This is a genomic window from Lutibacter aestuarii (assembly GCF_042676885.1).
Taxonomy (GTDB): Bacteria; Bacteroidota; Bacteroidia; order Flavobacteriales; family Flavobacteriaceae; genus Lutibacter; species Lutibacter aestuarii.
The window spans coordinates 57,672-115,342 of record NZ_JBHTIC010000019.1; the positions used below are offsets into that span (position 1 = coordinate 57,672).

Genomic DNA, 57,671 nt, shown 5'->3' on the forward strand with positions numbered 1-57,671 from the left:
AAACAGTTACAGAAGAAATTGACTATGCCTTTAAATCAAAACAGGATAATCAAATTATAGTTATTTATTCATCTCATAATGGAAAGAATATAAATTTTAATGGAAGAAAACCTATTGAAATGTACATTGAAGATTATGATTTGAATAGTATTGAAAAGTTTAAAAATGATTTATTTAAAAGAGTTTCTCTAAAAAGTTTAGAAAAAAAAGAAGGCTTAAGTGCTTTAGAAGTGTTATTAGGAATTGGAGCTGCTATTTTACTTATAGGTGCTCTTACTAGCAACAAAAAAGATTAATATGGCTTATCATATTGAAAAACACCCTGCTTTTGAAGCATTAAAACTTGATTTAGAAAAAAAAATCGTAAAAGAATTACAAAGCTTTAATTTTAATAAAAAATCTAACAGACTTAATATTTTATATCATTATACTGATTTAAGTGGTTTGAAAGGTATAATTGAAAATCAATCTTTTTTTTCAAGTAATTCAGCTTACCTAAATGATAAAAAAGAATTTCATTATGGGGTAGATTTATTTAAATCTGCAATATCCAATTATAATATTTTAAATGAGTATCAAAAAAAAATTATTAATGAGATTAGAAAAGAATTGGATAACAAACTTGAATCTTATCATTTTGTAACTTGTTTTTCATTGGAAGGTGATTTATTAAGTCAATGGAGAGCTTATGCTGATGACGGAAAAGGGATTGCAATTGGTTTTGATTTAAAAAATTTAGTTGAAGCTTTTAATCCAAAAGCATCTGGTATGCTAATTGAATATAATGATCAAACCCAAAAACAAGCAGTTGATAAAATTGTTCAGACAACTGTCAGTTTTTATGAGTCTAAACTGTCTTTATTAGAATCTATCAACCAAGAACATCTTTATGATGTCATTGCTCAAGAAGCTAATGAAATTTTCAATAAATACATAGGTCAATTTAAACATAGTTCATTTAAAGAAGAACGAGAATATCGTTTTGATTTATCGATAGATAATGATATAAACAAGGCGAGAGAACTATCTTATAGAGTAAGTAGTAATAATCTACTAGTACCCTTTTTACATTTAAAAACTAATTTACAAGAAGAACTTGAATCTCGCAAAAAATCTTATCCAGAAGAACCTATAGATGTATCTCTTAAGAAAATTAAACATAAAGTAAAATTATTACCAATCAAAAAACTCATAATTGGACCTTCTTTAGATTTTGAATTAAATAAAAAATCAATTATTGGGTTCCTAAAGAAAAATGGCTACTCTGAGAATATTGAAATAAACCAATCTAAAGTCCCATATAGAATATAAAAAAAGCCCAATCAATAAAATTGGACTTTTTACATTCGGTAAAGTTACCACACTAAAACCGAACTATTTTATTTTCTAGATTTTGTAAGCCATTTTAAAAAGAGTGAAACTGCAAAACTGACTGTTGCTCCAACAATTGCTAAAATAATAGTTTTTAGAATATCTTCAGAAAAAATATTGGGACTAATACTCAACAATGTTCCTGATGCAGTTCCAACTTTAAGTGAAATATTTGTTTTCATTATTCTGAATTTATTTCACCTTCTGTTTTTAACTTTTCTTTTACTTCATCATCAACTGTTACCTGACTTACTGCTGATAAAACACCACCAGCAACTGCAACATACCCTGCAATAGTTACAATACTTGCAGGCAAAGCAATTGGAGCAGCAATAATACTTCCGCTTACTGCTAACAATGATAAACCTATGGTTCTCAATACTCTAAAAAATTTTGGGGTTTTAGCCTTTGCCCTTTCTGTTATATTCATAATATAATTTTTAAGATTAAACTTCTAATTCTAAATCTGAATTGGTTGAGATAATTTTCAATTTCACTTGTGTATTCTTGTCTAATAATGGAAAAACCAAATCAGTCAATTTCTTTAGTGCATTTCTTGAATAATTACCTTTACCAATTCCAATATGATTTGTTACAGGAGCAATACAACCTTGTAATTCTTTTTTAGCATCATTTGCAGGATGAAATAATATCAAATTTCTTCCTGGCACATTTTTAATATAAATATGCTTATTGAATCGTTTACTGAATCGCTTTTGTAAAATATATTCCCCCTCTGGAATACAAGAAACCCTACATTGATTTTTTAACCAAGGTAATTCAATAGTATAACAAATAGTTTTACTATTAAATTTGAGAATTCCTTGTGTCCCATTAGGAAAATAGTTTCTATGCAGTACTAACAACATTATACACCGCCATCAACTTTTACAATAGATAAAGGATTGTAAGCACCATTTTTAAGTGTATACATTTGTCCATTAACTTCTTGATAAAACTCAATTCCCAATGCTAAAAACAAAGGATGAGTACTATTAGCAGTAACAGCATTACTTAAGTTGATTACTGCTGTAGCAGTTGCATCCCAAGTTAAAATTGCAGATTCTGAAGTTTCTACAATTGATGTTTCTTCCTCAAAATCAATTTCAGCGCCTCCAGAAATCACTTTAAAGTGAGTTGTACCACTTGGTGCTGCAACCATATTTGAAGGAATAAAAGAAGGAATATCAATATTCAAAGTTCCAGCAGCACGATCAATTGCTCCAGTATAAGGAGCAAATAAACTTGTTCCAAGTTTACCTCGAATATTAAATTCAAAACCTAAAAGCAATTCTGCTTCACCATCAATTACGTTACGCAATCCGCGTTCACTGGTCGTGTCCGCTTGAATCACTTTTACCATAGATTGTGTTAATCTGCTAACCATTCTATTATCAGAAGCATTCAATAGCAGCAATCTTAAAGCAGTTCGTAACACTTTACCTGCTTTAACTGCTCTTCCAAATTCAGAACCATTTTCACGTGTTCTTTGAAACGCAGGGTCTGTTGCAATTCTATTCGCATCAATACCACCTTTTTCACGTGCTAAATGCCCGTCTTTGGTTTTATAAAAGGTAATATCTCCAATAGTCCCTTTTAATTTAATTATGCCTTTTTGCCTTGCCATAATTTTTTATTTTTGATTATACACTTAGAATGTTTAGGTACACTCTTTCAAACCGTATAAATCAAATCACGATGCATCACAAACCGATTTACAAGAGCAAATCTTTAATTAAAAGTTGATTAATACAAGAAGTCACTATCTCAGAGAACCACTACAGCCTAATAAGTTCATTTTTACCTATTTTTACTTACTAAAGGATAATTGATATTAAATAACTTTGAAAAGACTTTTATTTAAATTGTATTACATTCTAAAATAATGTATAGCAAAGCCAAGTTTAAAGTATAGATAGTGTATGAAGTTAGTACAAAAAAGAGTATGTATATATCCAAAAGATATTCAGAGAATAACTGGTAAAAGTTATCGATATTCACGATTACTTTTAATTGACATTAAAAAGCACCTTAAAAAACAAGACCATCAATTTATTTCTATTGACGAATTTTGCAAATATACAGGGCTAAAACTGGAAGAAGTAAACCCTCTGATAGTTGGATAATAGTCCAAGAATAAAGCTTCTTAAACAAACTCTTTTTAGACAAAACAAACTGGTTCATTTAGCAGTTCAAATATTAGTCTTAACCCTTGTATTTTCAATGATTTATAACTATATTTACACATACAATTTAACGTTCTTTATGCGCCTTTGATAGTGACCTATTTAATGACCTATTAAAACAATTTTACAGTAAAACCTTATAAACATTGATATTAAGAGAGGTAATACAAATCCCTCTTTCTCCGCTGATAGATTATCAAATCTTATTAAAACCCTGTAAATTAAACGTTTACAGGGTTTTTTAATTTCTACACTATTCAAATAAAACCATCCAAAACCAATAAAAAAGATACTCATTCGGTTATCTTTTTTAGTTTCATAAAAGGTAACCGAATTTGATGTAATCTACTGATATTTAGCAAGTTTGATTAATAGCATTTGAAATATTTTTTGTATATTTATTACTCATTACAATAGTCAACCTAATCGCTATTTTTTTTGAAACCCATCTTTCAAAATTAAAAGTTGGTAAAGAATTGTAATAGTCATTATGTAATATAGTACGCCTACTATATGCCAACCTTTTAATGGAAGAGAAAACCGAGGTTTTCTGATTTCAGCAAACCAAGTCTCAAGTGAATTCCCAGCTAAGAATCCTCCAATAATTGCAAATACAACACAAATTGAAATAGATAAAAGAAGGTTCTTTAAATTCATTATCTTTATCTTTCAAAATCCCAAAATACATTTATTATTTTCCATTCATTATTTATCTTCACCAAATGAACATACTCAGTACATCTAGTTTTTTGTACCAGTTTTTATTTCCGTTTCTTTTTTTACAAAATATCGTACATAAATAAGTACTAAAACAGGAACAACAACCAATCCACTAATAAAATTCAATAATGAAGCCCAATCTGTCAACTCGTTTCCTCCTCTTGAAATCAGAAATAATTCGCCCAAAGGGCCTTTTGAAAATATTGTGTTGTAAATAAAATTCCAACCTAAATGAAGTCCGAAAGATAGCATTATTGATTTACTTTTTGAAAAAGCCCAAGCCCAAGCGTACCCCATTAACCCAGTTCCAATAAAAACTAAAATCATTGCCATTGCGTTACCTAAAACTCCGTATGAAAACCAATGATAAATTCCGAATGCGATTGCGGAAATCAAAATACCTTTTCTAGAGCCAATTTTTTGGATGAAAATGTATAGCAATGCACCACGAAAAATCAGCTCTTCTATTAGTACAGATTTTAAATCCCACCAAAATGATTTTAATATAATTACGCTCGTAATATCATTATTCAAAACCCAATTCGAAGATTTTAGATATGATTCTAAATATTGAACTAGAACACAAAGCATTCCAGTAATTAAAAATCCGATTAAGAATTGTTTCAATCTTTTTCCTATTGGAAGTAATCCTAATGCTAAAATACTCTTCTTTTCAATCAGATATAAAAGCAACCACGAAATGGCAATTGCTACTAAAATTCCTATCATTTACATGTTTGGTTTTAAATTACTAATGGTTTAAGATTTGATTTCGTTGCATTGGTTTAACACAAAGTTAATTAAAATTCTTTTGCATTTGAGTTTTCAGAGGCTTGTCGTTCAATGTATTAACAAGCAATGAAATAAACTCGTTGTTAGCTAAAAACTTATACATCCATTTCCCAATATTCATTGGTTATTTAGTAATTTCTTTCATATTCTAAAACGTTTCTCCATTACCTATACGTTTACCCCTATTTTAATTTAAGAATAAGTGTATTTTTATGTTATTTATTTTTAGATGTCACAATTTTTTGGTTGTTAAATGTACTACTTTTAAGATTTAAAAATATTTTATTTTACTAAATCCAACAATTTTAATCATACATTATTACCTTCTAGATTTGCTCTTTTTTGATGTTATCCGCTTTCATCTTCAAAAAGCATTTTTCTGTTCATGATTGAATTTTTCTTATTTGTAGTTTATTCGTTAAATATATTTAAAATTCTTGATGAGCACTATTAATGATTTCAATAATCTTATCATTTGGTATGATATCGATCGTTAAATTGATACGGTCGACAAATCCCTTATTAATAACGTAATGCTTTTCGGATAAACGCAAATACCAACATTCTCCAACTTTCATTGGTACTAAAGTCTCATTCAAAAAAAACTCAACGCCTTCATTATTATCTATAGGAATGGTAAGTCGAATCATTGATTTTTCTTCTTCCAAGGCTAAAGTGGGATCTGTATGTTCTTCAACAACAGAATTTGGTGCTAAAAATAATAACCTAACCAAATTAACCGTCGTATATTCTTTAAATTTATTAATTATACTTTTTAAATAAGGAGATCTTTCTAAATTTGGTGTATTCATCCAATTGGTCCAGGAACCATCTGCATAATCTTCTGCAGGTGGAGGAAAAGGTAATGATGTATCAACCAGATGAGCAGGAGCGCGCAATGAAATAACTTTATAATATTCATAATGTTCTTGTTTTAATGCTTGTACTTCAACAAGCATTTTTTCAACATCAAACGTAAAAGGTAATTTTATTCTGTCTTTAAACTGTTTCGTTGTCTCCATATGGTATTTGACTATTTATTTTGATACTTACTAATTTTTTTCATTTCAGTTTTACAATATTTATGCTTACAGTTTCTTATTAGTGTTAGACAATAAATTTCAGCAAGTTTCTATGTCCATTACTCACTTTTTTCAGCAAATCCAAGTATGTAACCATTATTGTCCTTTAGATAAAATTCACGCATTCCGTACCAGGCCGTTTTCAGTTCGGTTGGATTCAAACCTTTGTCTTTTATTTGCTTGTAAAAGTCATCAATTCCGTCAATTTCCATATAGAACGATACACTTGCTCCCATTGAAATGTCTTTTGCTAGAAGAACATCTTGTTTGAAGCTGTCAGTCCGCTGAAACATCATTTCTATATTGTCTTTACTTACCAAAGCATAAACATAATTCTTTCCGCCTGTCAATGATTGTTCAATTCCATCCTGCGTTTCGGGAACCACCATTACCAATGAAAAACCTAAAACGTTTTGATAAAATTCAATGGTTTCTCTAATACTCTTTACCTCAAAATTGGGGGTTAATTTGTTTGCTTTCATTTTTTTATTTTTTAGTTGAAAACACAAATTTACGTTGTCTGAATGGTGGTCAATTGTAAAAATCGGTCATTTTCGTTCAAATACAAATTAGTTGGTGTCGAGCCTGTAATCTGCTTTACCTGCTTGATAAAATGGGCTTGGTCGTAATAATTATTTTCTGGAAAAAGTTTACCATTTGCAATATGTTTTAATGATGAATGACATTTTAAGATATTGCAGAATGTTTTAAGTGAAAAACCGAAACGACTGTTAAAATATCTGTTAATTTGCCGTTTGCTCCAAAAAGTCCTTTCTGAAATTTCTTGGACTGAAATTTCACCTTTTCGATCATAAATAATCTTGAAAAGTTCAAATTTTCTACTGTCAATTTCTTTTAGGTTTTTGAGTCCGTATTTTAATTTTTCGGTTATTGAATCGGTAAATTTTTCGAAATTTCCAAAGTCGAAATTTTCACAGCCAAAAAAATTAGTTGGCAAGTTTGTTGTTGTGTTTTTAAGTTCTTTGATTGACTTTTTAAAAATATACTCAGCTGAAATCAGTTTGAAGCGAACGCCAATCAATTTGATATTTTTTGGTATCGAGATTTGAATTTGTTTTGTCCAAACTCCTGTCAACGATACTTTGGTAATTTGCCCATTTTTAATTTCAAAAATCAGGTCAAAAAATCCGTCTGGAAGTATTTCATAGTAGCATTCATTTTCGCAAGTCTCAAACTCCCAAAAACTTTTTATGAAGTTGGAAATAAATCCTTTGGTATGTTTTTCTTGGTAGCTCACTCAGTTTGATTAAATAACACACAACTAGTTTCTTATAAGATTTGCACGACTGAAAAATCGGAGGTTTTCAGTGATAACAAACCGTTTGTTGAATGTTTATTGTTTTTTATTAGCTCAAATTTAAGTATAAATTATATAAATATTTGTTGTAGACTGAGCTTTATTTTATACTTTCAATCCAATTACATATCATTCTATCATTCATGTTAACAATTATTTTTTTGTCAATGCTAGCTTTATCCCAAGTGTTAAAAATAGTACGCCTGTTATTTTATCCAATTTTTTATTTTATAGTTTTTTCGAATTTGATTCGACAATTTGGACATGAACAAAGCTAAAATTAGACACCAAATTGTTCCTGTTGTTAGAAATGTAATTCCTAGAATCAAGAAAGGTAAATAGTTTACCTCATAACTTGGATCAATAAATTGTGGTAAAAATGCAAGAAAAAATAATGCTACTTTAGGATTCAGAATATTAGTAAAGACTCCAGAAATATAAATTTTTCTATAATTAGTAACTTGATTTTCTTTACTTAATTCAAAGTTCTCATCTGGCTTTAAATTTGTTGTTACTATAAGAAATTTAAGATAATCTATTCAATTAACAAGAACTATTTTTTAGGGAATATTAAAAGATTATTAATTTCTACGATTCACTAAATCGGCAATAATATTATCCATGAAAGAATCATTAAGCTTATAAATTATAAGAATTCCAGCGGATAAAAATGCACCAATTGCCGGATAGATACTTATCATAAGTCTGATACCTTTTAAAGACTCTTCTGTTTGTACTGAATTAGCTTCAAAGCCGTAACCTGCAAGCAGCCAACCAGTAATTGCACCTCCTAAAGTCCATCCCATTTTTTGAGACATAGAAGAAGATGAAAAAACCAATCCAGTAGCTCTTCTACCTGTTTGCCATTCCGAATAATCGGCAATATCTGCATACATAGACCAAATAAGTGGCAAAACTATACCGGCTGTTATTCCTATAATTATATTCAATCCAAAAATAAGTTCCACATCATTTGGGTGTACCCAATAAAAAACAACACTAAATATTGCAGCTAAAATCATAGCACCCATAAAAGTATTTTTCTTACCAAATTTAGCTGAGACAGGTTTTGCAAGTAAAACACCTATTAAATTTGTAATTAACCAAATAGTCATATATGCACCAGCCAGTTTATCCCAAGCTACTTCTCCAAAATAAAGAAGTTTTTGATCTTTTACAAAATATTTAAAATAATACATAATACTACCATCTCTTAAGGAATTAAAAATCAAAACTGCAATTCCAGCACATAACATTATAAACCATTGTCCATTTTTTACAAGATCTTTTAAATCATTTTTGATCGTAGATTTTACAATTAATGGTTTAACTCTTTCTGTGATCCATTTATAAGTCATAATAAAAAATAATGCTGCTAAAATTGAATAGATACCTACAGTATATTGATAGCTTTGTGAATCATCAAAGCCTAAATTTCTATAATAATCTAATAAATATGGAACTGTTGCAGTCATAAAAATACCACCAGAATATGCCCCTATAAAACGAAAAGAAGCTAATGAAGTTCTTTCTTTGGTATCTGATGTCATAACCCCCATTAAAGAAGAATAAGGCACATTGATTGCTGTGTAAACAATCATCATTAAAGTATAAGTTATGTAAGCGTATATTAATTTTCCAGAAGATCCAAAATTTGGAGTGGTAAATGTTAAAACACCCATTATTGCAAATGGAATGGCTACCCATAAAAGATACGGTCTAAATTTACCCTTAGATGTAGATGTTCTGTCTGCAATTACACCCATAATGGGATCGTTTAAACCATCCCATAAACGAGTTAATAAAAACATTGTACCAACTGATGCAGGAGACAATTCTACTACATCTGTATAATAAATCATTAAAAACATGGAAAATAACTTCCAAAACATTGAAGATGCAAAATCTCCAAAACTGTACCCTATTTTTTCTTTTAATAATAATTTATTTGTCATGATTTAAATTGTTAATCCGTTCAATTAATTCCATCAAAGCTCTAGAATTATGATAAGGACATTTCCAAAAGCCTACCTTATCATCTGTCTCAATTATTTTCCCAGTGCCATCTATTCTCCAAAACCATTCTCCATTAACTGAATCAATTAAATAATCTTGTATAAAGTTCCATAGTTTAAAAATACTACGTAAATAAGTAGGTTTTGGATCTATTTCATAAGCATCCATAAGACCTACCATGGCTTCTGCTTGCGACCACCAATGTTTTTCTTTATCAAGCTTATTATTTTCATATTCATTAAATAAAGAGCCATCTGTATCAAACCCTTCATTTAATGTAATGTCCACTAGTTTTAAAGCAATTTTTTTATTTTTTTCAATGCATTGCTTATCATTAATAACAATAGCTGCTTCATGCAGTAGCCAAGCACCTTCAATATTGTGACCAAAAGAAATAGCTTCAGACCTTATTTTCCAGTCCATATCAAAAAACAAGTTAAAATGACCAGAATTTTCATCAATAATTTTTTCTTTAAAAATTCCTAATAAATCAGCAATGCTTTTTTTAAGAGTTTTATTAGGCCAAACTCGATATAAATTTGAGTACGCCTCTAAGATATGTAAATGCGTATTCATTGATTTTGGTGCATTCAAATCTTTTTCACTCAACCGCATATCCTCTATTTGATTCCAATTTTCAGCAAATGCTTCAACATAACCAGAATGTTGAACATCCCAAAATTTAACCTCTAATACTTTATATAAAGATTTCGCATTGTATAGACTTTCTTTATTTTTGGTTACTCTATAATATTCTGCATATGCATATATTGCAAAACTTTGTGCATATGCTTGTTTTCTTTTGTTAATTGGTTCACCACGATAATCAACTTCCCAAAAAACACCTCCATTTTTAGTATCTAAAAAATGCTTATTTAGATATTGATAACTAATGTCTGCTATCGCTTTATATCTTTCAATTTTAGAAGTTCTATATGCTGCTGAAAATGTCCAAAGAATCCTTGTATTTAAAATAATTCCTTTAGAAGATTTAGGGAATTTTTGACCAAAATGATTTATTTTACCTAAAAAACCACCATATTTTTCATCAATTACTTCTGTACTCCAAAAATTTAATAACTTATGTAACTCTTTTTGAAGTTCAATTTTAAATGTAAATAAATCAGTAGAATTAGTACCCTCATTTTCTATTATTTTGTTTGACTTATCGAGCATAAAAAATACTTATTTAACTAATTAACATTTCATTTTTTTATTAGCCTCTATTAAGTTATTAATTGTTTTAACAGATAGGTGTGAATACAATTTGTCTTGCGGTGAATTGATACAATAATCTAATAATTGATCTATGGTTGAAGTTGCAACATGCAAACGTGTATCTGATGATGCATAATAAATATATATTTTTCCATCATCATCCAAAATCCAACCATTTGAGAATACTACATTAGAAACATCTCCAATACGTTCTTCTTTATATGGAGCGATAAAATGTCCATGTGGTTTATGTGTAATTTTCCAAGGACAGTCAATATCAGAAATATATAGATATAAGGTATATCGTAAACCTGCAGCAGTCCCTCTAACACCATGAGCCATATTTAACCATCCTTTTTCAGTTTTTATAGGTGCGGGTCCTAATCCATTTTTAACTTCGTAAATAGTATGATATATTTTTGGATCAACAATTTTTTCTTCTTTTATTTCCGGATTCTCGATAGTATCTGATAATCCAAAACCAATTCCTCCACCTCTACCAGTATCAATAAAACCATCTTGCGGCCTTGTAAAAAAAGCATATTTTCCTTGAATTAAATGTGGAAATAATACCACATTTCTTTGTTGACCAGTAGTTGAAATTAAATCAGGTAAACGTTCCCAATCTTTTAGGTTTTTAGTACGAATAATTCCAGCATTTGCTATTGCTACTGAGGTATCTCCTTTAGGTACTGATGAATCTTTACGTTCGCTGCAAAAAACACCATAAATATAACCATCATCATGCTGAGTTAAACGCATGTCATAGACGTTTGTATCTAGTTTTTCTAACTGAGGAATAGTAATCGGTTTTTCCCAAAATTTAAAATTGTCAATACCATTTGAACTCTCGGCTATGGCAAAAAAAGATTTTCTATCATTTCCTTCTACTCTAGCCACCAATAAATATTTATCCTTAATTTTAATGGCTCCAGCGTTAAAAACAGCATTGAAACCAATGCGTTCCATAAAAAAAGGGTTTGTTTCTTCATTAAAATCAAATCGCCAATTCAATGGAACATGATCGCGTGTTAAAATTGGATTTTCATATCTGTTATAAATACCATTTACACTAAAAATAGGGATATTTTTCTTATTTATTAATAGCTCATATTGAGTCGTAATTTTTTCTTGTCGTTGTTTAAAATCTTTGTTCATTTGCTCTTAGTTTTATTTTTTCTGTACTCTCAAAAAATCATTTAGCAATAAAATTTCGGGCTTATCTAAAAATGTTTTTGCATCCGAAGCTGCTGGATGCCCAGGATATGGAAAGAAAAAGTGAACTCTTTCATCGTTACGCCAAATCATAACATAACTTAATTCTTTTGTTATAATTGAATCTTTTAAAACTGAGCCTAATTTATTTGTAAACCATTTATTATTTGTTACATTTTCAAGTCCTGTTTCTGTAAGAGCAGAAAATTTATCTTTTAACTTTGCTTCTTTAATAATTATATGTAGTTTCCTAATAGCTTCTTTTTCTCCATTTTCTTTATTCAATCCATAATAGTTATCCATTGCCATTATATCTACATATTCATCACCTGGATACCAACTATAATATTCTTCAAGTGTCTCCCAATGGTTATCTGGAGAATAAGCGATTAACATGTTTTCAAGACCATGTGTTTCTCTTAAATAGTTAATAGTTAGCTTAAAAAGTTCTTTAAATTCTGAAGTTGTACATTGTTCCCTTCCCCACCAAAACCAATTACCATCCATTTCATGCCAAGGCCTAAAAATAAATGGAATTTTTTTCCCATTATCTGTTTTAAGACTTTTAAAGAAAGTAGCAACTTTATCTAATTGTTTTATAAAAGCTTTATGATGAGCCCCTCCTAAAATTATATGTTTAACAACTTCTGCATCATTAGTCCAAGAGCTAGTACTATCAATAACAGAGTAAGGATGCCAGCTAAAGGTATTTATTCCTCCTAAATTATGTGCTTTTATTGAAAGATTTCGCATGCGATCAAAAGGTACACTGTCCAAATTAACTATATGATCTAACTCTAATCCTCCTAATTCCCATCCAAATAATGCAGGGTAATCACCTGCAACTCTCTTCACATCAGATTCTCCTTCAATATATTTCCAACCTATTCCATACGCGAGATCATCTTGATGACCAAATAAAATTCCTTTCCCCCTAACAGTATTAAATTTATCTACAATTGAGTTTAAAGAAGTAATCTCTTCTTTTTTACTTTCAACACATGACATAAATACTATTATAAATCCTGAAAAGACAATAAGCTTACACAAATTGATTCGTACATTTTTTTTCATTATATACTTTTAAGAGTTCAAAAAGGTTTTTAACATAAAATCTGAATTATTTGAAAAATATTCTTTTTGATCTTCTTCATATAATACAGCTACTTTATTATGAGTAAAAATTAAGTTAGTTAATTCAATCAATGCATCCTTAATAAATGTTCGATTAATTAAAGATGCATCTTTTGAAATAGTAAAAAGTGAAGTTAACTTATTAAAATTTGTTTGGGGACTTACTTTTATGGTTGTATTGATATCAGTAATTGTAAAGTTTTGTTTCATTTTTGCGTTAAAAATTTTAATAGTTTTGTTTCACAACTTTTAATTTCACCATCTTACTTGCATAAAAAACCTACAAGTAGCAATATTAAAAATCTTGTTTTATTCATAATTGACCAAATAGCATTCAATTTTACATAAATACAGAGTATATATAACATACACTCTGCATTAGACTCAAACTTAACTCAAATAAAAAATTCTATGATTATATTTCAGATTTAACTAAATATTTCTACCAATCCCATTATTAATGTTGCATCCAACCATAACTTTTATTTTATCAGTAGTGACATTTTTATTAAATCTTTTAAATATTTACAACACACTCTAAACACTTAAAAACTTCTAAATTTCAAATTTATTTGAAAATAAAATTTTTATATAATATAACTTCTAAAATTACAATATTTTTATATTCATTAAAGGTTATTTGATTATTTAATATTAATGAATTATAACAGAACAAAACTAAAATAAATATATTTATATTTGTAATACTATTTTATCATTTATATAAAAAATAAAAAATCATGAGTGTAATTAAGAATGTACATAGAGAAATCACCCCTTTATCCTTAGAGGACAGTTTTCTAGTATTTGATAGAACTAAAAGTGAATTTGATTTTCCAGTTCATTTTCACCCTGAATACGAATTAAATTTTATAAAAAATGCAAAAGGAGTAAAACGTGTTGTAGGAGACCATATCGATGAAATTGGAGATATTGAACTTGTTTTGATTGGACCTAATTTACATCATGGATGGCTAAATCACAATAGAACAAGCGGAAAACTTCATGAAATTACAATTCAATTTCACGAAGATTTATTTGATCAAAAATTACTATCAAGACGAATTATGAAACCTATTAAAGAAATGCTAGACAGATCTACCCATGGGATTCTTTTTTCTACTAAGACAGCAAACGATATTTATAAAAGACTATCGCAAGTATCTAGGCTTGATGGAATGGATTATTTCTTAGAGCTAATATCGATTTTGTGTGATTTAGCAAGTTCAAGAAATCAAATTCTTCTTTCCACATACACAGTAGAGAGACAAAGTTTTGAAAATAGCGATAAAATAAAAAAAATATATGAGTTTGTTCAGGATAATTATCACAGAAAACTAAGCTTAGCCGAGGTTTCTAACATTGTTAATATGAGTCAAGTATCCTTTAATAGATTTATAAAAAAACGAACCGGGAAAACTTTTGTAAATTATTTAAATGATGTTAGAGTTGGTTTCGCTGCAATGAAGTTAATTGAAAAAGATACAAATATATCAGAAGTAGCTTTAAATTGTGGTTTTAACAATATAGCTAATTTCAATAGAGTTTTCAAAAAAATAAAAAAATGCACCCCCAGCCAGTATAAAAATGAATTTTCAGGAATTAAAAGAATTTTGTAATACTATATAATCATTATATTATTTAATATCATCAATTTTATATAATTATTTTTATTTTTTTAATGAATTAAAAACCTTATTTTAACAAAACACTTTATAATTGATTTTTTTTGATAGATAAATGACAAAATAATATTATTAGCAATAAGGCTTTTGTTGTAGTTTTGATCTTATCAATTTTTCATTATGATTTCTTCACTAATTTTTAATTATGAAGAAGTCATAATTAATCAATTAATTAAAAACAACATGCAAAAATCAATTTTTAAAAGTATTTTTTGTAGAGCAAAACACAATTATTTTATTTTATTATTTAGTCTTGTTTCTCATTTTGCCATAGCGCAACAAATAGTTGTGGGGTCTGTGACCGATGCTAAAGGTTTAAAACTACCAGGGGTAAGTGTATTAGAAAAAAATACTGCAAATGGAGTCGTTACTGATTTTGACGGAAATTTCTCCATTCAGGTTCAGCCAAATAGCGTTTTGGCATTTAGCTATTTAGGTTATATTTCACAAGAAATTTTAGTTAATGATAAATCTAGAATTGATATAACCTTAATTGAAAATATTGAAAGCCTTAATGAAGTTGTTGTTATAGGGTATGGAACCGTAAATAAACGTGATTTAACAGGCTCAGTAGACAATATTAAAGCCTCTGAAATTTTAGAAGGAAATCCATCGTCAAGTATAAATAAAGCTTTGCAAGGAAGAATTGCCGGTGTTTCTGTTAGTCAAAACGATGGAGCACCTGGAGCAGGTGTTAGTATCCAAATTAGAGGAGCTAATTCATTTTCAACCAACACCCAACCTCTTTATATTGTTGATGGAATACCATATGATGTAGCTTCAATGGCTTTTGATGATAGTGCAAATCAAAATAATAACCAAACCTCAAATGCACTTGCTGGGATTAATCCAAATGATATTGAATCCATTGAAGTATTAAAAGATGCTTCAGCAACCGCTATATATGGTTCTAGAGGTTCTAATGGAGTTGTGATGATTACTACAAAAAGAGGTGTAAAAGGCTATGATAAAATTGAATTTTCATCAAATACTTCATTTTCTCATATGGCAAACAAAGTTAATGTGCTCAAACCTTATGAATATGCATTGTATAGAAATGAGCAATATTTTAACAGCAAAAAATACGATGGTCTTGAATACACATACCTACCTTTTAATGGGTCGTGGACGTATTCTAGAGATGTTAATGGTGAAATTGATTATGAAACAGGTAAATACAGTCCTTTACCAGAAGATTATCTAAACCCTGGTTTTTATAATGATGACTTTGGAAATTCTTCTCTGGTAGAAGGATCTGATTGGCTTGATGGAATCTTACAAACTAGTTTTTCAAAAGAATACAACATGAGAGTTTCAGGAGGAAGTGATAAAGGTTGGTATACTTTTTCGGGTAATTATTATGATCAAGAAGGTACCATTAAAAATACTGGGTATGAAAGGTTAACATTAAGGGCTAATATTGGAAGAAAAGTTAGAGATTGGATAGATTTAGGAGTGAACATAAATTACACAAATTCTAATACAGACTTCACAAAATCAAATTCTCAAGATTATGGCATTATTAAATCTGCTATGAGGTTTCCTGTAAATTATTCTAAAAATATTAGTTTGGATGAGTCTGATGAATTGAATTGGCTAGCTTCTAACCCTATAGTTTACGTAAACTCTGCTAAAGATAGAGTCAGAGCTATCAACATTTTCACATCTTCATATGTAGAGTTACAATTGCAAAAAAACTTGAAATTTCGTCAAAACATAGGTTTAAGTTATTCAAGCAATAATAGAGGAACTTATTATAGCAGACACACCCAAGAAGGTAGGCCACCAATAAATGGAAAAGCTGGGTTAAGTGATAGTTGGCATCAGAAATTGACTGCAGAATCAATTTTTACTTATGATAAGAAATTTAATAATAATCATCGCTTAAATATTGTAGGTGGATTTACTTATGAAGAATCTAATTATGCTCGAAAATCAATTTCAGCAACAAACTTTCCTACTGATTTGACAAAATATTATGATATTTCTCAAGGATTAGTTCAAAATTTACCCTCAAGTAGTAGAGGACAAACATCCTTAATGTCATTACTAGGTCGCTTAAATTATTCTTTGTTTAACAAGTATAATTTCACAGTTTCATATAGAAGAGATGGGTCTAGCAAATTTGCTGAGAATAATAAGTTTGCAAATTTTGCTTCAGGAGCATTTTCTTGGAGAGCCTCAGAAGAAAAGTTTATAAAAAATCTAAACTTTTTTGATGATTTAAAATTTCGTTTAAGTTATGGACAAACAGGGAATCAAGGAATTAGCGCCTACCAAACACAAGTCTATTTATCAACTTCAAATTATCCCTTTGGAGGCAGCCTTTCAAGCGGTTTTTCTGAAAGTACCTGGAGAGGGGCTCTAAATCCAAATTTGAAATGGGAAACTACTGAACAATTTAATATAGGTTTAGATTTTTCAATTTTTAATAACCATTTAGATCTAACTGTCGAATACTATTTAAAAAAGACTAGAGATTTATTACAAAGAGTGGGCACACCTTCTAGCTCAGGCTTTGACACTATGTGGACAAACTCTGGAAATGTTATTAATAAAGGACTTGAAATTTCCACTAGCTTTAAAGTAATTGATAGAAACAAATTTAAATGGAATGTTGATGCTAATATTTCTTTTAATAAAAATAAAATTGGAGGGTTAAAAGGAGATCAATTTGGTGCAGAATTATGGTATGGTGTTGACCAGTTTTTCATTCAAAGAAATGGACTCCCAATTGGTACAATGTACGGATATGTTGAGGATGGACTTTATGATAATAAAGCTGAAGTTTTAGCAGACCCTGTTAATGCAACAGTAACTAATCCTGAAAGTTTTATTGGAGAAGTAAAATATAGAGATATTAATAAAGATGGAGCTATTACAGCAGCAGATAAAACTGTAATTGGAGATGCAAACCCAGACTATACATTTGGTTTGACAAACAATTTTAAATTCAAAGGTTTTAACCTAGGTTTTTTCTTTCAAGGGGTTATTGGGAATGACTTATTTAATGGCAATCTAACTAATATTGATATAGCAAATATTGCAAATATACCTGAGTTTGTATATAACTCAAGGTGGATTGATGGTGCCGATAATACAAATGCAAAATGGCCAAAAGCAATACGTACCTATACTAGAAACTTACTTGTTTCCAATAGACATATAGAGGACGGAAGCTATGTAAGACTTAAAAACATTAATTTAGGATATACGTTTAACTCAAAATTTAAAGGAATAAATAAAATTTATCTATATGGGGGTGTTTCCAATGTCTTTACAATATCAAACTATAGTTGGTTTGATCCAGATGTTAACGCATTTGCAGGAGATGCTTCTAGGAAAGGTGTTGATATATATTCATATCCTTCAAGCAGAACTTATTCTATTGGATTTAATGTTGAATTTTAAAAATGAAAAAAATGAAAAATTTAAGAATACAATTATTTTTTATTCTAGCAGCCTTTATGCTCTTGGCTGGGTTGGTTTCTTGCGTAAAAGCAATAGAAGAGGAAAAATTTGACTTTATTCAAGATACAGATATCCCTGATTCGGAAGCTGGCGCTGATTTATGGGTAACTGGAGTGTATGAAGGATTTTCTTCTATGTATAGATACAACATGTTTCCAAATGTATATGATATGGACTGTGATTATATAACAGGTCCTAGTTGGGCATTTAGTTCATTTGGAGCTGGAAATTTTCAGGGGTCAGAACATACCCAATCTATGTGGGAGCAATTATACAATCTCATCCATAGAGCTAATTTTGCTTTAGAAAATATTGAAAAAATGTCTAATATTTCTAGTACCCACAGGGCAAATGTCACAGGAGAATTAAACTTTATAAAAGGTTATGCTTATTTTATGTTGGTCAGAGCTTTTGGAGAATTGCCAATTTGGAAACATTCAGTAAATTCTGGTATTGAAAACGTAAACCAACCAAGGCAATCTATCCCCAATGTTTATGAACATATTATTGAATTGTTAACTTATGCTGAAGAAAACACCTATAAAAATACTGATGGTTCATTTATAGAGGGAAGAGTCTCTGCTGGTGTTGCAGCTGCTTTCCTTTCTAAAGTATATATAACTATTGGATCGGCTTCAATGCCTTCTGGTATAATTAATATAAAAGGTGGAATTCCAATGGAAACAGATGCTACAGGAAATAAGTTTTACACCGCTCACACATTGTTAGCATTAAATAAAGAGCCTGTTGCAGGCTATGAAGAATTTGACTCAAATACATATTATAAGCTAGCTATGGACAAGGCTAAACAAGTTATTGAAGGAGAGTATGGAAGTTATGATTTACTGCCATATTCTAGTTTATGGACACAAGAATCAAAAAACAAAGTTGAACATATGTGGAGTCTTCAAACAATTTCTGGAGATGCAATATACGGTCCTCAATACCCAAAGTCATACTCTGGAACTTATGATTCTAATGGTTATGTAATTTCAGGTAAATGGTATGGAATGAGGGATCATTGGTATAAATTATTTGAAGAAAATGATTTGAGAATCTATGAAGGGGTTATGCATAAATGGGTAACTCAAAATCAAAATACGTTTAATGGAGGTTCCGCCTACCCAAGTTTTGGTATATGGAACGAAAGAGTTAAAAATGAAGAATATCCTTATGATGATAATCGAACTTACTACAGTACAATTGGTAGTAGTAATTATTTGGCATATTTAACTAAATATTCATTTGTTTCTGATAACAGTATAGATCGACAAGACGCAAATTGGCCTTTTATGAGATTTGCCGAAGTTCTTTTAATTTATGCTGAAGCGGCAAATGAATTTTATGGAGGCCCAACCCAAGATGCTCTTGCAAGTATCAATAGGGTTAGAGAAAGAAGTTTAGCAACCCCATTTAGTTTAGCAGGAAATAATAGTATTACAGACCTTATTAGTTTTCGTTCTGCAGTTATAGAAGAAAGAGCAAGAGAACTTGCCGCTGAAGGAGATAGACGTTGGGATTTATTAAGGTGGGGAATATACCTTAAAGTAATGAATTCAATAGGAGGATTTGATGAAGTAGGTGTAAACAAATTAAGAACTGAAAGACATTTATTGTATCCAATTCCAAATACAGAAATTAATTCTAATGAAGCTATAAATGAAAATAACCCAGGATGGTAATAACTTAATTAAATAAAAATATTATGAAAAATTATGTAAAGAAATATCTTTTTCTATTTTTAATAGCAATATTTATAATTTCATGTTCTGATGTGGTTACATATAATGATAATTGGGATGATGAATTAACCTCATATGGACCCCCAAGTATTACAGATATAACAATTCCTTTCGATAATACAAGTGTATCAACAGCTGAGTTTGATGATATGATTAACGTCATTGGAGACAACTTAACTGATGTAAAATCTATTACTATCAATGATATTGAGTTAGATCTAACAACTATTTATGCAACTAGGCATAAAATAACTTTAGCTATTCCAAGAGAAATCCCTCAACAAGTTACAAATAAGGTTACTGTAATTACCAAACTTGGAGAAGCTTCACACCCCATTAGTGTAACAATACCAGAAATTAAAATTGAAGGACTATATAATGAGTTTGCTTTACCAGGTGAAACTGTCCAAATAATTGGTTCTAATTTTGATTTATATAATTTGAATGAAGAAGAAACAGTGATCTCATATAATGGGGAGGACGTTGTAGCTACTAATTTCACATCAAATACAATTGATATTGTTATCCCTACAAATGCAATAAGTAATTCTAAGTTTGTACTTAGTAGTCCTAAAGTGGTAAACCCTATTGATATCTCCTATAGAAATGAAGGATATATTCTGTTTAATTTTGATAATTATTCTGATAAATATGTGACGGATGGAAGTAATGAAGGAGACCCTGTAGCACTTAATGGGTCATTTATTAGAATGGCTGGCTCATTTTCTGCATGGTCCTATAATAATTTATTTGCAAAAAATTATTCTATTACGGATCAAGATATATTAGATAACCCTCAAGATTACTATTTTATTTTTGAAGCCTACACATCAAGTTCTCAACCAATAAGTATAGATGATCAAATTAAATTTAATAATAACACTTGGGATCCCTATGGCAATTCCACACCGCTTAATACTTATGACACATGGAGAACTATGAAAACAGAAGTTGTAGATATGTTTCCCGACTCGGGCACTTATGCTCTTGGTAAGAGGTTTTTTCTACTTTGCCAACCAAAATCTGCAAGAAGTTTTGATTTTTCAATGGCTAATTTTAGGTTTGTAAAAAAGTAATTCATAGTTTATATTAATTTTAAAGTTTATTTTTTTAACTAAGAACTATAATAATCATAGTACGCTTAAGAAATATAGAATTGAAAAAGCAGTAGCATAATAAATAAGCATTATTTTACTAGATGTAAAAATGCTGTATTTTTTGATAATTGAACTTATCTCAGTTGGACAACTGCTGATAGACTAAAAGTAATGTTCAACCTATTTTTTTAGAAAACTATTTTAAATTGACTAATAACAAATAATTCCATGAAGATTTTAATCTCTATTTTTTTTACTTTTTTTACTTTTTTAGTATTTTCACAAACCAAAAAAACTTACACATATGCAATAAAAGGGGTTGATACACTTAAGTTGGATGTGTATTCTCCAGATGAGATTCAACCGATTGACAAAAAGCTTCCTGTATTAATTTGGATGCATGGTGGAGGGTTTTCAGGAGGCACAAGAGATTCGAAATATAATTCTTTACTTTGCCAATTTGCTGCTCAAAATGGTTTTATTGGCATTTCAATTTCTTATCGATTATTGAGAAAAGGAACTGAAACTGGTTTTGGATGTAATTGCCCTAAGGAAACAAAACTTGAAACTATAAAACAAGCTGTTATAGATTATTTAGATGCTGCAGCCTTTATTGTTGATAATTCAGAAGAACTAAATATCAACCCAAATTATTTAATAGCTGCTGGAAGCAGTGCCGGCGCAGAAAGTGTTTCTAATGCTGTTTTTATGAGGGATTATTTTGTCTCTGATACACAGAAATATAAGAGTGTGAAATTTTCTGGATTATTTTCTTGTGCAGGTGCTATTATTAATTCTGAATATATTAATAAAGATAACGCAATTCCTAGTGTATTTTATCATGGTACAAATGATAAATTAGTTCCTTTTGGAATAGCTCCACATCACTATTGTAATTCAGAAAAACCCGGTTATCTCATAATGGAAGGCTCTCATCAAATGGTTAAAAAGCTAGAAACTTTTGAGATTCCTTATTATTTTAATATCGTAAAAGGAGGAGGGCATGAAGTTGCAGGAATACCATTTTCAGATTTAAAAGATATCTTTAATTTTTTCAATCAAACTATTATTCAAAATAAAATCATTCAAACTAAAATTATTAAAACTAAAAAGTAAAAATTATATTCAAAAAGTATTCCTACAAATTTTATTACGCTAAATAAATAGTAAAGCTGCTTTATATTAAAATCTAATTTGACTTGGGTTAATGTATAATAGTATTGTTCTTTTATTGAGACCTTAACATTAGTTTTTCCAATTTATTACAAACTTTTGATTAAATATATGCTTAAAAAATTGAAAGTATAACCAATGTTAATTTAACTAAATTCAAATTTCCATGAATATTTCTAAACGCAAAATAGGTTTATTTTTAGGTCCTATATTATTTATATTGATTATTCTGTTTTTTCATCCTTATGGTCTATCAGATTCAGCAAATGCTGTTTTAGCAACGGCAATTTGGATTGCTGTTTGGTGGATTACAGAAGCTATTCCAATTGCAATTACAGCCTTATTGCCAATCGTACTTTTCCCTTTATCTGGCGGAATGGACTTAAATCAAACAACTGCTTCATATGGTCATAAATATGTATTCCTATATATTGGAGGTTTTATTTTAGCACTTGCCATTGAAAAATGGAAATTACATAAAAGAATTGCACTAACAATTATTAAGATTGTAGGAACAAATGTTACTAATATAATTCTTGGATTTATGATTGCTACAGCATTTTTATCTATGTGGATATCAAACACTGCTTCGGCTGTAATGATATTACCTGTAGGAATGGCTATTGTAACACACTTAAAAGACAACCCTAATACTATTGAAAATGAGAATTTAATTTTTGGCAAGGCCTTAATGTTATCAATTGCCTACAGCGCTTCAATAGGTGGTATGGCAACTCTTATTGGAACACCTCCTAATCTTGTTTTGGCTGGAGTTGTAAAGCAAGCTTATAACATAGAAATTTCGTTTTCGAAATGGTTTATGTTTGGATTTCCTATATCAGTAATACTTTTATTAATCTGTTGGTTCTATTTAACTCGATTTACATTTAAATTTGAAAAAAAACAATTTCCAGGAGGAATCCAGGAAATAAACAAACAATTAAAATCTTTGGGGAAAATTTCTTATGAAGAAAAAATAGTTTTTTTAGTTTTTTTATTGACTGCTTTTGCTTGGATTACTAGATCTTTTTTTATTAAAAAGTTTATCCCAAATATCGATGATACTATTATTGCAGTTGTTTTTGCTATAACTTTATTTTTACTTCCTGCAAAAGAAAAAGGTGTAAAAATTATGTCATGGGAAGATGCTGTAAAATTACCATGGGGGATTGTTTTATTATTTGGCGGAGGTATGGCCTTAGCCCTTGGTTTTGAATCTAGTGGTTTAGCAGTTTGGATTGGAGAGCAAATGAATTCATTAAGTTCCTTACCTCTTATTTTATTATTATTAATTTTAATTGGGTCTGTAAATTTTTTAACAGAAATAACTTCAAATTTAGCAACAACAGCTATGTTATTACCTGTTTTAGTTTCACTGGCAACTGCCATTGATATAAACCCTTTTTTATTACTCGTTGGAGCAACTTTAGCAGCCTCTTGCGCTTTTATGTTACCTGTAGCAACACCTCCAAATGCGGTAGTTTTCGGTTCTGGATACCTTAAAATTGAAGATATGGTTAAAAAAGGGGTTTGGATGAATATTATTTCAATCATTCTATTAACGCTAATTGTTTATTTTATTCTTCCAGTCGTTTGGGAATTGAATTAAACAAAAAATTTAAAAACGCAGTAAATTTTTAAAGCTTCAAATAAAGATAAAGACATATAATTTCTCACAAAATAACATATCGATATAATATTAAAAAGTGTCTAATTCGGTGTCACTAAATCTCATACCTCTGAAAGCCTAATTTAATCTTAATAAGTAAAATTTTGGATAGTTCCTCTTTTTTCCTCCGAAAAAGCATTACATAAAATGTAAGGCTTTTTCTATATTTAATCTTTATCCCAACCTGTTAAACCTGCAGATACTATAAATTTCATCACTTGACTTGAGTTTATATTTACAGGCTTTATATGTTCTTTTGGAACTATAAATAATTCACCTGAAAAATTGTACGAATGAGGGAAATAAACTGCCACTTTATCCAATTCATCTAACACTTCAAGATTTTCTTCTGTTATAAATCCAAGTTTTTCTAAATTAGAAACCATATTTACTTTTACCAATACTGGCTGGCTAAACTTTTTTTCTTTTCCAACAAAAGCCGAAAACAGATCATTCAATGCTGTATAAACAAATTTTAATAAAGGAATTCGTTCAATTACTTTTCTAAAAATTGTTTTCAAAGGTTGAGCAATAATAGTTCTTCCTAAAAAGCCTACAAAAATTAAAAAAATTAAAAGTGATAACACTCCAAGTCCAGGGATTTCAATATCAAAAAATTTAGTTATTAATTTTTGAGAAATACTATCCATAAACATAAAAACAGTATAAATAATATATGCTGTTATTCCTAAAGGTGCAATGTACAATACCCCTTGTAATAAATAATTAATAATTTTCTTCATAATTAATATTCTTATTTACTCGTCACAACACAAGTCTCTTTTGAGTAGTTAATTATTTTTACTTTATAAAAATTAAAGGTACAAACAAAATAAGTTGATAATTATCAAAATAGTAGTTTTTTTTATAAAATATTTATCAATACAACCCTATAAAACCGGCTATTTATAAGGTTTTTTGTGATAATTGATGATTTTTAATATCAAATTGATAGAGATCATTTTAAAAACTCTTTTTTGAAGTTAATTTTGATTACATAAAATGTTTAATTAAAAACTCTAAATTATGTCACTAATTAATTTTAAAAAAAGAGGCCCTTGGAGCAATTTAATTACTTCAGATTTTTTTGATACTGACGATTTTTTTAACGATCGATTTTGGTTAAAAAAAGTTGGTGAACCAGCTTTAAATATTAAAGAAAAAGAAAATGAGTACGAAATTGAATTAGCAGCTCCTGGCTTTGAGAAAAAAGACTTTGAAGTTTCTATTGATGACGGATGTTTAAATATTTCCGCTAAAAAATCAGAATCTAAAGAAGAAAAGGATGTTAACTACACTAGAAAAGAGTTCAGTTATAATTCTTTTGAAAGATCACTTGAACTGCCTAATACTATTATTGACGAAAAAGTGAAAGCAACGTATAAAAATGGTATTCTAAAATTTACACTTGCTAAAAAAGAAGAAGTTAAAAAACACAAACCAAAAATGATTGAAATATCATAGTTATTTTAAAGTACTATTTCATTTATTAAAGTTCCATTTCTCTAAATTGTTTAACTTAGAGAAATGGAACTTTATTTAAAATACTAATGCAGCCTCATCAAAAACTAGTTCTTCAAAATTGCATTTAATATTTTATCTTTATCTAGCTTTTTGGTACAAAAAAACCAGTCTTCACAGGTTAAACCTTCTTCCTTACCTTCCATCCTATTCTCTGCAACGCCACAATTTCCTGCTGGTGATACTATTACATCATCTCCAGGATTCCAATCTGCGGGAGTTGCAACTGAAAACTCATCTGATGTTTGCATTGCTATTAAAGCTCTATAAATTTCATCAAAATTTCTACCTAAGCTTAATGGGTAATAAATAATGGCTCTTATAATTCCTTTTGGATCAATAAAAAATACAGCTCTTACAGCCTGTGTTTTACTTTCTCCTGGTTGAATCATTCCATATTTTTTGGCAACTTCCATAGTTATATCCTCTATTAATGGAAATTTAACCTCCATATTCTGCATATCTTTGTACTTAATTTTATCTTTTATGGTTCTTAACCAAGCAATATGACTATACAACCCATCAATTGATAAACCAACCAGCTTACAATTTGCTTTATTAAATTTATCATCTAATTTTGCAAAAGTCATAAACTCTGAGGTACAAACTGGAGTAAAGTCTGCTGGATGACTAAATAATATTACCCATTTTCCTTTATAATCTTCTGGAAAATTTATAGTTCCTTGTGTGGTTACTGCATTAAAGTTAGGTGCTTTATCTCCTATACGTGGCATTGCAGTTATTTGCTCTTGTACTTGTGGTGTTTCCATAGTTATTACTTTATTTATTTATTTATACAAAGGGAGTATTTATTTAAGATTTTTCAAATGACCTGTATCAATAAAAACGATGATAGTAGTTATTAAAAACACTTTCAACTACATATAGCTTGATAAAAGTGAAAAATTCTTTTTTTAAATCTCTATATATATGGCGTTGAACTTCCATTTTATTTCTAAACTCGATATGATTTTTAACTAGATGAATATCTAACAAATCTTTGCCTTGCTTTGTACTTTTGGATATATTAGTTTCATGAATATTAATTTCATCTTGTAGTTTATCAATGTTATTTTCTTGAAGTATAAACTGGTTTTGATAATGTTCTAATTGAGCTAACATTTCTTTATTTGTCCACCTATTTACTAACTCATCTAACCTTAAGTTGAATGATTTTAACTCATCTTCCCAAAATAATAACTCTCTCCTCCATAGTTTATGTTCAAAATGTAAATCTGAATTAAAAATTAACTCTTTTTTCATGACAGTAGTTTTATTTTTATTAAAATTATTGAAGAATAGACTAGAAAAAAATGACCGTTATCATTCTTAAAAGTTTTAAAATTGAGATATATCATTTAAATATGAGCATTACATTTTTAACTTTAAACAGTTACTAATTTAATACATCTTTTAAGGTGAAAACAATAGTATATGCAACCGATTTTTCTAGTAATTCAATAGATGCTTTTAAATATGCATTAGAATTAAGTTCTAGGGTTAAGGCTAACTTATGGGTTATTCATGTTTTTGATATTTCTTCGTTAAGTTCTGATTTAAATGCTCCTTATTTGCTTTCAAGAGATGAGACTTATAAATACAAAAAAGCAACACTTCAAAAGTTTTGTTCAGATCATATGGATAAGAAATATGGTCTTAAAAAAGTAAATACAGAGGTTGTTGAAAATGACTCAATTATTAAAGGGATTATCTCAAAATCTAAAGAAGTAAATGCTTCAGTGATTATAACGGGTATGAAAGGAAAAAATATTTTTGAAGAATTTATAATGGGTAGCACAACAAAACAATTAATTGAAAAAGCTCCTTGCGCAGTTTTAGCAGTTCCTGAAAAAAATACTTTAAACAAACTAGAAACTATCGTTTATGCAACCGATTTTGAACAAGAAGATATCATTGCAATTTCTAAACTAATAAAATTATTTAAACCTTTTAAACCAAAAATTAAAATTACCCACATTTCAACCAAAAATGAATATGACGGACAATTACAAATGGAGTGGTTTAAAGAAATTTTACTTCAAAAAATTCTATATGACAATTTAGAGTTTGATTTATTTTATTCTGATGATATTTTTGAAATTCTCAACATTTATTTAAAAGAAGTAAATGCAGATTTAGTAGCTATGCTAGAAAGAGAACAAATTGGATTTTTAAAAAAATTATTTCATAAAGACTTGGTTAAACGAATGGAATCACAAACCAAAATACCTTTACTAAGTTTTAATGAAGCTAATTATAAATAATAAATTTAATTGTTAATTTATCAAGTGTTCTTTTTCTAATTGTTTTATTACTGCCAAAGTATAATCATTAATCACCGTTTTCATAGATTGCGGATTTACTATATTAAACGCACCAACCCAAACCAACGATTTATTTTCTTCAACATTAATATTATAAATTGAAGTTTCAATATGATATACTTTGTACTCTTCATAATACTGAGGTGTAAAGTAAATATCTTGAAATCTAAAGTAATATCTTGTAAAGGGTGTCCAGTTGTAATTTAAATCATAAAAATTATCAGAGTATTTTCTTTTTTCTTCAACTCCTTTCAAAGTATTTATAATAACAGCGTCATAGCCTTTTGAATATAACCCTTTTATCAATTCATCAATTTCGTTTTCGGTTCTTTTAGTGCTCGTAAACATTTTATCAATTACTAACATACTTTCTTCTGCATTCATACCTCTATCAAGTAATTTTTTCTTTAATTTTTCTTCAAATAATTTCCGAGCTGTTAAATTATCCGTTATACCAATCACTAATATTTTATTAGGCTTAAACAACGGTATTTTATTATTTTTCCAACTATCCACAAATCTAGTTGATGAACACCCTAATAATATTAAAAAACTTAACGTGGTAATAATTTTTTTCATCTTCTTAACTTTTATAAACTAAAATTAATGATTCCTTAAAGCAAGATGAATGATATGTATCAACAGTGTTTTTCTAAAAATTTCACCTATTTATATTCATTAGAATTTTAAAAATTGAGTAATATCATTTCATTTTAATACAATGCGTTATAACTTGTTATTATTATTAATTTTAAATATTGTTATTATGTCCGTTTTAAAAGTCGTCGAAATATTAGGTAACTCAAATGTTAGTTTTGAAGATGCCGTGCAAAATGTAATTAATGAAGCAGCTAAAACCATTAAAAACATTAAATCTGTTTATATAAAAGAAATGCAAGTAACTGTAAACGAAAATAAAATTGTTGAATACAGAGTTAACACGAAAGTTTGTTTTGGTATAGTTGATGATTAATATTTAATTAATTAGATCTCTATCATAAAAATTTACACTAAAGATATATGCAATATCCATATATCTTTTTTGTTTTCACACAAAATTTACAACCAACATCTAATAAGTTCTATTTTTTGTTTAATTTTAGTTTTGTTATAATTTTATTAAACAATATATAAAAATGATAAATTTAGTAAAAATTACAAGTATTTCAATAGCATCAATAATCACACTTTTAGGTACTTTTAATATAAAAAACACCTCAGTTATGAACCAAGAACAAACAATTTATAACTATAGCATTAATGATATTAATGGCAACACTATTGATTTTAACAAATTTAATGGAAAAAAAATACTTATTGTTAATGTAGCTTCAGAATGTGGTTTTACCAAACAATATGCCGATTTACAAAAATTATATGAAGCTTATCAAGATAAATTGGTAATTATAGGAATTCCTTGCAATCAATTTGGAGGGCAAGAGCCAGGAAGTTTATTAGAAATAAAAACGTTTTGTCAACAAAACTATGGTATTACTTTTACACTTACCGAAAAAGTGGATGTAAAAGGAGCAAATCAACACCCCATTTATAATTGGTTAACCAAAAAAGAAAATAATGGTAAATTGAGTTCTTCTGTTAAATGGAACTTTCAAAAATATCTAATTGATGAAAATGGAAAACTAATTGATGTCTTTTACTCCATTACAAATCCTATGAGTTCTAAAATTACTAAACTCATATAATTAGTGGCTATTTATTAAATACATAAAATTCACCTGCCAATTTAAAAAAATTTTTTGATTACAGATTTAAAGCAATTGTAAAAATAAGGTAATTTCAAGTAGTTTCTTTTCTTAATTTCAAAACTAAAATGGCATAATTCTTGCTTCATAATTTTTATAAATTAAACTAATAGTTATGAAAATTTTAATAATTTTATCAGCTTTTTTTTGCAGTTTTAATTGCAATTTGGAAAATAGTTCTTCCTTTTTCTATCAAAAAAAAATCGATAATCAATTATCTTTAACTTCAAAGTCTCTAGATACTTTAAACAAAAAAACACCTTATAAAGTTATTAAAAGTAACCCTGCTTTGAAATATTCTATTCGAAAAATAGGAAATGGCAACAGAGTTTTATTTTTTGTCAAAAATGGCTTTCAAAGTTTACCTCAAGTAGATTTTTATAAAGATAGTGGAGTGTATTATAAAATAGGAAAAAAAGAAGGATTTGAAAATGTAACTTTTCCTTTTGAATGTTCAATAAGCTCTTCTGTTAATTATTTTGATCATGGATTTGATAATAGACCTTCATTACTAAACGATTTTGAGATAGTAATTTATGAGCCTGGCAATTGGGAAATTTCGTTTAAATAAAAAATGTTGTTCATCCTATAATTCAATAAACTATTAACTTCCACATTATTTAGTAACTTCGCGGCTTTAAATAGCTTATGGTGGAAAAATCAAATGATAATTCAATAAACCTAAATAAATACATTAGTAGTACAGGCATTTGTTCTCGAAGAGATGCTGAAAAATTAATTATTGAAGGAAAAGTAACTATCAATGGAAAACCTACACAATTAGGGAATAGAGTTTTTGAAGGTGATATTGTAAAAATTAATGGACAACCTCTAAAACAAAAACCCAAAACACTATACATTGCATTAAATAAACCTGTAGGTATTGTTTGTACAACAGATTCAAAAGAACGTAAAAATATCGTCAAATTTATCAATCACACGGAAAGGCTCTTCCCTATTGGAAGATTAGATAAACCTTCTGAAGGATTAATATTTTTAACAAACGATGGAGACATTGTAAATAAAATTTTACGCGCTGGTAACAACCATCAAAAAGAATATATTGTTACGGTAAATAAACCCATTACAGAAGAGTTTATACAAAAAATGAGTCATGGAATTCCAATTTTAGGAACCATTACAAAAAAATGCAAGGTTGAAAAAGTAAATCAAAATACCTTTAAAATTGTATTAACCCAAGGGTTAAATCGTCAAATTAGAAGAATGTGTCAATATTTGAATTTTGAGGTTACCAAACTACAACGTACTAGGATTATGAATGTAAGTTTAGGTACTTTAAAAGTTGGAGAATGGAGAGAATTGACGTCAAAAGAAATGGGTATTATAAACCAAATGCTAGCTGATTCTTCCAAAACAGAAGAAGTCTCAAAAGACACTTTTAAAAAAAAATTTACTTCACCAAATAAAAAAAAATTCCATTCAAAAAAGAAAAAGAAACGTTAAGCTTTAACTTTATTTTTTTTCAAACCAACCTATTCAGTATCTTTGCCGACTATGCAATTTGAATTAAAAAATAAAGATGCTCAAAGCAAAGCAAGAGCAGGAGTTATCACAACCGATCACGGCACTATTGAAACACCTATATTTATGCCAGTAGGTACAGTTGGAACCGTAAAAGGTGTCCATCAAACTGAACTTAAAAATGAAATCAATCCTGATATTATTTTAGGAAACACTTATCATTTATACCTCCGCCCACAAACCAAAATTTTAGAACAAGCTGGTGGGTTACATAAATTTATGAATTGGGATAGAAATATTTTAACCGATAGTGGTGGTTACCAAGTATATTCACTTTCTCAAAGAAGAAAAATTACCGAAGAAGGTGTTAAATTTAAAAGTCATATTGACGGATCATACCATACGTTTACTCCTGAAAACGTAATGGAAATCCAACGCAGTATTGGTGCAGACATTATTATGGCATTTGATGAATGTACACCCTACCCTTGTGAGTATAACTACGCCAAACGTTCAATGCATATGACACATAGGTGGTTAAAGAGATGTGTTACACATTTAGAAAAAACACCTTATAAATATAACTACAGTCAAACCTTATTTCCAATTGTACAAGGAAGTACTTATAAAGATTTAAGAAAACAATCTGCAGAGTTTATCGCTTCAGTTGAAGCCGAAGGAAATGCAATTGGAGGGCTTTCAGTTGGGGAACCTGCTGAAGAAATGTATGAAATGACAGAAATTGTAACGGCGATTTTACCTGAAGACAAACCACGATATTTGATGGGAGTAGGAACTCCTATCAATATATTAGAAAATATTGCGCTTGGAATTGATATGTTCGACTGTGTAATGCCAACAAGAAACGCTCGTAATGGAATGCTTTTTACAGCACATGGAAGCATTAATATTAAAAATAAAAAATGGGAAAATGACTTCTCGCCTATTGATGAGATGGGAATTACCTTCGTTGACACTATGTATTCTAAAGCTTATTTACGTCACTTATTTGCTTCAAAAGAACTTTTAGGAAAACAAATAGCTTCCATCCATAATTTAGGTTTTTATTTATGGTTGGTTCGTGAAGCAAGAAAGCATATATTAGCAGGAGATTTTACCGAATGGAAAAACCGTATGGTAAAACAAATGGACAAACGTTTGTAATTATACTTAACCTTTTAAATTGAGAATACTAGACAAATACATATTAAAAAAATATTTAAGTTCATTTGCATTGGTATTAGTATTGTTAATTCCTATAGCTATTGCCATTGACGTTTCTGAAAAAGTTGATAGATTTTTAAGACATGCCGATTTATCGGTAGGTGAAATTATAAGAGATTACTATGTAAACTTTGTAATTATTTATGGGAATACGTTTATGCCTTTAGCTTTATTTATTGCTGTGATTTTTTTCACATCCAAATTGGCTGGAAATACAGAAATTATTGCCATTCATTCTGCAAAAATATCTTTTACTCGCTTTCTAAAACCTTATTTTATAGGCGCAACACTAGTAACCTTATTTTCACTATTTATGAACCATTTTGTGGTTCCTAGTAGTAATAAAATTTTTGAAGAATTTAACAGAACGTATTTAAAAAAGAAAAAAATAAACGATACCTATTTAACCAATATTAATTTACAACTAGGTCCTAACGACTATATTTTTTTAAAGAATTATAGAGTCGAAAATAATACTGGTTATTTCTTTACCTACCAAAAATTTGATGGTATAAAACTTAAATATAAACTCTCATCCAACAACATTAAATGGAAACCAAATGATAGTACTTTTCAGCTGTTAACATATACTAAAAGAACTATTTTAAAAGATAAAGATATTATTGAATCAGGTACTAAATTAGATACTACTTTTAATTTTACACCAAAAGATTTAGTAAATGTAGATTATATGGCAAAGGAAATGAATTCTGTAAAATTAAATGAATTTATTAAACAATCACGAGAAAGAGGTATTGGAAATTTAAACACCTATTTAGTAGAGTTTCATAAAAGAACTAGTTTACCTATATCTTCCTATATCTTAACCTTTATTGCAGTTGCGCTAGCAGCTAAAAAAAGACGTGGTGGAATGGGTGTAAATTTAGCAATTGGTATATCCTTAATGTTTATTTATGTTTTTTTCCTTAAAATTGCTGAGGTATTAGGGGCTGGAGCCGATACTAATTCATTTTTTATGGTATGGCTACCCAATATAACGTTTGGAGGCTTAGCTATATACTTATACTTTAAAAATGCTAAAAACTGAAATTAAAAATTATCTCCACCTCCATTTTATAGTTTTTATTTGGGGGTTTACTGCAATTTTAGGTGCACTAATAAGCATTAATGCAATACCTTTAGTATGGTACAGAATGTTATTTGCTGTAATTTTTGTACTTATTTATTTTTTATTAAAAAATAAAAATTTAAAAATCACTCCTAAAGCAATCATTAAATTTTTTATTAGCGGTACAATTATAGCTCTGCATTGGATTGCTTTTTTTACAGCTATAAAAGTTTCAAATGTATCTGTTGCGTTGGTTGCTATGAGTACTGGAGCATTATTTACATCACTTATTGAACCTTTATTTTTTAGAAGAAAACTAATTTTTCTTGAGTTATTATTTGGTCTTATTGTAATCTCTGGTCTTTACTTAATTTTTAATGTTGAAACGGAATATACACTTGGAATTATTTATGCATTAATTGCTTCTTTTTTATCTGCTTTATTTACTGTATTAAATGGATTATTTATAAAACAGTACAATGCTGATACTATTTCATTTTATCAATTATTATTTGGTGTTGTTTTTATTACCATTTATATTTTTGCTACTTCAGGATTTACAATTAAAGATTTCAGCTTAAATAAAACAGATATTATTTATCTATTTATACTCAGTAGCATTTGTACAGCATATGCTTTTATAGCTTCAGTAAAAATAATGAAATATTTAACTCCATATACTGTAATGCTCACCATTAATTTAGAGCCCGTTTACGGGATAATCTTAGCAGTTTTAATCTTCGGTGAAAAAGAAAAAATGAGCCCTCAATTTTATATTGGAGCACTAATTATATTATTTACTGTAGTGATTAATGGAATTTTAAAAAATAAAAATAAACAAAAATTAACCTCTTAAAATTAGAAGTTACTATATTTGTAGTTACATCCAAACCTAAAAATTATGGAATATTTAGATTTTGAATTACCAATTAAAGAGTTAGAAGAACAATTAGATAAATGCCAACTAATTGGTAAAGAAAGTGATGTTGATGTAACTGAAAGTTGCAAAAACATTGAAAAAAAACTAATTAAAACAAAAAGTGATATTTATAAAAATTTAACTGCTTGGCAAAGAGTACAATTATCTCGTCATCCAAACAGACCTTACACTCTAGATCATATTAACTATTTAGCTGGAAACACTTTTATGGAACTTCATGGAGATAGAACCGTAAAAGATGACAAAGCAATGATTGGAGGTTTAGGTAAAATTGGAGATCAATCATTTATGTTTATTGGACAACAAAAAGGGTACAATACTAAAACACGCCAATATAGAAATTTTGGAATGTCAAATCCTGAAGGATACAGAAAAGCGTTAAGGCTTATGAAAATGGCAGAAAAGTTCGGAATTCCTGTTGTAACTTTATTAGATACCCCTGGAGCATATCCTGGTTTAGAAGCTGAAGAACGTGGGCAAGGTGAAGCAATAGCCAGAAATATTTTTGAAATGACTAAATTAAAAACTCCAATTATTACCATTGTTATTGGTGAAGGTGCCTCTGGAGGTGCTGTAGGAATTGGTGTTGGAGATAGAGTTTATATGATGGAGAATACTTGGTACACAGTAATATCTCCTGAATCTTGCTCATCAATTTTATGGAGAAGTTGGGAACATAAAGAAGAAGCTGCTGAAGCACTGAAACTTACAGCTGCCGATATGAAAAAACAAAAATTAATTGACGGCATTATCAAAGAACCTCTTGGAGGTGCACATTACGATCGTGAAAATGCCTTTAAAGAAGTTGAAAAAACCATTATCAAAGCATATAAAGAATTAAAAGATTTATCTGTTGATGAACTTATTAAACAACGTATGGATAAATACTGTAATATGGGTGTTTATAAAGGCTAAAAAATATTAAAACATAAAAATAACCGCTAGTTTTAATTTCTAACACTAATATTGTTGAAAATAAGCTAGCGGTTTTTAATTTTAATCAATAAAACTACCAATGTATATTCTCAATTCAAAACAACTAAAAGAAGCTGACAATGCCACCATAAAAAGCAAAGGGATAACTTCTATCTCATTAATGGAACATGCTTCTATACTTTGTTTTCAATGGCTACATCAACGATTACAAGGTCAAAATATACCAATTCATGTATTTTGTGGTATTGGAAATAATGGAGGTGACGGATTGGTAATTGCAAGGCATTTGTTGCAACATGGATATCATGTAAAATGTTATGTTGTAAATTTTAGCGATAAAAGAACTGATGAGTTTTTAACAAATTACAATCGTTTAAAAGAACTTGGAGAGTGGCCACAAATAATTAACGGTGAAAGTGACTTTCCTAGGGTAGATTTTGAAGATATTGTTATTGATGCTATTTTTGGAAATGGATTAACTAGAAACCCAAAAGGCTTTACTAAAAAACTGATACAATACATCAATAGCACAAAAGTATTTTCATTAGCAATTGATTTTCCTTCTGGATTATTTTCTGATAAATCTGTAAATGATAAAAGTACAGTTTTAAAAGCAGGTCACGTATTAACATTTCAAACACCTAAATTAGCTTTTTTACTTCCTGAGAATAAAGATTATTTAAACACTTGGGAAGTCATTGATATTGGTTTAGATCAAGAATTTATTGCCAGTCTTCAACCAAACATACATTACATTTTAAAAGATGATATTTTACAATTATATAAAACACGTAATAAATGGGATCATAAAGGAGATTTAGGTCATTCACTATTAATTGGTGGCAGTTTTGGTAAAATAGGCGCCATTTCTTTAGCTTCTAAAGCAGCATTAAAAATTGGTAGTGGATTGGTATCTATTTATTTACCTAAATGTGGTTATTCAATTGTTCAAACAGCAATTCCAGAAGCAATGGTAGAAGTGGATAGTGACCAAGTTTTAACTTATTTTAATTTTAAAACTAAAGCAACAGTTATAGGTGTTGGACCTGGCATGGGAACAGCTGAAAAAACGGTCAAAGGTTTTGAAAACTTTTTAAAAGAAAACCAGTTACCATTAGTTGTGGATGCCGATGCCATTAATATACTAGCCGATCAAAAAGAATTGATTAACTTTTTACCAAAAAATTCTATTTTAACCCCACATCCTAAAGAATTAGAACGATTGATTGGAGTTTGGGAAAATGACTTTGATAAACTGAACAAAACCATTGAATTTTCTATAAAACATCAAATTATAGTTGTTATAAAAGACGCACATACTGTAATTATAGATAAAGAAAATTTGTATGTAAATTCAACAGGAAATCCCGCATTAGCTACAGCTGGAAGTGGTGATGTATTAACAGGAATAATAACAGGGCTTATTGCCCAAAAATACGAGCCTTTAAACGCTGCTATTTTGGGTGTTTACTTACATGGAAAAACAGCCGATATTGCCATAGAAGAAACTGGTTATGAAACATTTACAGCTTCTAATATTTTAGATTATTTAGCCGATGCCATTTTAGATTTATTCAAAGAAAATCATACTGAAGAAAATAATGCTTCAGAAACTGTTAATGAAGAAAAATAATTTAACACAAAATATTTATAAATCTTAATACCTATAAACTATAGCATTAATATTCATACCTGCACCCACAGATGCAAAAATTACAACATCACCTTTATGAATTTCTTGTTCTTCTATTTTTCCGTTTTTCACCAAATCAAATAAAGTAGGCACTGTTGCTACAGAACTATTTCCCAACTTATGTATACTCATTGGCATTACATTTTTTGGAACTTTTGTTTTAAATAAACGATAAAAACGTTTTATAATAGCTTCGTCCATTTTTTCATTTGCTTGGTGAATAAAAACTTTTTTTACTTCAGAAATATCAACTCCACTTTTATCAAGTGCTTTTTTCATTGCTAAAGGAACATTTGATAACCCATATTCATAAATTTTTCTTCCGTGCATTTTTATATACCGCGTATCAGTCTTATCATTTTCATTGTATGATTTACCAAAAAATAAATAATAACACTCATCAAGTGTATTGGTTTGAGCAGCATGACTTAAAATTCCAGTTTCCTGATTACCTTCTACAGCTTCTATTACACAAGCTCCAGCACCATCAGAATATATCATCGAATCTCTATCATTATCATCCAATACTCTTGATAAAGTTTCCGTTCCTATAACTAAACATTTTTTAGCTATTCCTGATTTTATATAGGCTTCTGCCTGAATAACTCCTTGTACCCAGCCAGGGCATCCAAATAAAATATCGTAAGCTACACAGTTAGGGTTTTTAATTCCTAATCTAAATTTTACCCTAGAAGCTAAACTTGGTAAAATATCACTTTGTGTAGTTTTGCTATTAACATCTCCAAAATTATGTGCTAAAATGATATAATCTAGCTCTTCTTTATCAATTTTAGCATCAGCAATTGCCTTTTCAGCAGCAAAAAAACCTAAGTCAGAAGAATTCAATTCATCTGAAGCATAGCGCCTTTCTTCAATACCTGTAATTGCTTTAAATTTTTCAATTACAACATCATTTTCGTATTGAAATGACGTGCCATCCGAATTTAAAAATTGATGGTTTAAAAAATCTTCGTTTTTTTTAATTATTGTAGGTATATAACTTCCAGTTCCTGTTATTACTGATTGCATTTTCATTATAAATAATTAGTTTGCAAATTTAAAAATGAATTAGCTATTTAGCTCAGAAATTTTAATTTCCATTACGGTGGCTATCGATTGTGCTCTGGATTTAATTGTAAAACTATTTTCACCTTCATAAAGCTCATCTACAGCACTATTAAAACTTGATAACCAGCGCTTAAAGTGTTTAGATTGAAATGGTTTTTTCGGTTGTAATTCTAGGTGAGGTTGCATAGCATTTTTACGATACCCACCAGTATAAAATAGAATATTTTCCCAAAAATCTACTAATACTTGTAAATGTGGCTCTAGTTTTTTAGGATCTTCAAATTCAATGAAAAAATGATGCATTTCGGCATCATTTAATAATTTTACGTAAAATAATTTTACAAGCTGGTAAAGATCATTTCTGTTTTCAATATCTTTTTTCATTATAAAAATGATTTATCAAAAGCAATCGGTAATAAATCTAAAAGAGAATTTGTTTTAATAACTTTTCCAACTTCACCCATAAAAAACACCTCTATTTTATTATCTTGTTTAATTTCGTATTCCGATAATGTTTGTCTGCAAGCACCGCAAGGAGCTACTGGTTCTTTTGTTATTTGGGTTGATGAACTTGCCGATATGGCCAACTGAATTACTTTTGAATTTGGGTATTCAGACGATGCTTTCCAAATAGCAACTCGTTCAGCACACATACCAGATGGGTAAGCTGCGTTCTCTTGATTATTTCCTGTAACTACTTTTCCGTTATCTAATAATAATGCTGCGCCAACCTTAAATTTGGAGTAAGGTGCGTAAGCATTTCGCTTAGTTTCAATTGCCTTATTCATTAATTCTTGAACAGAATATGGCAATTCCTCTACTGAATCATAAACAACAATTTGAGTTTTAATTTCAACATTTTTCATTAAACTATTCTATATTTTTAATTTACCTCAAACAAGTCTCCAAAATCAAAAGATAAAGAAAATCGAAGGGTATTTTCTAAAGGATTATTAATATCTGAAGCATTAAACAAATATGAAATATCTAATCTAGTACTTTTAAATTTAAAACCTGATCCAATAGTAAAGTATTTACGTGCCCCTTTTAAATCACTTTCATTAAAATACCCAGCTCTTATGGCAAAAGCATTGTCATACATATACTCCGCTCCTAATCCCCAAGTAAATTCTTTTAACTCTTCACTAAAACCATCTGGCGCATCACCAAAAGATTTGAAAATTCCACTAAAAAAACTAACATCTTCCTGTACATAAGGAGGCTGATTATTATCATTCACAGAAATACTTGGAGTTGGAACTAACAATTTATTAAATTCTAAATTTAGACTTAGTTTGTTATAATTGTCTAAAATAAAATCGAAGCCTCCACCAATTTTTAAATTCGTTGGAATAAAGTTTTCCTTACCATCATTTGAATAGGAAACTTTTGGCCCAATATTAGATATATTGAAACCTCCTCTCCAAATTCCATTAAAATTTCCATAGTTTGCTTCGTTGGACTGAAAATAACCTGAAATATCTACAGAAAATGTATTTACTGGGTTTATGGTAGAATTTGCTGACTCTATCCCTAAATCAGAACGAATATAACGTAAAGTTACCCCCATTGAATACATTTCACTTAACTTTAATGAATAGGAACCATCTACTGAAAATTCGTTTAATTTTTCGGTTCCTTCTGGTGCTCCATTAATATCTGTTAAATCTATTTGCCCCAAATTAAAATATTTTAAACTTGCTGCCCAAGCACTTCTTTCATCTATTCTATTAGCAAATGAAAACCCGCCCAAAAAAACATCGTTCGTTAATTCACGAAGCCAAGGTGTGTAAATTACACCCACTGAAAATTGCGAAGGCATAAATGCCATTTTAGAAGCATTCCAATGCTGTGAAAAAGCATCAGGAGAGGTTGCTACACCAATGTCTCCCATACCTCCTGCCCTAGCATCTGGGGCGATTAATAAAAACGGAGCTGCAGTTGTTATTGGGTTGGGATTATCTTGTGCATTTATGTTTGAAAATGCAACAAAAAAAGTAAGGGTAATTATTAAAATTTTTCTCATTAATTGTGTTAGTTTTAACTTAACAAATATCTTAAATAATATTGACGTATAAGTGCTTTTTTTATTTTTTATCTATATTTTTAGCATTTAATAACTTGACAAAATTCCATTAAAAAACGACCCAATTTTTCGATTAAAAAAATAGGTATAATACTTACTAAAACTATGTTAATAAATAAACGTTTCTTCAGTTATTATATTGTTTAAATTTAAATTAAATCAAACGCATAAAAATAATAAAGCCTCATCTTTAAGAAATAACTCTTGTTCCAAATTAAATTCAAAAATGATAAAAACTACCAAATATTAAATTCCTCTTATTAAAATTCAATGCTGTTTTAAAGTAGCTTCAACTTCTCATATAATAAATAGCTAAAACATACGTTATTGAAACAGTACGAAAGTATTTTATTAAAATAATTTCTTGTAAAAAAATTAATTTAATGTAAATTGCGAAAAAATAAAACCCTAATGAGTTTAAAATGAACTTTAAAAATTTAATTAATATTTCTAAGTTAACAATCTTATCACTAGTTACTATTGTATTGGTGAGTTGTCATGATAGAACATCAAGAAATAATACCTCACTTACTGGATGGACTTCAAAAGATAAGAAAATGGGTGGTTTTTCTGGACCAACTAAATATAAAGGTCAAGAAGCTCCTCCTGGCATGGTTTTAATTGAAGGTGGATCTTTTACCATGGGACATGTTCAAGACGATGTATTATTTGATTGGAATACGACTCCTAACAAACAACAAGTTCGCTCGTTTTATATGGATGAAACAGAGGTTACAAATTCAGAATACTTATTTTATTTAGATTGGATGGAACAAGTATTTCCTCCTAGTGATCCAAACTACGAACATATTTATCAATCAGCAGTTCCAGATACTTTAGTTTGGAGAGATGTACTTGGTTTTAATGAACTGTTAACTGAGAATTACCTACGTCATCCTGGGTATGCAGATTATCCTGTTATTGGAGTTAGCTGGATTCAAGCCAACCAATATTGCAAATGGAGAACTGATAGAGTTAACGAAAAAATTTTAATGGATAAGGGAGTACTTCAACCTCTTTTTAAATTGGAAGATGCAGAAGTTAAAGGAAAGAATAACTTTAGCACAGATACTTATTTAACAAATCCTGATTTAGTTTTTGATGGCAATCAGGCTATTTATAAAAAAGGACTACCTGAAAACAAACCTCGTGCTAAGGGAGATCCAAAACCTGCTAGAGGTGAATTTACAGGAAGGCATGTAAAAATTTCTGATGGAATCTTATCCGCTAAATTTAGATTACCAACAGAGGTAGAATGGGAATATGCAGCAAAAGCGATTGTTGAAGATAGAGAGTATAACAATACAAGAGGAAGAAAAAAATATGCTTGGAGCGGAAAATACACCCGAAATAAATCTAAAAGATACAAAGGAGATCAATTAGCCAACTTTAAACAAGGTAAAGGTGATTATAGTGGTGTTCCTGGTTGGAGTAATGATGGTGCTGATATTACAATTGCAGTAAAATCTTATGATCCAAATGCTTTTGGGCTTTATGACATGTCTGGAAACGTCGCTGAATGGGTTTCAGATGTTTACAGACCAATTATTGATAATGATGCTAATGATTTTAATTATTTTAGAGGTAATATTTTTACTAAAAAAATGATTGATGCTGAAGGGCAGGTTGTTATTGCTGACGATGTTACAGTAGAATTTGATACCTTAGATAATGGTAATTTAGTTCCTAAAACACTTCCTGGAAGTGTAAAATATATGCCAATCTCGAAAAGAGATGCTTATATGAGAAAAAATTATGATAAAGCATATAATGTAGATGCCAAAGATGGTGAGTTAGCTTCAACAAAGTATTATGCACAAGATGAAGAAGAATTAGATGTTAAACCGAGAATGTATAACTCGCCAATAAAACCTAAAGAAATTGGTGAAAGTGGTTTGATGAAACAACAATATGATACAGAAAAAAGAACAACTTTAATTAGTGACAAAGCTAGAGTTTATAAAGGTGGATCTTGGAAAGATAGAGAGTATTGGTTAGATCCTTCACAAAGAAGGTATTTACCAGAATATATGGCAACTAACTTTATTGGTTTTAGATGTGCAGCTGATAGAATAGGCCCAATGACTTACAAAAGAAGAAAGCCTACAACCACAAAAATTAGATACTAAAAATTAAAAAAATTATATTATCTACCTCACTGATATATCAGTGAGGTTTTTTTATATTTAATTATGAATATTGAACAATTATATAAGTTATATAGTGAAAACTATTTAGTGGACACTGACTCGAGAAAAATAAGAAAAGGTAGCATCTATTTTGCCTTAAAAGGAGAAAATTTTAATGGAAATAAATTTGCTCTTCAAGCCATTAAAAGTGGAGCTTCTTACGCTATTGTTGATGAATCAGAATATAATAACTCTCCGAATACTATATTGGTTAAAAACACCTTAAAAACATTACAAGAATTAGCTAATTTTCACAGAAAGCAGCTTAACATTCCTATACTATCATTAACAGGAAGCAATGGAAAAACCACCACTAAAGAGCTTATAAATTCAGTATTATCAAAAAAATATAAAACAACTGCAACTTTAGGAAATTTAAACAATCATATTGGTGTGCCTCTTACACTTTTAAAAATGACACCTGAAACGGAAATTGGAATTGTTGAAATGGGTGCAAACCATATAAATGAAATCGAGTTTTTATGTAAAATAGCAGAACCAAACTATGGTTATATTACCAACTTTGGAAAAGCGCATTTAGAAGGATTTGGAAGTCTTGAAGGTGTTATTAAAGGAAAATCTGAACTCTATAATTTTTTAAAGAAAACCAACGGAACAGCATTTGTAAACACTGATGATAAAATTCAAGTTAAACAATCTGTTGGCCTACATTTAATTGAATTCAATAAGGCTATGATTCAATTTATAAATGCATTGCCTTTTGTTAAAGTTAAATTTAAAAAACTTATTATTGAAAGCAATTTGATAGGGAGTTATAATTATTACAATATTGCTGCTGCAATAGCAATTGGAAATCATTTTAAGGTAACCACTAAAGAAATTAAAAATGCTATTGAAAATTATTTACCAACAAATAATCGATCTCAAATTATAGAAAAAAATACTACTAAAATAATTTTAGATGCTTACAATGCAAATCCTAGTAGTATGACTGCTGCCTTAGAAAACTTTAATCAAATTACAACTAGCAACAAAAAAATTGTAATTCTTGGAGATATGTTTGAGCTGGGTGAAACAAGTTGGGTAGAACATCAAAAAATAGCAGAATTGGCTAGTTCATATAACTTTTCAGAAATTCATTTAATAGGAAAGGCATTTTCTACAACAACTGTAAAAAATGCCTTTGTTTATGAAAGCTTTGACGCTTTCAAATGTTCAATCAATTATTTAAATTATAATAACTCTACAATCCTTATTAAAGGATCCAGAGGTATGGCTTTAGAACGAGTATTAGACTTGTTCTAATTTTAGTTTTTTTCTATGATATTCAATTAAACCATCAATGGGTCTTTGTATTATATTTCCAAGCTTTATCATATGATACCTTGCCACATCTTTTATAATATCTTGAGCAAAATATGCTATAGATCCTACAAAATGTACGGGTACATGTTTAGATTCAGGGAAAGGTAAAATTCTATTTTTAAAAAAGTCTTTCATTCCTTTATGAAGTACTTTATTGAAATAACAGTTTCTTTCACTTCTCAACATAAACTCTGCAAAATGCGCTAAATAGGTATTTGGGTTTGGCTCTTTATAGATATTTCTTTTAATGGTATCAGCATCTAAATTAAAGTCCTTTTCAAACTTTTTGGCTAAATCACTCGGCATTTTATGGTAAAAGTAGTCTCTAATCAATTTTTTACCAAAATAATTACCACTTGCTTCATCCATAACCACATATCCTAAAGAAGGAATTCTACAATCTACATTTTCGCCATCAAAATAACTACTATTAGATCCTGTCCCTAAAATACAAACCAATCCTGGTTCATTTGTAACTGCAAAAGTTGCTGCATAAGTATCTTCTTTTACATCAACTTCTGCATTTTTGAAAAATGATTCAAATATAGCTTTCAAAAGTGCCGTTGGTTTTGGTGTTCCACAACCAGCTCCATAAAAATAAACATTGGTAATTTTATCTTTATAATTAACTAAATCTTCATTTTCATTAATTCTAGTAATTAATAAATCTTCACTGAAAACCGCAGGATTCAATCCTTTTGTTCTAGTTTTAAGCACTTGATTTCCTTCTTTATCAAGTAAAATCCAGTCTGCTTTGGTAGAACCTCCATCTGCTATTAGAATCATTTTTCTATATTTTAAATTATTTAACTGAATAAATATATTCTGCTAAATCTACTAATTTAGTTGAATACCCAAATTCGTTATCGTACCAAGATACTAATTTAAAGAAATTATCATTTAAAGCAATACTTGCTTCAGCATCAAAAACACTGGTTCTTGGTTCTGATACAAAATCTTGAGATACTACAGCTTCATCAGTATATCCTAAAACACCTGCTAAATCATTCTCAGAAGCAGCTTTTAAAGCAGCTTTTACCTCTTCAAAAGTGGCTGGTTTTTCTGTTCTAACAGTTAAATCTACAACTGATACATCGGCGGTTGGAATTCTGAAGGACATTCCTGTTAATTTTCCGTTTAATTCTGGAATTACTTTACCTACAGCTTTAGCTGCACCAGTTGATGAAGGAATGATATTTGTTAAAGCACTTCTACCACCTCTCCAGTCTTTTCTTGAAGGTCCATCTACGGTTAATTGTGTAGCTGTAGTAGCGTGAACTGTGGTCATTAAACCTTCAACAATTCCAAAGTTATCATTAATTACTTTTGCTAATGGAGCCAAACAGTTTGTAGTACAAGATGCGTTAGATACAATTGTATTATCAGCTGTAATTTCTTTATGGTTAACACCCATTACAAACATTGGAGCATCAGCTGAAGGAGCTGAGATTGCTACTTTTTTGGCACCTGCTGTAATGTGTTTTTGCGCACCTTCTAAGCTTGTGAAAATACCTGTGCAATCTAAAACGATTTCTGCTCCAATTGCATCCCATTTTAAATCTTCTGGATTACGTTCAGCAGTAACTCTAATTTCTTTACCATTTACTACTAAATTCCCATTACTTACTTCTACTGTTCCATTAAATTTTCCGTGAACAGAATCATATTTTAATAAATATGCTAAATGATTTACATCTAATAAATCATTAATCCCTACTACTTCAACGTTTGGTCTGCTCATTGCTACTCTAAAAGCAATACGTCCTATTCTTCCAAAACCGTTAATCCCTATTTTTACTGTTGACATTTCTTATTATTTTTATTTATTATTCAATCTATACTGAAGTTATTTCAGCTACTTTTAGTAATTCTTCGTTAATATCGTGGTTCATTTTAATGGCTTTATTCAAGCCAACTGTTGACACTTCATTATTAGTAATACCAACCATTACTCCTGTAGATCTATCTAGTAAAGCTTCTACTGCTGCAACTCCTAATCTACTAGCCAATACTCTATCAAAACAACTTGGAGAACCACCTCTTTGCATATGTCCTAAAACCGATACTCTTATATCATAATGAGGAAAATTATCATTGATATAATCGGCTAATTCAAAAACATTTTTACCAATTTTATCTCCTTCAGAAACCACCACAATACTTGATGTTTTTCCTTTATCTTTACTTTTCTTAAGAGAGTCTACCAAACGTTCTAGTCCTAAATTCTTTTCAGGAATTAATATTTCTTCCGCTCCAGCTCCAATTCCAGAGTTTAATGCAATAAAACCAGCATCTCTTCCCATAACTTCAATAAAGAACAATCTGTTATGAGAACTTGCAGTATCTCTAATTTTATCTATAACTTCTACAACTGTATTTAAAGCTGTATCGTAGCCAATAGTGTTATCTGTTCCGTAAATATCATTATCAATTGTACCTGGAATTCCAACTACTGGAAAATTATATTCTTCGATAAATTTTAATCCTCCTGTAAAAGTTCCATCTCCTCCAATAAGAACTATTGCTCCTATACCAGCTTCTTTTAAATTTTGAAAAGCCTTAGCTCTTCCTTCAGTTGTTTTAAATTCTTGAGATCTTGCTGATTTTAAAATAGTTCCTCCTTTATTAATTATATTACTTACATGGCGTGCTGAAAGCGTTTTAAAATCACCTTCAATCAGTCCTTGATATCCTCTATAAACACCTACACATTCAATTCTATAATAAGTACAGGCTCTAACAACGGCTCTAATTGCTGCATTCATCCCCGGAGCGTCTCCTCCTGATGTTAAAACTGCGATCTTTTTTATTGGTTCATTCATTAGTTAAAATTATAGTTCAAAGTTACTTTTAAATGGTTTTTTTTCCTACTAAAAGGACTAATATTCACTAAAACGATTTCGTAGTAATCGCTAAAAAAAGGAAGTAAAATAACTTCCTTTTTAAAATTGTAATTAACTATTTATCAGAATTTTACATTCATTTTAATCAATTAAAATTTTATATTCCCATGCTTTTAAAGTTTGAGTTTTATCTTTTGAAAAAGTCACTTTTTCATTAGTAAAATAATCTACAGAGACCCCTTCTTTTTCCGTTGTAAAAGCCACCTCCATTTTTGATAAATTAGCCATAAAAGTAATTTTATCTTGACCTTTTTGTCGTGAAAAAATTAAAATATCCTCAGGACTTGAAGTTTTAATTTTAGTATATGAAGCTGCATTTTTACCTCCATGCAATGCTTGATTACTAAGTTTTAATTCAGCTAACTTTTGCATTAGTGGCCAAACTTTTCCTTTAGTTTTAATAATCGTATCTTTTTCAAAGAACAACAATCTTTTATCCATATCATACTCTTGTCCACTATAAATTAGAGGCATTCCTGGCGCACAATAAGCTAATGCTAACATAACTTCTGATGCTGCTCCCAAACGTTCTTTAACCGTACCATTCCAGGAGTTTTCATCATGGTTAGTTATAAAATTCATCAAGATATCATCAGATTGATACATGGTGTCTATTTGAATCATCCTATCATCCCAATTTTTTACATTCTCTTTTCCTTGAGCTATATGGTTCATTTTATGATGTGTATCCCAACCATACGCCATATCAAAAGCATTTTCCATTAAATTAGGCTCCCAAGCTTCTGCCAACATAAATATTGGTTTTACTTTTTTTAATTCAGCAACCGTATGTTCCCAAAAATCAACAGGAACCATTCCAGCAACATCACACCTAAACCCATCAACATCAAGCTCTTCCACCCAGTATTTCATATCTTTCAGCATTTCTGCTCTCATTTCTAAATTATCATAATTTAAATCTGCAACATCTGTCCAATCAGTCCCAACCGTATGTGTAATTTCACCCTTTTCATTTTTAGTATAATATTCAGGATGTTCTTTTAACCAAACGTGATCCCATCCTGTATGGTTTGCAACCCAATCTAAAATTACATACATTCCATTTTTGTGAGCAGTTTTAATTAAATTTTCTACATCAGTAATCTCTCCAAATTCAGGATTTACTTTAGTATAATCTGAAATTGCATAATAACTTCCTAAAGTACCTTTACTCTTTGTAGTAGAAATTGGATAAATAGGCATTAACCAAATAATTTTAACTCCTAATTCCTTTAATTTAGGAATGTCTTTTGTAAACTCATTGAACGTACCTTCAGGAGAATATTGACGGATATTGGCTTCATAAATAATAGCTGTTTCTAAATCACTATCTGAAATAGGTTGAAGTACTTCGTTATTATTTTCTGTTTTTTGCTCTTTTTTTGTTTCTGGTTTACAAGAAACAAACATTGCTAATGCAATTATTAAAAGTGTTGTTCTCATTATTATTGTTTTTTTGGTTTTAAACTAATTGCAAACCCACCTCCTTCAGCTAATTTTAAATTTAGTTTAGATTGATTTGTAATTTCTTTATTTTGAATTATTATATCGGTTGGATTATTATTCCAATGTGCTTGTTCACCGTCTTTATAAATTGTTGCTATATAAGTAATATTCGGACTTAAAAAATTAAAATCTATAGTCATACCCCTTGAATTTTCATCTGTAATTCCACCTACAAACCAATTTTCAGAATTTCTTTCTTTTCTAGCAATAGTAACAAATTCTCCAATTTCACCATTTATCACTTTTGTTTGTTGCCAATCTACACCAACATCTTTAATGAATTGAAATGCTGGATTTCCTTCATAATTTTCAATTAAATCGGCAGCCATTTGCACTGGACTATAAATAACTACATACAATGCTAATTGCTGTGCTATGGTTGTATTTACCTGATTCTCTTTTTTCCATTTATTGAACTTAATATCAAAAATTCCTGGAGTATAGTCTATTGGCCCAGCCAACATACGTGTAAATGCTACAATTGTTAAATGCTCTGGAGGATTACCTCCATCACTTGCCCAAGCGTTAAACTCCTGTCCTCGTAATCCTTCTCTAGAAATAGTATTTGGATACGTTCTGCGTAAACCAGTTGCTTTAATTGGTTCATGTGCGTTTATTGCAACTTGATACTTCGCAGCTTTGATTATTGCATTGTTGTACTGATTCACCATATATTGTCCATGATGATATTCTCCTTTTGGTAAAATTTTTCCAACATAACCAGTTTTTACAGTATGAATTCCTAAATTTTGCATTAAAGCATAAGCAGTGTCTTGTTGTTTTTCGTAGGTTTGTGTTGCAGCAGAAGTTTCATGATGCATCATTATTTCTACCCCTTTTTCTTTTCCATAACGAACAACTTCTTGCAAATTATAATCTGAATACGGTGTTACAAAATCAAAAACACCTTCACGGTCTTCAAAACCAATCCAATGTTCCCAACCTGTATTCCATCCTTCAACCAACACAGCTCCAATGTTGTTTTTTGAAGAAAAATCAATATAAGCTTTGGTATTTTCTGTTGTTGCTCCATGTTTTCCAGAGGCCATATCCCAAGATGATTTCCCTAAGTGCATTTCCCACCATATACCAGTATACTTAGTTGGCTTGAACCAAGAGATATCGCTTAATTTATTAGGTTCATTTAAGTTAACTATAAGTTTTGACTCTATTAAATCACCTGCTGTATCATTTATTTGGATTGTTCTCCAAGGCGTTTTAAAAGGTACAGTTCTCTTCACTTTATAATCAACATTTTCAGAACCTACTAAAACACTTTTCATCTTATAATTTACAGTATCAACTTTTAAGGTCATCCCTGAATAATCTACTAAAGCAGCTTCATGAAAACTTACATATAAACCTTTATCCGTTTTCATGGTTACCGGAGTGTTTACCGCATTTTCTGGAATATAAGTTTGCGCTAAATTGGGATGTTCTGCTTTGCCTTTAGCATTAATTTCAGAAAAGTTAGTCGTATTATATAAGTGTTCATAAATATCCCAATCTCCAGGAATCCACCAAACTTTATGATTTCCTGTTAAGTTAAACGCTGTATTTTCTTCAGTAATAAAGACTTCTTCTAATTTTTTTTGTTTGGGAAATTCGTATCTAAAGCCTACCCCATCATCATATATTCTAAAAACAATGTTTAATTTTCTATTTAACTCTGAAGTTTCTTGAAGTTCTACTTTAAGTTCATTATATTTATTTTCAACCTCTTTTTGCTCCCCCCAAGGCATTTCCCAAGTTTCATTAAAGCTACGAATGTTTGACCTTATAATTTTAAAATCTGTTTTAAACGGAGGGTTATCTTTTAAATCAAATCCTAAGGTTGACTTCTTTATTACCTCTTCATTTTTATAAGTTACCCAATAAGCTGGCTCTCCATTTTCTAATAATTTAAATTCAACCTTAATTAATTTATTTGGGGAAGAAACTAGTATGTTATTTTTTTGTTTACCTGTACATGATAAAAACAATGCACAAAAGCATAGTATGCTTATTTTTATATATTTCATCTTAAATTTTCTTTTCAAGTAATACCATTGTATATGGTGTGATTAGTGTTACTTTATTATTTTTTACTTCCACTTCAGTATTTGAATAAAAATCTATCAGTTTTGTTCCGTTAGCAAAAGTATCTTCAACAAATAATTCTTTCTTACCTACTTGCAAATCAATCCCTACAACCACACTATCATTAAAATTATTTTCAGAATACGTTCTTTTAAAAACATACGGTTGTTCAGAAATCATTTTATGAATTCCTGCACCAATACTAGGATGTTTACTTCTAAATTTTCCTAATTTTTGCCAATGAGCTAAAATTTCTTTTGTTTTTTTGTTGGTTGAAATGTCATTCCAATTCATATTAGATCGCAAAGTAGCATCTCCTACTGTTTCTTCAATAATTAAAGAACGAGCAGTTTCATCTCCATAATAAATTTGAGCTCCTCCAGGACTTAATAATAATTTTGTGGCAGACTCTAAAGGTTGTTCTCTTTTAGCATCATAAGGAGAACCATCGTCATGTGAACTAATATAATTTAAAACTCCATAGCCTTTTAGTTCATTATTTAATATTGAAGAATATCTTGAAAAAATTTCTTCATAGGTATCTTGAGCAGCATTCCACTTAAATTCAAAATTGATAGAACTTTGAAACGCCTTGTTAAAATAATCCACTTTTTTATCTCCAAAATCAAAATATCTGCCTCCGCTTATTCCATAATTATAGACTTCAGCAACTAAGTAAAAATTATTATTATCCAATATTTTATCTGGATTGTTAATTTTATAATTTTCAAAAGCATTATCACAAACTTTTTTAAAATCTTGCCAAACATCTTCTTCGGTATGCTTAACCGTATCGGCTCTATAACCATCAATTCCATAATCTGTTATATAATCAGCCAACCATTTCATTATATAATATTTTGGAGCTCTTGGGTAGCCTGTTTGTTTAAAAAAGACTTCTAATTCTGCCATTTCTTGTTCATATCTACCCTCTTTTTTCCATTTTTCAATTAAATGTGGTGGTAAGTTAACATCTGTATTATTTTCCGTTTTTATATCTGGTAAATTTTCAACCAAAGTGCATTTTACAGTAGATTCATATCCTTGATAGGTACATTGAGGGGAAGTTCTCACCCAATTTTTAGGCCAAACAGTATCTACTTCGGTAACAGGACCTGTATGATTAATTACAGCATCTAAAACAATTCTGATTCCATGTGCATGAGCAATTTCAACAAGCTTTTTTAAATCTTCTTTTGTTCCAAAATTAGGTTCTAAAGAAGTCCAATCTTTTGTCCAATACCCATGATATGCATATGTTAAACCGGTACCTTCATCTGTGGCTCCATGAATTTGTTCATAAACTGGTGAAAGCCAAATAGCATTTACACCTAAGTTTGTAAAATATCCCGCTTCAATTTTTTTTATAATACCTTTGATATCACCTCCTTCAAATCCTCTTAATTTTCCTGCTTTTTGGGTTCTGTTAAAATTAACATCGTTGTTAGTATCTCCATTAAAAAACCTATCGGTTAACAAAAAATACATAGTCACGTTTTCCCAAATGAATGGAGTTTCAACCGCTTTAACAACTTGTTGAGTACTGTTTTTACAACTTATAAATGAAATTAATAAAATGAAATAAAGTATATATTTTTGCATTTTAATTAGAGTTTTATTTGAATTATTTTATTTGAAGAATTAGTTATTTCAATGGGAATAAACAATATTTTATTTTCAGCGTTCCAAGTAAAATTATACCCCTTAACTTTTTTTGGTTTTTTGGAAACATGATGTACAATCAAAGTTATTTTTTTCTTTGTAAATTGATAATTAACGCCTCTTTCTTGTTTAATTTTGATTGTTAAATTGCCTTTTTTATAGTTGCTTTTGAAATGAAACATCTCATACATTTCTTTTTCATAAGCATTTGGTGTTTCACCATTATCATTATACAAGTTACTTTCACTTTTTATTACTTCTTCATCAAAATAAAAATGCAAATTAAAAGAGTTTAAGTTATATTGTGTTGTGTTTTGAATTGGTTTAATAATTGGAATAAAAGCTCCACCACGGACATAGGTTGGAATACTTTCTTTATTTAATGAAACTATTTTAGTCTGTCCCCCCTTAATCTTCTCTTCTGTATAAAAATTAAACCAATTTGAATTAGAAGGAAAGTACACTTCTTGTTCTTTTAAACTAGGTTTCATTACAGGGCTAATCAAAAAATCATTTCCCCACAAATACGTTTTATCATTTATTAAGAAACTTTTATCATTTGATTTCTCAAAAAATAATGGTCGCATTAAAGGCAGTCCCTTTTGATTGTTTTCAAAAGCTAGTGTATAATTATAAGGTAATAAGCTATAACGCAACTCTATAGACTTTTTGGCTAAAGCTTTAGTTTCAGACTCTCTAAATACTGGCTCTGAAGGAACTGCTTCTTGTGCATGTGGGCGATAAATAGGTTGAAAAACACCGTATTGCAACCATCTAGTATACAATTCATCATCTAAATTATCACCCGCAAATCCACCTAAATCAGAATGCATATAACTCAAGCCTTGCATTCCCATTTGCAATGCAATTTCTACTTGAGACTGCAAGCCTCCCCAAGATCTGTTTACATCACCAGACCAAGGTATTAATCCATAGCCTTGAGAACCTGAATAACCTGCTCGCATTAAAATAAATGGTCGTTGATTAGGAAATTCATTTTGATAACCCTCATAAACTAATTTAGCCCAATTATGACCATAAATATTATGAACCTCATCAGCAGTTCCTGTTGCATGCAATAAATCTGAAGGATGAACTTCAGGTTCACCTAAATCTCCCCACCAACCTGCAACACCATAATTGGTAAACTTTTTATAAATATTCCAAAACCATTGTTTCCCTTCAGGTTTAAAAATATCTATAATTCCAGTGTTACCAAAATAAAAATCGTAGGTATATGGTTTTCCTTCGTTAGTTTTTCCTAAAATATCCTTTTCAACAGCTTCTTTCCATTTATTGGAAGTTGTTAAAATAAAAGGTTCTGTTATTAATATCGTCTTAACTCCTTTTTGTTTTAAGTCGGCTATCATCCTTTTAGGATTGGGAAACGAATCTTTATAAAATTCGAAATTCCCCATAGTTCCTTTAATGTCTTTTCCAAACCAATATAAGTCTAAAATAACAGCATCCACTGGAATTTTTTCTTCTCTGAACTTATCAATAGTGGTAGCGACTTCATTTTGAGAATGATAGCCAAATCTGCTAGAAAAATTTCCTAAAGCCCAACGTGGAATTAAAGGCTGTTTTCCTGTTAATATAGTATATTGTTCAATTAAATCTTCCCAAGAATTTCCTGCAATAACTTGATAGGTTTTTCTTCCTGAAATAGTTTCATACTTTAACGAATTGTCTTTATTACTATCTAAGTCAAGGTAACCAATAGGAGCATTGTCAAAATGAATAGCATATAAATTGGAAGAAAACACTAAAGGCATAGTATAGTTCATTAATTCAGAATGCGTTTCATAACCGTAATGCGCCCTATTGTATAATTGCAATCTATATCCTCTTCTATTCATTCCTAAAGCACGTGCACCACCTCCGTACAAAACTTCATCAGTTGTTAAATTAAAATCTAACGTTTGAAACTCTTTACTATTAAGGAACCCTTTCCGTTCAGAAATTAGAGGCTTATTTTTATAAGAATATGAAATTTGAAAAGGTGATTTTACAATTTCAACAGCTATCCTTTTAGTAGAGATTTTTATTAAATTTTTATTAGAAGTTACTTTAAATGTTACATTTGAAGGTTTTAAAACTACCGCATGTGAATTAGGTAAAAACTCTTCTCCTTTTGGTATAAAAGAGGTTTCAATAATTTTATTTGAATAAGGTTTAATCAAATAAAAACCATCAGTTGTTGAAATTTTAATTTCTGAACCTAACTTTTCTAGTTTTATAAAAACCCTTGTTGAGTTTTGCGCACTTACACACCAACATTGAAGTAATAAAAATACTAGTATGTTTAATTTAATTAACTTCATTTAAGTTACATTTTAGTAGTTAAAATTGTAATACCTTTTGAGTTTAGCTTCAAAGTTTTTTGCCAAGTGTTAATTTTTTCTGAAACAATATTTTGTATTGTCTTTCCTTGTAAACCTATTTCTTTAAATCTCTCTAAATTTAATTCAACAGGAGTTTCATTTTTATTTAAAATAACCACTACAGTTTCATCTTTTTTAACTCTAAATAACACATATACACCATTTTCAGGTCCAAAATGAACTGTTTTTCCACTATGAATGGCCTCGCTATTTTTTCTATAGTTTAATACCTTTTTCAAAAAAGATTGCATTTCGGTTTGATTTTTAGTGAGGTTTTTTCCTGTAAATGCATTTACTTTATCACCTTTCCAACCTCCTGGAAAATCGGTTCTAATTAAACCGTGATCACCTGGTTTTGCGGCATCACTTAAAAGTACTTCTGTTCCATAATAAATTTGAGAAATTCTAGGTAACATTAACAAATATCCCACTGCCATTTTAGTTTTTGCAAAATCTTCTCCTAACTGTGTGTAAATCCGACTCATATCATGATTGTCTGGAAAAACCATCATTGTGTTTGGTTTTGAATATGAAAAATCGTTTGCCAATCCTTCGTATATTTTTACCAAACCAGTTCCCCAAGTTTCCTCTTCATTTAATCCGTCAACAATTACTTTTTGCATTGGAAAATCCATTGTTGAAGTTAAGTTAGAACGATATCCGTCCTTATTTTCAGCATCTTTTTGCCAATAACCCACCAATAAAGGGTTGGTGCTCCATTCTTCTCCTACAATGCTAAAGTTTGGATATTCTAACATAATTGCCCCAGCCCATTGACTCATAAATTCTTTATCTGGGTACGGATATGTATCTTGACGAATACCTCCTAAATTCAAAGTTTCAATCCACCAAATACTATTTTGAATTAGATATTTTGCTAATAATGGGTTGTTTTGATTTAAATCGGGCATTGCTGAAACAAACCAACCTTCATTCATAAGTCTTTTATCAAACTCTGAAGCATACCTATCTTGATTGGTTGTTCTTCGATGGTTGGTTATTACAGTAGTTCCTTGTAGAAATTCTTTTTGAAAATTAACCCAATTACTGGTAGGTAAATCTTTCATCCACCAATGTTCACTTCCAATGTGGTTTTCTACCTGATCCATTATTAATTTTATTCCTTTTTCAGTTGCTTTTTTTGATAAAGCAATATAATCTTCCAAAGTACCAAAACGTGGATCAACTTCATACAAATCGGTTATAGCATATCCATGATATGAGCTTTGTTTCATATCATTAATTAAAACTGGGGTTGACCAAATGGCCGTAAATCCCATTTTTTGAATATAATCTAAATGATTTGTAATTCCTTTTAAATCGCCTCCATGACGTGCATAATCATCTTTTCTATTGATGGTTATTTCACGAAGTCCTTTTACTTTATCATTAGAAGTATCAGCATTGGCAAAACGATCTGGAGTTATTAAATATATGGCATCAGAACTGTCAAAACCCTCTCTATTTTTTGAGTTTTTTGTTCTCTCTTTTAACTCATATTCATATGTAAAGTTATTTCGCCTGCCTTTTTTTGAAAAGGATATTTTAAACTTTCCTAAAGATGCTTTTGAAATATCAAAATTTAAAAATAAATAATTCTTATTTTCAGTTCTTTTCACCTCAATTAATTGAATATTTGCATGATTTACTGATGGTGTATAACTCGAAATATTCTCCCCATAAATTAGCAATTCTAATTGAGGTTCATTCATCCCAACCCACCAATTAGGAGGCTCAACTCTTTCTATTTTTTGAGCATATAAAGAAAATCCTAAAAATAATAGTATTAGGAAACAACTATTTTTCATAAGTTTTAAATTTAATTTAAACTGTAACTAATTGGTTTGAAGGAATTAAAATTTCATTATTATTAACAAGCATTTTAATTTCATTACCAGATTCATTAAAGAACTTACATGCTGTTTGACTTTTATAAACTTTGATAATACTACCTCTAAAGTTTATTGTAAATGAATACGATTTCCATTCCTTAGGTATTTGTGGATTAAAGGTTAACTTACCATCATCCCAAACACGCATTCCTCCAAAACCTTGTACAATAGACATCCAAGTTCCTGCCATACTTGTAATATGACATCCTTCATGAACTTCATGGTTGTAATCATCTAAATCTAAACGAGAAGTTCTTACATATTGTTCATACGCTTTAGGCATACGATCTATAGAAGCTGCTAATATTGAATGTACACAAGGTGATAGAGAAGATTCATGAACAGTTAAAGGTTCGTAAAAATCGAAGTGACGTTCCACTTCATCTTTTGAGAATTTGTTTTCAAAAAAGAATATCCCTTGGAGTACATCCGCTTGCTTGATATAACATGAGCGTAAAATACGATCCCAAGACCATTTTTGGTTAATTGGTCTATCGCTGATTGGTAATTTATCAACAGAACTAATTTCTTTATCTAAAAAACCATCTTGCTGCAAATAAATATTTTTTTCAGCATCAAAAGGAAAATACATATTTTCAGCTACTTTTAACCATTTATAGGTTTCTTCTGCCTTTAAATTGGTTTTGTTAATAATTCTTTCAAAATCATCTGGATAATTATGTTTTACCTTATTTAAACAATCAACCGTATATTCAATACACCATTTTGCTAAATAATTTGTGTAAAAATTATTATTTACATTATTTTCATATTCATTAGGTCCTGTAACACCTAAAATAACATATTTATTTTTAGCTTCGGAAAAATTAGCTCTTTGATGCCAAAAACGAGCAATTGCTATCATTACTTCTAACCCATTTTTTGGAATGTATTCAAAATCTTGCGTATAATTTACATAGTTATAAATACCATAAACCATGGCTCCATTTCTATGAATTTCTTCGAAAGTTATTTCCCATTCGTTATGACATTCTTCACCATTCATAGTTACCATTGGATATAAAGCTGCTCCATTAGTAAATCCTAATTTTTCGGCATTTTCAATAGCTTTATCTAATTGATTGTAGCGATAAAGTAATAGATTTTTGGCCACACTGGCATCTTTTGTTGCCATATAAAAAGGAATACAATATGCTTCTGTATCCCAATAAGTACTGCCTCCATATTTTTCACCAGTAAAGCCTTTTGGTCCAATATTTAGACGTGCATCGGTACCCATGTAAGTTTGGTTTAATTGAAAAATATTAAAACGGATTCCTTGTTGCGCTTTCACATCACCTTCAATAACAATATCGGCGGTTTTCCAAATATTTTTCCAAGAATCAATTTGACTATTTAAAAGTTGTTGAAACCCTATTTGTTTAGCTTCGGTTACGTTTTTAAATGCGGCATCTAATAATTCTTCATTCGAATGGTTTAATGAACTTACGTAACTACCATATTTATAAATTGTTGCAGTTTCACCTTCTGAGATATTCAACGTATAAGAATATGTAATTGATTTTTCTTCAATTAATGTTTGTTGGGGAATCTCAATAGGTTTTTCATTACTCGTAAATGAAACTGCCATTGCAGTAGCAACATGAAATTCTGTTTTTAACGTTTTTGAAAGAATGGCTCCTTTATTTTCTTCTGGTGAAATTTGAAGAATTTCCCAGAAAAATTCATCATAATTAGCATCTTCATTTACAATACCTGCATCTATATAAGGCGA

The 57,671-nt window shown here is 29.5% G+C and carries 53 protein-coding genes (2 of these 53 cut by a window edge); 21 read left to right on the forward strand and 32 right to left on the reverse strand.

Annotated elements, in window-relative coordinates; all coding sequences use genetic code 11:
• A protein-coding gene (locus tag ACFQZW_RS12215) for a toll/interleukin-1 receptor domain-containing protein (protein ID WP_386783338.1) crosses the window boundary here: on the forward strand, positions 1-296 show its 3' portion. The gene continues 205 nt to the left of window position 1, outside the view; 296 of the gene's 501 nt are visible here — the last part of the coding sequence; its start codon lies off the left edge, out of view; the stop codon is at positions 294-296.
• 1 nt (position 297) lies between these two features.
• Entirely contained in the window at positions 298-1,311 is a 1,014-nt protein-coding gene (locus ACFQZW_RS12220) for a DUF2971 domain-containing protein (RefSeq protein ID WP_386783340.1), read from the forward strand.
• 68 nt (positions 1,312-1,379) lie between these two features.
• Here the strand turns inward: ACFQZW_RS12220 and ACFQZW_RS12225 are convergent, their stop codons facing one another.
• From ACFQZW_RS12225 to ACFQZW_RS12295, 15 genes are all read right to left on the reverse strand, one after another.
• On the reverse strand, positions 1,380-1,553 hold the full coding sequence (locus tag ACFQZW_RS12225) for a hypothetical protein (RefSeq protein ID WP_386783342.1): 174 nt from the start codon (positions 1,551-1,553) through the stop codon (positions 1,380-1,382).
• Positions 1,553-1,801: a hypothetical protein gene (locus ACFQZW_RS12230; protein WP_386783344.1), complete on the reverse strand. Its 249-nt coding sequence runs from the start codon at positions 1,799-1,801 to the stop codon at positions 1,553-1,555. The genes ACFQZW_RS12225 and ACFQZW_RS12230 overlap by 1 nt, the downstream gene beginning before the upstream one ends.
• 16 nt (positions 1,802-1,817) lie before the next feature.
• The gene (locus tag ACFQZW_RS12235; protein ID WP_386783346.1) at positions 1,818-2,240 is read right to left on the reverse strand and encodes a DUF5675 family protein; all 423 of its coding nucleotides are present in this window, start codon (positions 2,238-2,240) and stop codon (positions 1,818-1,820) included.
• Positions 2,240-2,998: a hypothetical protein gene (locus ACFQZW_RS12240; protein ID WP_386783348.1), complete on the reverse strand. Its 759-nt coding sequence runs from the start codon at positions 2,996-2,998 to the stop codon at positions 2,240-2,242. The genes ACFQZW_RS12235 and ACFQZW_RS12240 overlap by 1 nt, the downstream gene beginning before the upstream one ends.
• A gap of 988 nt (positions 2,999-3,986) precedes the next feature.
• Entirely contained in the window at positions 3,987-4,214 is a 228-nt protein-coding gene (locus tag ACFQZW_RS12245; RefSeq protein WP_386783350.1) for a tryptophan-rich sensory protein, read from the reverse strand.
• 84 nt (positions 4,215-4,298) lie between these two features.
• Entirely contained in the window at positions 4,299-5,006 is a 708-nt protein-coding gene (locus ACFQZW_RS12250) for a CPBP family intramembrane glutamic endopeptidase (RefSeq protein ID WP_386783352.1), read from the reverse strand.
• Between the two features lie 491 nt (positions 5,007-5,497).
• Positions 5,498-6,091, reverse strand: coding sequence for an aspartyl/asparaginyl beta-hydroxylase domain-containing protein (locus tag ACFQZW_RS12255; protein ID WP_386783355.1), 594 nt, complete (start codon positions 6,089-6,091; stop codon positions 5,498-5,500).
• Positions 6,092-6,210: 119 nt separating this feature from the next.
• A complete protein-coding gene (locus ACFQZW_RS12260) occupies positions 6,211-6,660 on the reverse strand; it encodes a VOC family protein (protein ID WP_386783357.1) in 450 nt (149 codons plus the stop codon).
• A gap of 2 nt (positions 6,661-6,662) precedes the next feature.
• Positions 6,663-7,409 carry a DUF6597 domain-containing transcriptional factor gene (locus ACFQZW_RS12265; RefSeq protein WP_386783360.1) on the reverse strand — a complete coding sequence of 249 codons (747 nt, stop codon included), beginning with the start codon at positions 7,407-7,409 and terminating at the stop codon, positions 6,663-6,665.
• 266 nt (positions 7,410-7,675) lie between these two features.
• Positions 7,676-8,008: a LysE family translocator gene (locus ACFQZW_RS12270; RefSeq protein WP_386783427.1), complete on the reverse strand. Its 333-nt coding sequence runs from the start codon at positions 8,006-8,008 to the stop codon at positions 7,676-7,678.
• Between the two features lie 42 nt (positions 8,009-8,050).
• Positions 8,051-9,424 (reverse strand): MFS transporter, encoded by a 1,374-nt coding sequence (locus tag ACFQZW_RS12275; RefSeq protein WP_386783362.1) that lies wholly within the window; start codon positions 9,422-9,424, stop codon positions 8,051-8,053.
• The gene (locus ACFQZW_RS12280; RefSeq protein ID WP_386783364.1) at positions 9,414-10,661 is read right to left on the reverse strand and encodes an AGE family epimerase/isomerase; all 1,248 of its coding nucleotides are present in this window, start codon (positions 10,659-10,661) and stop codon (positions 9,414-9,416) included. The genes ACFQZW_RS12275 and ACFQZW_RS12280 overlap by 11 nt, the downstream gene beginning before the upstream one ends.
• Positions 10,662-10,682: 21 nt before the next feature.
• On the reverse strand, positions 10,683-11,861 hold the full coding sequence (locus ACFQZW_RS12285; protein ID WP_386783366.1) for a glycoside hydrolase family 130 protein: 1,179 nt from the start codon (positions 11,859-11,861) through the stop codon (positions 10,683-10,685).
• 12 nt (positions 11,862-11,873) lie between these two features.
• Positions 11,874-12,992 carry a glycoside hydrolase family 26 protein gene (locus ACFQZW_RS12290; protein ID WP_386783368.1) on the reverse strand — a complete coding sequence of 373 codons (1,119 nt, stop codon included), beginning with the start codon at positions 12,990-12,992 and terminating at the stop codon, positions 11,874-11,876.
• Positions 12,993-13,001: 9 nt separating this feature from the next.
• On the reverse strand, positions 13,002-13,262 hold the full coding sequence (locus ACFQZW_RS12295; RefSeq protein ID WP_386783370.1) for a hypothetical protein: 261 nt from the start codon (positions 13,260-13,262) through the stop codon (positions 13,002-13,004).
• A gap of 530 nt (positions 13,263-13,792) precedes the next feature.
• Between ACFQZW_RS12295 and ACFQZW_RS12300 the strand changes: the two genes are divergently transcribed.
• The 6 genes from ACFQZW_RS12300 (at position 13,793) to ACFQZW_RS12325 (ending at position 23,829) form a co-directional block, all read left to right on the forward strand.
• A complete protein-coding gene (locus ACFQZW_RS12300) occupies positions 13,793-14,671 on the forward strand; it encodes a helix-turn-helix domain-containing protein (RefSeq protein ID WP_386783372.1) in 879 nt (292 codons plus the stop codon).
• Positions 14,672-14,857: 186 nt separating this feature from the next.
• On the forward strand, positions 14,858-18,148 hold the full coding sequence (locus tag ACFQZW_RS12305) for a SusC/RagA family TonB-linked outer membrane protein (RefSeq protein WP_386783374.1): 3,291 nt from the start codon (positions 14,858-14,860) through the stop codon (positions 18,146-18,148).
• An 11-nt stretch (positions 18,149-18,159) separates the two neighbouring features.
• On the forward strand, positions 18,160-19,890 hold the full coding sequence (locus ACFQZW_RS12310) for a RagB/SusD family nutrient uptake outer membrane protein (RefSeq protein WP_386783376.1): 1,731 nt from the start codon (positions 18,160-18,162) through the stop codon (positions 19,888-19,890).
• 23 nt (positions 19,891-19,913) lie between these two features.
• Positions 19,914-21,026, forward strand: coding sequence for a glycan-binding surface protein (locus ACFQZW_RS12315; RefSeq protein ID WP_386783379.1), 1,113 nt, complete (start codon positions 19,914-19,916; stop codon positions 21,024-21,026).
• Between the two features lie 249 nt (positions 21,027-21,275).
• The gene (locus ACFQZW_RS12320) at positions 21,276-22,163 is read left to right on the forward strand and encodes an alpha/beta hydrolase (RefSeq protein WP_386783382.1); all 888 of its coding nucleotides are present in this window, start codon (positions 21,276-21,278) and stop codon (positions 22,161-22,163) included.
• A 223-nt stretch (positions 22,164-22,386) separates the two neighbouring features.
• Positions 22,387-23,829 carry an SLC13 family permease gene (locus ACFQZW_RS12325; protein ID WP_386783384.1) on the forward strand — a complete coding sequence of 481 codons (1,443 nt, stop codon included), beginning with the start codon at positions 22,387-22,389 and terminating at the stop codon, positions 23,827-23,829.
• A 227-nt stretch (positions 23,830-24,056) separates the two neighbouring features.
• On the opposite strand, the gene ACFQZW_RS12330 is transcribed toward ACFQZW_RS12325, so the two are convergent.
• On the reverse strand, positions 24,057-24,632 hold the full coding sequence (locus ACFQZW_RS12330) for a DUF502 domain-containing protein (protein ID WP_298266050.1): 576 nt from the start codon (positions 24,630-24,632) through the stop codon (positions 24,057-24,059).
• A 283-nt stretch (positions 24,633-24,915) separates the two neighbouring features.
• On the opposite strand from ACFQZW_RS12330, the gene ACFQZW_RS12335 reads away from it, so the two are divergent.
• Positions 24,916-25,353, forward strand: a complete 438-nt coding sequence (locus tag ACFQZW_RS12335) for an Hsp20/alpha crystallin family protein (RefSeq protein ID WP_298266048.1) — start codon at positions 24,916-24,918, stop codon at positions 25,351-25,353.
• A gap of 104 nt (positions 25,354-25,457) precedes the next feature.
• Here ACFQZW_RS12335 and ACFQZW_RS12340 read toward each other — a convergent pair whose 3' ends face one another.
• Both ACFQZW_RS12340 and ACFQZW_RS12345 read right to left on the reverse strand, forming a co-directional pair.
• Positions 25,458-26,180: a peroxiredoxin gene (locus ACFQZW_RS12340; protein WP_298266046.1), complete on the reverse strand. Its 723-nt coding sequence runs from the start codon at positions 26,178-26,180 to the stop codon at positions 25,458-25,460.
• A gap of 67 nt (positions 26,181-26,247) precedes the next feature.
• Positions 26,248-26,673, reverse strand: coding sequence for a hypothetical protein (locus ACFQZW_RS12345; protein ID WP_386783388.1), 426 nt, complete (start codon positions 26,671-26,673; stop codon positions 26,248-26,250).
• A gap of 155 nt (positions 26,674-26,828) precedes the next feature.
• Between ACFQZW_RS12345 and ACFQZW_RS12350 the strand changes: the two genes are divergently transcribed.
• Positions 26,829-27,674 carry a universal stress protein gene (locus ACFQZW_RS12350; protein ID WP_386783390.1) on the forward strand — a complete coding sequence of 282 codons (846 nt, stop codon included), beginning with the start codon at positions 26,829-26,831 and terminating at the stop codon, positions 27,672-27,674.
• 12 nt (positions 27,675-27,686) lie between these two features.
• Here the strand turns inward: ACFQZW_RS12350 and ACFQZW_RS12355 are convergent, their stop codons facing one another.
• Positions 27,687-28,313, reverse strand: coding sequence for a hypothetical protein (locus ACFQZW_RS12355; protein ID WP_298285433.1), 627 nt, complete (start codon positions 28,311-28,313; stop codon positions 27,687-27,689).
• A 187-nt stretch (positions 28,314-28,500) separates the two neighbouring features.
• Here ACFQZW_RS12355 and ACFQZW_RS12360 point away from each other — a divergent pair, with 187 nt between their 5' ends.
• The 9 genes from ACFQZW_RS12360 (at position 28,501) to ACFQZW_RS12400 (ending at position 36,781) form a co-directional block, all read left to right on the forward strand.
• The gene (locus tag ACFQZW_RS12360; RefSeq protein ID WP_386783393.1) at positions 28,501-28,707 is read left to right on the forward strand and encodes a dodecin family protein; all 207 of its coding nucleotides are present in this window, start codon (positions 28,501-28,503) and stop codon (positions 28,705-28,707) included.
• A 163-nt stretch (positions 28,708-28,870) separates the two neighbouring features.
• Positions 28,871-29,437 (forward strand): glutathione peroxidase, encoded by a 567-nt coding sequence (locus ACFQZW_RS12365; RefSeq protein WP_386783395.1) that lies wholly within the window; start codon positions 28,871-28,873, stop codon positions 29,435-29,437.
• A 175-nt stretch (positions 29,438-29,612) separates the two neighbouring features.
• Entirely contained in the window at positions 29,613-30,068 is a 456-nt protein-coding gene (locus ACFQZW_RS12370; RefSeq protein WP_386783397.1) for a hypothetical protein, read from the forward strand.
• 80 nt (positions 30,069-30,148) lie between these two features.
• Positions 30,149-30,961 (forward strand): 23S rRNA pseudouridine(2604) synthase RluF, encoded by an 813-nt coding sequence (rluF, locus tag ACFQZW_RS12375; RefSeq protein WP_372801962.1) that lies wholly within the window; start codon positions 30,149-30,151, stop codon positions 30,959-30,961.
• Between the two features lie 51 nt (positions 30,962-31,012).
• On the forward strand, positions 31,013-32,143 hold the full coding sequence (tgt, locus tag ACFQZW_RS12380; RefSeq protein ID WP_298266026.1) for a tRNA guanosine(34) transglycosylase Tgt: 1,131 nt from the start codon (positions 31,013-31,015) through the stop codon (positions 32,141-32,143).
• 19 nt (positions 32,144-32,162) lie between these two features.
• Positions 32,163-33,251 carry an LptF/LptG family permease gene (locus tag ACFQZW_RS12385; protein WP_298266024.1) on the forward strand — a complete coding sequence of 363 codons (1,089 nt, stop codon included), beginning with the start codon at positions 32,163-32,165 and terminating at the stop codon, positions 33,249-33,251.
• The gene (locus tag ACFQZW_RS12390) at positions 33,238-34,128 is read left to right on the forward strand and encodes a DMT family transporter (RefSeq protein ID WP_386783401.1); all 891 of its coding nucleotides are present in this window, start codon (positions 33,238-33,240) and stop codon (positions 34,126-34,128) included. Before ACFQZW_RS12385 ends, ACFQZW_RS12390 begins: the two co-directional genes overlap by 14 nt.
• A 45-nt stretch (positions 34,129-34,173) precedes the next feature.
• Positions 34,174-35,127 (forward strand): acetyl-CoA carboxylase carboxyltransferase subunit alpha, encoded by a 954-nt coding sequence (locus tag ACFQZW_RS12395; RefSeq protein ID WP_298285442.1) that lies wholly within the window; start codon positions 34,174-34,176, stop codon positions 35,125-35,127.
• A gap of 100 nt (positions 35,128-35,227) precedes the next feature.
• Positions 35,228-36,781 (forward strand): NAD(P)H-hydrate dehydratase, encoded by a 1,554-nt coding sequence (locus ACFQZW_RS12400; protein ID WP_386783404.1) that lies wholly within the window; start codon positions 35,228-35,230, stop codon positions 36,779-36,781.
• Positions 36,782-36,805: 24 nt separating this feature from the next.
• On the opposite strand, the gene ACFQZW_RS12405 is transcribed toward ACFQZW_RS12400, so the two are convergent.
• From ACFQZW_RS12405 to porV, 4 genes are read right to left on the reverse strand one after another with little or no spacing between them, the layout of a single operon-like run.
• Entirely contained in the window at positions 36,806-37,870 is a 1,065-nt protein-coding gene (locus ACFQZW_RS12405; protein WP_298266017.1) for a 3-oxoacyl-ACP synthase III family protein, read from the reverse strand.
• Between the two features lie 39 nt (positions 37,871-37,909).
• Entirely contained in the window at positions 37,910-38,293 is a 384-nt protein-coding gene (locus tag ACFQZW_RS12410) for a group III truncated hemoglobin (protein ID WP_298266015.1), read from the reverse strand.
• Positions 38,293-38,775 carry a cytidine deaminase gene (gene cdd, locus ACFQZW_RS12415; RefSeq protein ID WP_298266013.1) on the reverse strand — a complete coding sequence of 161 codons (483 nt, stop codon included), beginning with the start codon at positions 38,773-38,775 and terminating at the stop codon, positions 38,293-38,295. The genes ACFQZW_RS12410 and cdd overlap by 1 nt, the downstream gene beginning before the upstream one ends.
• A gap of 17 nt (positions 38,776-38,792) precedes the next feature.
• Positions 38,793-39,935, reverse strand: coding sequence for a type IX secretion system outer membrane channel protein PorV (gene porV, locus ACFQZW_RS12420; RefSeq protein WP_298266011.1), 1,143 nt, complete (start codon positions 39,933-39,935; stop codon positions 38,793-38,795).
• Positions 39,936-40,417: 482 nt separating this feature from the next.
• Here porV and gldJ point away from each other — a divergent pair, with 482 nt between their 5' ends.
• Together gldJ and ACFQZW_RS12430 are read left to right on the forward strand one after the other, a co-directional pair.
• On the forward strand, positions 40,418-42,124 hold the full coding sequence (gene gldJ / locus ACFQZW_RS12425; RefSeq protein WP_298266009.1) for a gliding motility lipoprotein GldJ: 1,707 nt from the start codon (positions 40,418-40,420) through the stop codon (positions 42,122-42,124).
• A gap of 63 nt (positions 42,125-42,187) precedes the next feature.
• Positions 42,188-43,450, forward strand: a complete 1,263-nt coding sequence (locus tag ACFQZW_RS12430; protein ID WP_298266006.1) for a UDP-N-acetylmuramoyl-tripeptide--D-alanyl-D-alanine ligase — start codon at positions 42,188-42,190, stop codon at positions 43,448-43,450.
• On the opposite strand, the gene ACFQZW_RS12435 is transcribed toward ACFQZW_RS12430, so the two are convergent.
• From ACFQZW_RS12435 to ACFQZW_RS12475, 9 genes are all read right to left on the reverse strand, one after another.
• Positions 43,436-44,296 carry an N-acetylglucosamine kinase gene (locus ACFQZW_RS12435; protein ID WP_298266004.1) on the reverse strand — a complete coding sequence of 287 codons (861 nt, stop codon included), beginning with the start codon at positions 44,294-44,296 and terminating at the stop codon, positions 43,436-43,438. The genes ACFQZW_RS12430 and ACFQZW_RS12435 overlap by 15 nt on opposite strands.
• A gap of 16 nt (positions 44,297-44,312) precedes the next feature.
• Positions 44,313-45,317, reverse strand: coding sequence for a type I glyceraldehyde-3-phosphate dehydrogenase (gap, locus tag ACFQZW_RS12440; protein WP_298266001.1), 1,005 nt, complete (start codon positions 45,315-45,317; stop codon positions 44,313-44,315).
• Between the two features lie 28 nt (positions 45,318-45,345).
• The gene (gene pfkA / locus ACFQZW_RS12445) at positions 45,346-46,332 is read right to left on the reverse strand and encodes a 6-phosphofructokinase (protein WP_298265999.1); all 987 of its coding nucleotides are present in this window, start codon (positions 46,330-46,332) and stop codon (positions 45,346-45,348) included.
• A gap of 162 nt (positions 46,333-46,494) precedes the next feature.
• Entirely contained in the window at positions 46,495-47,856 is a 1,362-nt protein-coding gene (locus ACFQZW_RS12450) for an alpha-amylase family glycosyl hydrolase (protein WP_372800822.1), read from the reverse strand.
• A gap of 2 nt (positions 47,857-47,858) precedes the next feature.
• Positions 47,859-49,940 carry a glycoside hydrolase family 97 protein gene (locus tag ACFQZW_RS12455; RefSeq protein ID WP_386783412.1) on the reverse strand — a complete coding sequence of 694 codons (2,082 nt, stop codon included), beginning with the start codon at positions 49,938-49,940 and terminating at the stop codon, positions 47,859-47,861.
• Between the two features lies 1 nt (position 49,941).
• A complete protein-coding gene (locus ACFQZW_RS12460; RefSeq protein ID WP_372800826.1) occupies positions 49,942-51,600 on the reverse strand; it encodes an alpha-amylase family glycosyl hydrolase in 1,659 nt (552 codons plus the stop codon).
• A gap of 5 nt (positions 51,601-51,605) precedes the next feature.
• Positions 51,606-53,984 carry a glycoside hydrolase family 31 protein gene (locus ACFQZW_RS12465; RefSeq protein ID WP_386783415.1) on the reverse strand — a complete coding sequence of 793 codons (2,379 nt, stop codon included), beginning with the start codon at positions 53,982-53,984 and terminating at the stop codon, positions 51,606-51,608.
• Positions 53,985-53,989: 5 nt separating this feature from the next.
• Positions 53,990-55,852 carry a glycoside hydrolase family 13 protein gene (locus ACFQZW_RS12470; protein ID WP_386783417.1) on the reverse strand — a complete coding sequence of 621 codons (1,863 nt, stop codon included), beginning with the start codon at positions 55,850-55,852 and terminating at the stop codon, positions 53,990-53,992.
• 16 nt (positions 55,853-55,868) lie between these two features.
• Positions 55,869-57,671, reverse strand: partial view of a glycoside hydrolase family 65 protein gene (locus ACFQZW_RS12475; protein WP_372801107.1) — the 3' portion only. Its footprint extends 504 nt past the window's final position; the window shows 1,803 of its 2,307 coding nt (coding positions 505-2,307); its start codon lies off the right edge, out of view; the stop codon is at positions 55,869-55,871.

What these genes read in the sequence shown, in the direction of transcription:
- ACFQZW_RS12405 (WP_298266017.1), bottom strand. Translation starts at nt 37,870, where the DNA reads ATGCAATCAGTAATAACAGGAACTGGAAGTTATATACCTACAATAATT.
- ACFQZW_RS12465 (WP_386783415.1), bottom strand. Translation starts at nt 53,984, where the DNA reads ATGAAGTTAATTAAATTAAACATACTAGTATTTTTATTACTTCAATGT.
- ACFQZW_RS12370 (WP_386783397.1), top strand. Translation starts at nt 29,613, where the DNA reads ATGAAAATTTTAATAATTTTATCAGCTTTTTTTTGCAGTTTTAATTGC.
- ACFQZW_RS12430 (WP_298266006.1), top strand. Translation starts at nt 42,188, where the DNA reads ATGAATATTGAACAATTATATAAGTTATATAGTGAAAACTATTTAGTG.
- ACFQZW_RS12305 (WP_386783374.1), top strand. Translation starts at nt 14,858, where the DNA reads ATGATTTCTTCACTAATTTTTAATTATGAAGAAGTCATAATTAATCAA.
- ACFQZW_RS12310 (WP_386783376.1), top strand. Translation starts at nt 18,160, where the DNA reads ATGAAAAATTTAAGAATACAATTATTTTTTATTCTAGCAGCCTTTATG.
- ACFQZW_RS12245 (WP_386783350.1), bottom strand. Translation starts at nt 4,214, where the DNA reads ATGAATTTAAAGAACCTTCTTTTATCTATTTCAATTTGTGTTGTATTT.
- ACFQZW_RS12290 (WP_386783368.1), bottom strand. Translation starts at nt 12,992, where the DNA reads ATGAAAAAAAATGTACGAATCAATTTGTGTAAGCTTATTGTCTTTTCA.
- ACFQZW_RS12470 (WP_386783417.1), bottom strand. Translation starts at nt 55,852, where the DNA reads ATGAAAAATAGTTGTTTCCTAATACTATTATTTTTAGGATTTTCTTTA.
- ACFQZW_RS12330 (WP_298266050.1), bottom strand. Translation starts at nt 24,632, where the DNA reads ATGAAGAAAATTATTAATTATTTATTACAAGGGGTATTGTACATTGCA.
- ACFQZW_RS12345 (WP_386783388.1), bottom strand. Translation starts at nt 26,673, where the DNA reads ATGAAAAAAGAGTTAATTTTTAATTCAGATTTACATTTTGAACATAAA.
- pfkA (WP_298265999.1), bottom strand. Translation starts at nt 46,332, where the DNA reads ATGAATGAACCAATAAAAAAGATCGCAGTTTTAACATCAGGAGGAGAC.
- ACFQZW_RS12225 (WP_386783342.1), bottom strand. Translation starts at nt 1,553, where the DNA reads ATGAAAACAAATATTTCACTTAAAGTTGGAACTGCATCAGGAACATTG.
- ACFQZW_RS12450 (WP_372800822.1), bottom strand. Translation starts at nt 47,856, where the DNA reads ATGAGAACAACACTTTTAATAATTGCATTAGCAATGTTTGTTTCTTGT.
- ACFQZW_RS12295 (WP_386783370.1), bottom strand. Translation starts at nt 13,262, where the DNA reads ATGAAACAAAACTTTACAATTACTGATATCAATACAACCATAAAAGTA.
- tgt (WP_298266026.1), top strand. Translation starts at nt 31,013, where the DNA reads ATGCAATTTGAATTAAAAAATAAAGATGCTCAAAGCAAAGCAAGAGCA.
- ACFQZW_RS12395 (WP_298285442.1), top strand. Translation starts at nt 34,174, where the DNA reads ATGGAATATTTAGATTTTGAATTACCAATTAAAGAGTTAGAAGAACAA.
- ACFQZW_RS12460 (WP_372800826.1), bottom strand. Translation starts at nt 51,600, where the DNA reads ATGCAAAAATATATACTTTATTTCATTTTATTAATTTCATTTATAAGT.
- ACFQZW_RS12410 (WP_298266015.1), bottom strand. Translation starts at nt 38,293, where the DNA reads ATGAAAAAAGATATTGAAAACAGAAATGATCTTTACCAGCTTGTAAAA.
- ACFQZW_RS12325 (WP_386783384.1), top strand. Translation starts at nt 22,387, where the DNA reads ATGAATATTTCTAAACGCAAAATAGGTTTATTTTTAGGTCCTATATTA.
- ACFQZW_RS12230 (WP_386783344.1), bottom strand. Translation starts at nt 1,801, where the DNA reads ATGAATATAACAGAAAGGGCAAAGGCTAAAACCCCAAAATTTTTTAGA.
- ACFQZW_RS12365 (WP_386783395.1), top strand. Translation starts at nt 28,871, where the DNA reads ATGATAAATTTAGTAAAAATTACAAGTATTTCAATAGCATCAATAATC.
- ACFQZW_RS12275 (WP_386783362.1), bottom strand. Translation starts at nt 9,424, where the DNA reads ATGACAAATAAATTATTATTAAAAGAAAAAATAGGGTACAGTTTTGGA.
- ACFQZW_RS12435 (WP_298266004.1), bottom strand. Translation starts at nt 44,296, where the DNA reads ATGATTCTAATAGCAGATGGAGGTTCTACCAAAGCAGACTGGATTTTA.
- ACFQZW_RS12400 (WP_386783404.1), top strand. Translation starts at nt 35,228, where the DNA reads ATGTATATTCTCAATTCAAAACAACTAAAAGAAGCTGACAATGCCACC.
- ACFQZW_RS12335 (WP_298266048.1), top strand. Translation starts at nt 24,916, where the DNA reads ATGTCACTAATTAATTTTAAAAAAAGAGGCCCTTGGAGCAATTTAATT.
- ACFQZW_RS12250 (WP_386783352.1), bottom strand. Translation starts at nt 5,006, where the DNA reads ATGATAGGAATTTTAGTAGCAATTGCCATTTCGTGGTTGCTTTTATAT.
- gap (WP_298266001.1), bottom strand. Translation starts at nt 45,317, where the DNA reads ATGTCAACAGTAAAAATAGGGATTAACGGTTTTGGAAGAATAGGACGT.
- ACFQZW_RS12455 (WP_386783412.1), bottom strand. Translation starts at nt 49,940, where the DNA reads ATGAAATATATAAAAATAAGCATACTATGCTTTTGTGCATTGTTTTTA.
- ACFQZW_RS12220 (WP_386783340.1), top strand. Translation starts at nt 298, where the DNA reads ATGGCTTATCATATTGAAAAACACCCTGCTTTTGAAGCATTAAAACTT.
- ACFQZW_RS12320 (WP_386783382.1), top strand. Translation starts at nt 21,276, where the DNA reads ATGAAGATTTTAATCTCTATTTTTTTTACTTTTTTTACTTTTTTAGTA.
- ACFQZW_RS12300 (WP_386783372.1), top strand. Translation starts at nt 13,793, where the DNA reads ATGAGTGTAATTAAGAATGTACATAGAGAAATCACCCCTTTATCCTTA.
- ACFQZW_RS12340 (WP_298266046.1), bottom strand. Translation starts at nt 26,180, where the DNA reads ATGGAAACACCACAAGTACAAGAGCAAATAACTGCAATGCCACGTATA.
- ACFQZW_RS12255 (WP_386783355.1), bottom strand. Translation starts at nt 6,091, where the DNA reads ATGGAGACAACGAAACAGTTTAAAGACAGAATAAAATTACCTTTTACG.
- ACFQZW_RS12355 (WP_298285433.1), bottom strand. Translation starts at nt 28,313, where the DNA reads ATGAAAAAAATTATTACCACGTTAAGTTTTTTAATATTATTAGGGTGT.
- ACFQZW_RS12285 (WP_386783366.1), bottom strand. Translation starts at nt 11,861, where the DNA reads ATGAACAAAGATTTTAAACAACGACAAGAAAAAATTACGACTCAATAT.
- ACFQZW_RS12315 (WP_386783379.1), top strand. Translation starts at nt 19,914, where the DNA reads ATGAAAAATTATGTAAAGAAATATCTTTTTCTATTTTTAATAGCAATA.
- ACFQZW_RS12360 (WP_386783393.1), top strand. Translation starts at nt 28,501, where the DNA reads ATGTCCGTTTTAAAAGTCGTCGAAATATTAGGTAACTCAAATGTTAGT.
- porV (WP_298266011.1), bottom strand. Translation starts at nt 39,935, where the DNA reads ATGAGAAAAATTTTAATAATTACCCTTACTTTTTTTGTTGCATTTTCA.
- gldJ (WP_298266009.1), top strand. Translation starts at nt 40,418, where the DNA reads ATGAACTTTAAAAATTTAATTAATATTTCTAAGTTAACAATCTTATCA.
- ACFQZW_RS12235 (WP_386783346.1), bottom strand. Translation starts at nt 2,240, where the DNA reads ATGTTGTTAGTACTGCATAGAAACTATTTTCCTAATGGGACACAAGGA.
- ACFQZW_RS12280 (WP_386783364.1), bottom strand. Translation starts at nt 10,661, where the DNA reads ATGCTCGATAAGTCAAACAAAATAATAGAAAATGAGGGTACTAATTCT.
- ACFQZW_RS12240 (WP_386783348.1), bottom strand. Translation starts at nt 2,998, where the DNA reads ATGGCAAGGCAAAAAGGCATAATTAAATTAAAAGGGACTATTGGAGAT.
- cdd (WP_298266013.1), bottom strand. Translation starts at nt 38,775, where the DNA reads ATGAAAAATGTTGAAATTAAAACTCAAATTGTTGTTTATGATTCAGTA.
- ACFQZW_RS12390 (WP_386783401.1), top strand. Translation starts at nt 33,238, where the DNA reads ATGCTAAAAACTGAAATTAAAAATTATCTCCACCTCCATTTTATAGTT.